Source organism: Sphingomonas sp. NPDC079357, assembly GCF_044901155.1.
In the GTDB taxonomy this organism is placed as follows: Bacteria; Pseudomonadota; Alphaproteobacteria; order Sphingomonadales; family Sphingomonadaceae; genus Sphingomonas.
The window spans coordinates 56,407-114,077 of sequence record NZ_JBJDOM010000001.1 but is presented as its reverse complement, the minus strand read 5'-3'; the positions used below and the strand labels follow the sequence as shown (position 1 = coordinate 114,077).

41 protein-coding genes and 1 pseudogene (2 of these 42 only partly in view) are annotated in these 57,671 nt (G+C 65.8%); 22 read left to right on the top strand and 20 right to left on the bottom strand.

The window, feature by feature from the left end; translation table 11 throughout:
* From ACI2JO_RS00465 to ACI2JO_RS00455, 3 genes are all read right to left on the bottom strand, one after another.
* A protein-coding gene (locus ACI2JO_RS00465) for a TonB-dependent receptor (protein WP_404720297.1) crosses the window boundary here: on the bottom strand, positions 1-15 show its 5' portion. It extends 2,505 nt beyond the left edge of the window; the window shows 15 of its 2,520 coding nt (coding positions 1-15); its start codon is at positions 13-15; its stop codon lies off the left edge, out of view.
* A 215-nt stretch (positions 16-230) separates the two neighbouring features.
* Positions 231-857 (bottom strand): OmpA family protein, encoded by a 627-nt coding sequence (locus ACI2JO_RS00460; RefSeq protein WP_404718799.1) that lies wholly within the window; start codon positions 855-857, stop codon positions 231-233.
* On the bottom strand, positions 854-2,671 hold the full coding sequence (locus ACI2JO_RS00455) for a cation:proton antiporter (RefSeq protein ID WP_404718798.1): 1,818 nt from the start codon (positions 2,669-2,671) through the stop codon (positions 854-856). The genes ACI2JO_RS00460 and ACI2JO_RS00455 overlap by 4 nt, the downstream gene beginning before the upstream one ends.
* Positions 2,672-2,887: 216 nt before the next feature.
* Here ACI2JO_RS00455 and ACI2JO_RS00450 point away from each other — a divergent pair, with 216 nt between their 5' ends.
* From ACI2JO_RS00450 to ACI2JO_RS00435, 4 genes are read left to right on the top strand one after another with little or no spacing between them, the layout of a single operon-like run.
* A complete protein-coding gene (locus ACI2JO_RS00450) occupies positions 2,888-4,021 on the top strand; it encodes a Gfo/Idh/MocA family protein (protein ID WP_404718797.1) in 1,134 nt (377 codons plus the stop codon).
* A gap of 4 nt (positions 4,022-4,025) precedes the next feature.
* Complete coding sequence (locus ACI2JO_RS00445; protein ID WP_404718796.1) at positions 4,026-4,841, top strand: glucose 1-dehydrogenase; 816 nt, start codon at positions 4,026-4,028, stop codon at positions 4,839-4,841.
* Positions 4,834-6,645, top strand: coding sequence for a glycoside hydrolase family 15 protein (locus tag ACI2JO_RS00440; protein WP_404718795.1), 1,812 nt, complete (start codon positions 4,834-4,836; stop codon positions 6,643-6,645). Before ACI2JO_RS00445 ends, ACI2JO_RS00440 begins: the two co-directional genes overlap by 8 nt.
* Positions 6,646-6,689: 44 nt before the next feature.
* Positions 6,690-7,214, top strand: a complete 525-nt coding sequence (locus ACI2JO_RS00435) for a hypothetical protein (protein ID WP_404718794.1) — start codon at positions 6,690-6,692, stop codon at positions 7,212-7,214.
* Between the two features lie 95 nt (positions 7,215-7,309).
* Here the strand turns inward: ACI2JO_RS00435 and uvsE are convergent, their stop codons facing one another.
* On the bottom strand, positions 7,310-8,464 hold the full coding sequence (uvsE, locus tag ACI2JO_RS00430; protein ID WP_404718793.1) for a UV DNA damage repair endonuclease UvsE: 1,155 nt from the start codon (positions 8,462-8,464) through the stop codon (positions 7,310-7,312).
* Positions 8,465-8,507: 43 nt separating this feature from the next.
* Positions 8,508-8,978: a YaiI/YqxD family protein gene (locus ACI2JO_RS00425; protein WP_404718792.1), complete on the bottom strand. Its 471-nt coding sequence runs from the start codon at positions 8,976-8,978 to the stop codon at positions 8,508-8,510.
* 120 nt (positions 8,979-9,098) lie between these two features.
* On the opposite strand from ACI2JO_RS00425, the gene ACI2JO_RS00420 reads away from it, so the two are divergent.
* On the top strand, positions 9,099-9,977 hold the full coding sequence (locus ACI2JO_RS00420) for a crotonase/enoyl-CoA hydratase family protein (RefSeq protein WP_404718791.1): 879 nt from the start codon (positions 9,099-9,101) through the stop codon (positions 9,975-9,977).
* A gap of 70 nt (positions 9,978-10,047) precedes the next feature.
* Here the strand turns inward: ACI2JO_RS00420 and ACI2JO_RS00415 are convergent, their stop codons facing one another.
* Positions 10,048-11,985, bottom strand: a complete 1,938-nt coding sequence (locus tag ACI2JO_RS00415; RefSeq protein ID WP_404718790.1) for a putative bifunctional diguanylate cyclase/phosphodiesterase — start codon at positions 11,983-11,985, stop codon at positions 10,048-10,050.
* 89 nt (positions 11,986-12,074) lie between these two features.
* Entirely contained in the window at positions 12,075-13,226 is a 1,152-nt protein-coding gene (locus ACI2JO_RS00410; RefSeq protein WP_404718789.1) for a 1,4-beta-xylanase, read from the bottom strand.
* Positions 13,227-13,314: 88 nt separating this feature from the next.
* Here ACI2JO_RS00410 and ACI2JO_RS00405 point away from each other — a divergent pair, with 88 nt between their 5' ends.
* The 3 genes from ACI2JO_RS00405 (at position 13,315) to ACI2JO_RS00395 (ending at position 16,349) form a co-directional block, all read left to right on the top strand.
* Positions 13,315-14,271, top strand: a complete 957-nt coding sequence (locus ACI2JO_RS00405) for a family 43 glycosylhydrolase (RefSeq protein ID WP_404718788.1) — start codon at positions 13,315-13,317, stop codon at positions 14,269-14,271.
* A 69-nt stretch (positions 14,272-14,340) separates the two neighbouring features.
* Positions 14,341-14,649, top strand: a complete 309-nt coding sequence (locus ACI2JO_RS00400) for a DUF485 domain-containing protein (RefSeq protein WP_404718787.1) — start codon at positions 14,341-14,343, stop codon at positions 14,647-14,649.
* On the top strand, positions 14,646-16,349 hold the full coding sequence (locus ACI2JO_RS00395) for a cation acetate symporter (protein ID WP_404718786.1): 1,704 nt from the start codon (positions 14,646-14,648) through the stop codon (positions 16,347-16,349). The genes ACI2JO_RS00400 and ACI2JO_RS00395 overlap by 4 nt, the downstream gene beginning before the upstream one ends.
* On the opposite strand, the gene ACI2JO_RS00390 is transcribed toward ACI2JO_RS00395, so the two are convergent.
* Positions 16,346-16,708: a hypothetical protein gene (locus tag ACI2JO_RS00390; RefSeq protein WP_404718785.1), complete on the bottom strand. Its 363-nt coding sequence runs from the start codon at positions 16,706-16,708 to the stop codon at positions 16,346-16,348. The two genes, ACI2JO_RS00395 and ACI2JO_RS00390, sit on opposite strands and share 4 nt — an antisense overlap.
* A gap of 5 nt (positions 16,709-16,713) precedes the next feature.
* Positions 16,714-17,472 carry a polyphosphate kinase 2 gene (gene ppk2, locus ACI2JO_RS00385; RefSeq protein WP_404718784.1) on the bottom strand — a complete coding sequence of 253 codons (759 nt, stop codon included), beginning with the start codon at positions 17,470-17,472 and terminating at the stop codon, positions 16,714-16,716.
* A gap of 98 nt (positions 17,473-17,570) precedes the next feature.
* Here ppk2 and ACI2JO_RS00380 point away from each other — a divergent pair, with 98 nt between their 5' ends.
* The gene (locus ACI2JO_RS00380) at positions 17,571-17,711 is read left to right on the top strand and encodes a hypothetical protein (protein ID WP_404718783.1); all 141 of its coding nucleotides are present in this window, start codon (positions 17,571-17,573) and stop codon (positions 17,709-17,711) included.
* A 13-nt stretch (positions 17,712-17,724) separates the two neighbouring features.
* Here ACI2JO_RS00380 and ACI2JO_RS00375 read toward each other — a convergent pair whose 3' ends face one another.
* The gene (locus ACI2JO_RS00375) at positions 17,725-18,528 is read right to left on the bottom strand and encodes an NIPSNAP family protein (protein ID WP_404718782.1); all 804 of its coding nucleotides are present in this window, start codon (positions 18,526-18,528) and stop codon (positions 17,725-17,727) included.
* A gap of 160 nt (positions 18,529-18,688) precedes the next feature.
* On the opposite strand from ACI2JO_RS00375, the gene ACI2JO_RS00370 reads away from it, so the two are divergent.
* From ACI2JO_RS00370 to ACI2JO_RS00355, 4 genes are all read left to right on the top strand, one after another.
* A complete protein-coding gene (locus tag ACI2JO_RS00370) occupies positions 18,689-19,507 on the top strand; it encodes a formate/nitrite transporter family protein (RefSeq protein WP_404718781.1) in 819 nt (272 codons plus the stop codon).
* A gap of 64 nt (positions 19,508-19,571) precedes the next feature.
* On the top strand, positions 19,572-20,114 hold the full coding sequence (locus ACI2JO_RS00365) for a TspO/MBR family protein (protein ID WP_404718780.1): 543 nt from the start codon (positions 19,572-19,574) through the stop codon (positions 20,112-20,114).
* A gap of 62 nt (positions 20,115-20,176) precedes the next feature.
* Positions 20,177-21,496 carry a GntP family permease gene (locus ACI2JO_RS00360; RefSeq protein WP_404718779.1) on the top strand — a complete coding sequence of 440 codons (1,320 nt, stop codon included), beginning with the start codon at positions 20,177-20,179 and terminating at the stop codon, positions 21,494-21,496.
* Positions 21,497-21,520: 24 nt separating this feature from the next.
* A complete protein-coding gene (locus tag ACI2JO_RS00355) occupies positions 21,521-22,522 on the top strand; it encodes an alpha/beta fold hydrolase (RefSeq protein ID WP_404718778.1) in 1,002 nt (333 codons plus the stop codon).
* Here ACI2JO_RS00355 and ACI2JO_RS00350 read toward each other — a convergent pair.
* Together ACI2JO_RS00350 and ACI2JO_RS00345 are read right to left on the bottom strand one after the other, a co-directional pair.
* Positions 22,519-24,093, bottom strand: coding sequence for an MFS transporter (locus ACI2JO_RS00350; protein ID WP_404718777.1), 1,575 nt, complete (start codon positions 24,091-24,093; stop codon positions 22,519-22,521). The genes ACI2JO_RS00355 and ACI2JO_RS00350 overlap by 4 nt on opposite strands.
* Before the next feature lie 74 nt (positions 24,094-24,167).
* Positions 24,168-26,759, bottom strand: coding sequence for a family 20 glycosylhydrolase (locus tag ACI2JO_RS00345; RefSeq protein ID WP_404718776.1), 2,592 nt, complete (start codon positions 26,757-26,759; stop codon positions 24,168-24,170).
* 251 nt (positions 26,760-27,010) lie between these two features.
* On the opposite strand from ACI2JO_RS00345, the gene ACI2JO_RS00340 reads away from it, so the two are divergent.
* From ACI2JO_RS00340 to ACI2JO_RS00330, 3 genes are read left to right on the top strand one after another with little or no spacing between them, the layout of a single operon-like run.
* Positions 27,011-29,788, top strand: a complete 2,778-nt coding sequence (locus ACI2JO_RS00340; RefSeq protein ID WP_404718775.1) for a TonB-dependent receptor — start codon at positions 27,011-27,013, stop codon at positions 29,786-29,788.
* A 24-nt stretch (positions 29,789-29,812) separates the two neighbouring features.
* Positions 29,813-30,979, top strand: coding sequence for an acyltransferase family protein (locus ACI2JO_RS00335; protein ID WP_404718774.1), 1,167 nt, complete (start codon positions 29,813-29,815; stop codon positions 30,977-30,979).
* 54 nt (positions 30,980-31,033) lie between these two features.
* A complete protein-coding gene (locus ACI2JO_RS00330) occupies positions 31,034-32,776 on the top strand; it encodes a methyl-accepting chemotaxis protein (protein WP_404718773.1) in 1,743 nt (580 codons plus the stop codon).
* Positions 32,777-32,805: 29 nt separating this feature from the next.
* Here the strand turns inward: ACI2JO_RS00330 and ACI2JO_RS00325 are convergent, their stop codons facing one another.
* Positions 32,806-33,867 carry an SDR family oxidoreductase gene (locus ACI2JO_RS00325; protein ID WP_404718772.1) on the bottom strand — a complete coding sequence of 354 codons (1,062 nt, stop codon included), beginning with the start codon at positions 33,865-33,867 and terminating at the stop codon, positions 32,806-32,808.
* Between the two features lie 91 nt (positions 33,868-33,958).
* Between ACI2JO_RS00325 and ACI2JO_RS00320 the strand changes: the two genes are divergently transcribed.
* The 3 genes from ACI2JO_RS00320 (at position 33,959) to ACI2JO_RS00310 (ending at position 39,885) form a co-directional block, all read left to right on the top strand.
* On the top strand, positions 33,959-34,339 hold the full coding sequence (locus ACI2JO_RS00320; protein ID WP_404718771.1) for a winged helix-turn-helix transcriptional regulator: 381 nt from the start codon (positions 33,959-33,961) through the stop codon (positions 34,337-34,339).
* A gap of 244 nt (positions 34,340-34,583) precedes the next feature.
* On the top strand, positions 34,584-37,580 hold the full coding sequence (locus tag ACI2JO_RS00315; protein ID WP_404718770.1) for a TonB-dependent receptor: 2,997 nt from the start codon (positions 34,584-34,586) through the stop codon (positions 37,578-37,580).
* Positions 37,581-37,674: 94 nt separating this feature from the next.
* Entirely contained in the window at positions 37,675-39,885 is a 2,211-nt protein-coding gene (locus ACI2JO_RS00310) for a GH92 family glycosyl hydrolase (protein WP_404718769.1), read from the top strand.
* Positions 39,886-40,010: 125 nt separating this feature from the next.
* Here the strand turns inward: ACI2JO_RS00310 and ACI2JO_RS00305 are convergent.
* The 4 genes and pseudogenes from ACI2JO_RS00305 to ACI2JO_RS00290 form a co-directional block, all read right to left on the bottom strand.
* A pseudogene (locus ACI2JO_RS00305) lies at positions 40,011-40,156 on the bottom strand (oxidoreductase C-terminal domain-containing protein); the annotation flags it as partial.
* Between the two features lie 70 nt (positions 40,157-40,226).
* On the bottom strand, positions 40,227-42,686 hold the full coding sequence (locus ACI2JO_RS00300) for a PepSY domain-containing protein (protein WP_404718768.1): 2,460 nt from the start codon (positions 42,684-42,686) through the stop codon (positions 40,227-40,229).
* A 102-nt stretch (positions 42,687-42,788) separates the two neighbouring features.
* Positions 42,789-44,597, bottom strand: a complete 1,809-nt coding sequence (locus ACI2JO_RS00295) for a DUF885 domain-containing protein (protein WP_404718767.1) — start codon at positions 44,595-44,597, stop codon at positions 42,789-42,791.
* Between the two features lie 72 nt (positions 44,598-44,669).
* A complete protein-coding gene (locus ACI2JO_RS00290; protein ID WP_404720296.1) occupies positions 44,670-47,063 on the bottom strand; it encodes a glycoside hydrolase family 3 N-terminal domain-containing protein in 2,394 nt (797 codons plus the stop codon).
* Between the two features lie 208 nt (positions 47,064-47,271).
* Here ACI2JO_RS00290 and ACI2JO_RS00285 point away from each other — a divergent pair, with 208 nt between their 5' ends.
* Positions 47,272-48,909 carry a DUF885 family protein gene (locus ACI2JO_RS00285; RefSeq protein WP_404718766.1) on the top strand — a complete coding sequence of 546 codons (1,638 nt, stop codon included), beginning with the start codon at positions 47,272-47,274 and terminating at the stop codon, positions 48,907-48,909.
* A gap of 94 nt (positions 48,910-49,003) precedes the next feature.
* Complete coding sequence (locus tag ACI2JO_RS00280; protein WP_404718765.1) at positions 49,004-51,862, top strand: TonB-dependent receptor domain-containing protein; 2,859 nt, start codon at positions 49,004-49,006, stop codon at positions 51,860-51,862.
* Positions 51,863-51,907: 45 nt separating this feature from the next.
* Here ACI2JO_RS00280 and ACI2JO_RS00275 read toward each other — a convergent pair whose 3' ends face one another.
* The gene (locus ACI2JO_RS00275; protein WP_404718764.1) at positions 51,908-53,503 is read right to left on the bottom strand and encodes a sodium/solute symporter; all 1,596 of its coding nucleotides are present in this window, start codon (positions 53,501-53,503) and stop codon (positions 51,908-51,910) included.
* Positions 53,504-53,644: 141 nt separating this feature from the next.
* On the opposite strand from ACI2JO_RS00275, the gene ACI2JO_RS00270 reads away from it, so the two are divergent.
* The gene (locus tag ACI2JO_RS00270; RefSeq protein WP_404718763.1) at positions 53,645-54,472 is read left to right on the top strand and encodes a DUF2490 domain-containing protein; all 828 of its coding nucleotides are present in this window, start codon (positions 53,645-53,647) and stop codon (positions 54,470-54,472) included.
* A gap of 16 nt (positions 54,473-54,488) precedes the next feature.
* Here ACI2JO_RS00270 and ACI2JO_RS00265 read toward each other — a convergent pair whose 3' ends face one another.
* Both ACI2JO_RS00265 and ACI2JO_RS00260 read right to left on the bottom strand, forming a co-directional pair.
* Entirely contained in the window at positions 54,489-55,334 is an 846-nt protein-coding gene (locus ACI2JO_RS00265) for a hydroxypyruvate isomerase family protein (RefSeq protein ID WP_404718762.1), read from the bottom strand.
* A gap of 82 nt (positions 55,335-55,416) precedes the next feature.
* On the bottom strand, positions 55,417-57,671 hold the 3' portion of the coding sequence (locus ACI2JO_RS00260; RefSeq protein WP_404718761.1) for a TonB-dependent receptor domain-containing protein. The gene runs 541 nt beyond the window's last position; only the last 2,255 of its 2,796 coding nucleotides appear in the window; the start codon falls outside the window, past its right edge; its stop codon occupies positions 55,417-55,419.

Sequence of the window (57,671 nt, the reverse complement as noted above, 5' to 3'; positions counted from 1 at the left end):
TGCGGCCGCAGCCATGCCCAGCAGCGTCAGGCCAGTTCCCCGCAGCAGCACGATTTTGGCAGTATTCATTGTCTCTTCCCCTTGGGCTGTAACGGGTGCGGCCCTTTGCGCCGCTTTGCGCCGCTTTGCGACACTTTCGTGAAAGGTCACGCGTTATCAGCCCACTGGCGGAACGATTGTCCCGTCAGTGTTGCCGTTAAAGCGCTACCGCGAAGATGGCGCTGGTGCGTTCAGTCCGCCGGCGCGGCGACGTTCCCGCCTGCCGTGTCGTCGGCGGGTACCGGCGCGGCGGGCAGGGCGACGTGCACCTCGACGCGGCGGTTCTTCTTGCGCGCTTCCGGGTCGTCGCTGCCGTCGGGTTGGGCGTTGGGGACGAGCGGGGTGGTCTCGCCCAACGCGATCACGGTCAGCCGATCGGGTGCGATGCCCTTGCTGACGAGATAGTCGCGCACCGTCTCGGCGCGCTTGCGGGACGCGAGCAGATTGGATCGGTCATTCCCGCGCGTGTCGCTGTGACCGCGCAACGTCAACGCGCCGCCGGCCTGTACCAGCGGATTTGTCATCAATTCGTCGAGCGCCTGCCGGGCGGCGTCGCCAAGGACCGGGCCGTCCATCGGGATAACGCGGTCGATCGGCTGGACCGGCGTCGGCTCGGGCGTGGGTTCGACCACCTCGGGCCGAAGGATCGATTTTGTCGGCGCCCCGGCGGTCGTCTCGACCGCGGCGGGCTCCACCACGCGGGTGTTCACGACGGCGTCGTCGTTGCCGCCATGGCGTTCGCTGGCGGGGGAGCAGGCCGCCAGAGCCGCGCACGTCGCGGCGATCGCCGCACCGGTCCTCTGCTTGATCGCGATCATGCGCTCACCTCCTGCTGTCCATGGCGCGAGCCGGTCGGCGGCCCGAAACTGATGATCGTATCACCCGACTGCGGTGTCGGGCGGCTGGCATGCGAGAAGAAGCGCAACGACCCGCCCTTGCGCAGCAACAGCAGCATGTCGGCCTCGTCCGCCAAATCCGCGCGCGCGGTGTCGAAATCGAACTTGTCGGTAATCCGCGTCTTGCGGAACACCCAGCCGTCGGAGAGCCGCCGAACGATTTCCTCGACGCCGTGCCCACTGGTGAACAGCGCGCGACCGCGGAGCGAAGCCGGGAGCGCCCTGACATCGTCGTCCTGCGTGCCGCCGCCGAGCTGATAAACGTTGTCGCGACCGATCTCCGGGGCGAATTCGTTGCAGACCAAGGCGTTGTAAGCTTCGTTATCGGACGTCGCGACCAGTACCTCGAACTGGGAGAGTTCGAGGCGCTCCTCGGTCGCTTCGGCGAGAATTTCGCCATGGTAGGTCGGCAGCCCCGCGCGGCGGGCAGGCGCGAGGCGCTGCCAGCTCGTGTCGCAGATCGTGACCGGCACGTCGAGCTGGCGAAGCTGTGCGGCGAGCGCATTGCTCCATGGGGTCGCACCGACGATCAGCAGCCCGCGTTGCGTTGCGCCCGTCACCTTTAACAATCGCGCGACCGGGCCGATCGAGAAACCATGCGCCACGATCGTGGCGACCACGACTGCGAACGACAGCGTGACGAGGATTGAACCGTCCTCATAGCCGAGATTGCCCAGCCGCAGCGCGAACAGGCCGGAGATCGCGACCGCGACGATGCCGCGGGGCGCGATCCAGGCGACGAGCAGCCGCTCGTTCCATGGCACGCGCGTGAAGGCGAGGCTGAGCAGCACCGTCGCGGGGCGCACCAGGAACAGCAAGGCGAAGAGGAAGGCGAGGAACCGCCACTCGAACCGTTCCAGAACGCCGAGGTTCAGCGTCGCGGATAGCAGCACGAACACGCCCGAGATGAGCAGCACGGTGACGTTTTCCTTGAACGGATGGATGTCCCGGAGGGAGTCCAGCCGCATGTTCGCCAGTGCGATCCCCATCACCGTCACCGCCAGCAGCCCGGTTTCCTGCTGCACCAAATTGGACACCACGAAGGTTGCGATCACCGCGACCAGCAGCACGGGAGCCTTGAGATATTCCGGCACATGCCCGCGCGGAAAGGACCAACCGATCGCTCGCGCCGCGCCATAGCCGATCAGACCGGACACGACGCTGGCAGCGACCAGTGAGCCGAGCAGCGCCGGGATCGTCACGCCCTCGCCCGCGCGGCGCAGATATTCGAACGTGATGACGCCGCAGAGGGCGCCGATCGGGTCGTTGACGATTGCTTCCCATTTCAGGATCGCGCGCGGGCGTGCCGCGATGTTGCTCTGGCGCAGCAGCGGCAGCACGACGGTCGGCCCGGTCACGACCAGAATCCCCGCGAATAGGATCGCGACCGGCCACACCAACCCGCCGACATAGTAACAGGCCAGCGCGCCGAGCAGCCATCCGACTGGAACGCCGACGAACAGCAATCGCGTGACCGCGCCGTCGGTGCGGCGGAGTTCACGAAAGTTGAGGCTGAGCCCGCCTTCGAACAGGATGATCGCGACCGCCACCGACACCAACGGTTCGAGCAATTCGCCGAAGGTCCGGTGCGGGTCGATCAACCCTAGGACCGGTCCGGCGATCACGCCGGCGACGAGCATCAGCGCGATGGCTGGCCAGCCGGTCCGCCACGCGATCCACTGCGCGCCGATCCCCAGCGCGCCGATCAGCGCGATGACGAGAGCTTGTTGTTCCATAACGTGGCATACGCCCCAGACCGTCGAAAGAACCCGGCGACCTAGCAGCACGACCAACGTGAACGCCAGCCGCTTGCGCCCGAAATGACGCTTCCGGCTTCTCGGAAGCACCGGAGCGATGCGGGCGACCAAGGTGCAATCGCCAGAAACATCATGGAACCAAACCGCACCGTGGGGCGGTTGCGGCTCTCATTGGATAACAGGTGGATACAATCGATGAGCATCGCTTCGGCACTGGGATTGGGCGGCCGCAAGATCCGCTACGCGATCGTCGGGCTGGGTGACATCGCACAGGAAGCGTTGATGCCCGGTGTCGCGCACACCGGCAATTCCGAGATGACCGCCCTGGTATCCGGCGATCCCGAGAAGCTGGAAGCGCTGGGCAAGCACTACGACGTGGAGGGCCGCTATTCCTATGAGCAGTTCGGTGAATTGCTCGCGTCCGGCACGATCGACGCTATCTACCTTGCCACGCCCAACTGGCGGCACGCCGAGTTCGCGATCCCGGCACTAGAGGCGGGTATTCACGTGCTGTGCGAGAAGCCGCTCGATGTTTCGTCGGACAAGGCGCGCGCGATCATCGCGGCGGCGAAGCGGGGCGAGGCACGGTTGATGACCGCCTATCGCCTGCACTTCGAACCCGCGACGCTGGATGCGATCCGCCGGATTCGCGCCGGTGAGCTGGGAGAACTGATCGCGTTCACCGCCTGCTTCACGCAGATGGTCGACCCCGCCAACCACCGCGCGACCAACGGGATCGAGGCCGGACCATTGTTCGACATGGGCGCCTATCCGATCAACGCGATCCGCTATCTGTTCGGCGCCGAGCCGCTGGAGGTGATCTCCGCAACCGGCCTTCGCCACGCAGCGTCGGGGCTCGGCGATTTCGATGACACGATCGCGGTAACGCTGCGGCTGCCGGGTGCGCGCATCGCGCAATTCACCGTCAGTTATTATGCCAACAATGTCGACAGTCTCATCATCGCCGGGACCAAGGGGTCGATCGAGATGAACCCGGCGTTCGGATTCGGGCAGGGCCTCGAACATCATCGGCAGATCGGCGAAAAGCAGTCGCACGAGACCTATAAGGCCACCGACCAATTCGGTGGCGAACTGCGCTATTTCTCCGACTGCATCCTGGAGGAGCGCGATCCCGAGCCGGACGGCGAGGAAGGATTGGCCGACCTGCTGGTGATCGAGGCGATCGTCGCGGCGTTGAAGTCGGGCGGGTCGGTGCAGATCGAGCCGTCAGGCCGCACGCGGCGGATCGACCCGGATGCGCAGGAGCAGACGCTGCGGGCGGTATCAGCCCCGACGCCGGTCAATGCCGCTCCGCCGACCGGCGCCTGAGGCGATGGAGTCGACAGCCACGCACTTGCTCGCCGGTCATTCCGCAATCGTCACCGGCGCGAGTTCCGGAATCGGCCTGGCGGTGGCCGAGGCGCTGGCCGACGCTGGCGCGGCGGTGGTTGTCAATTACCACTCGGACGCGGCGCCGGCAGAGGAGCTCGCCGCAAAGATTCGCACTGCCGGCGGGCGGGCGGAGGCAATTGGCGCGAATGTGTCGGAGGAACAGGACGTTGTGCGACTGTTCGATGCTGCGACAGAGGCATTCGGGCGTATCGACGTACTGGTCGCAAACTCCGGGGTGCAGAAGGACGCCGCGATCGCCGACCTGACGCTGGCGGACTGGAACACCGTCATCGACATCAACCTGACCGGCCAGTTCCTGTGTGCGCGCGAAGCGGTACGACGGTTCCGCGCGCAACCCCGGGAGGCACGGCCGGCGCGCAGCGCCGGTGCGATCATCACGATGAGTTCGGTGCATGAGGTCATTCCCTGGGCGGGGCACGTCAACTATGCCGCTTCGAAGGGCGGCAGCCGCATGTTGACGCGCACGCTGGCGCAGGAGGTCGCCGTCGACGGTATCCGCGTGAACGGCATCGCGCCTGGCGCGATCCGCACGCCGATCAACGAGGACGCATGGGGCAGCGATGCCGCGCTGGAGAAACTGCTGCGGCTGATCCCTTACGGGCGGATCGGTGAGCCCGAGGACGTGGCACGCGCCGCGGTGTGGCTGGCGTCCGATCAGGCGGACTATGTCACGGGAACGACACTGTTCGTCGACGGCGGCATGACCTTATATCCCGAGTTCCGCGACAATGGCTGAGCCGCCGCGCACGATCGGTGATCATGGCATCATCGGAGATCTGGAAACCGCCGCACTGGTCGCGCGCGACGCGACGATCGATTACCTCTGCTGGCCGTCGCTCGACAGCCCGACGATCTTTGCCGAGCTGCTCGATGCGGAGAAGGGTGGGGCGTTTACGTTGGCCCCCACGCTCGACCGGCCCGAGCGGCTGCAACTCTACGTCCCGGACACCAACGTTCTGCTGACGCGATGGATGTCGGAAGACGGCAGCGCCGAGGTGCGCGACGTCATGCCGCTGCCCGACGCCCGCGTGCATCCCGACCGCGCCGCGCGTTGCCTGATGCGGCGGGTAACGGTGACACGCGGACGCGTTCGCTTCACGATGCGCTGCGCTCCGCGCTTCGACTATGCGCGTGAGGTGCCGACGGTGACGGCGGCCGATGGCGGCATCCGCTTCACCGGACACGCGCTCGCGCTGCGGCTGTTCGCGTCGGTGCCGCTTGCAACAGCAGACGACGCCGCGACCGCCGATTTTACGCTGCAAACGGGTGAAAGCGCGTGGTTCGTGCTGGGAGAGGACGCGCTTGCCTGCCCGGACGACAAGGCGGTCGAACAGGACATGGCCGCCACCGCCGCGGCGTGGCGCGACTGGACCAGCCGGTCTTCCTATACCGGACGCTGGCGCGAGATGATGACGCGCTCGGCGCTCGCGCTCAAGCTGCTGACCTCCGCGCGGCACGGATCGATCGCGGCGGCGGCAACCTTCTCCCTGCCCGAGGCGACCGGCGCAGGGCGCAACTGGGATTATCGCGCCACCTGGATCCGGGACGCGTCCTTCACCGTCTACGCCTTCCTGCGGCTGGGCCATGTGGAAGAGGCCGAGCATTTCAACAGCTGGGCGGCGAAGCGTGTCATGGCGGCTGACCCCGAGCATCCGATCCGTATCATGTATGCGCTCGACGGGTCGGAGGCGGCGGACGAACACGAATTGCCGCATCTTGCCGGCTATGCGGGAAGCCGCCCGGTGCGGATCGGCAATGCGGCGCACGCGCAGACGCAGCTCGACATCTTCGGGGAACTGCTCGACAGCGTGTACCTGTCGAACAAATATGGTCACGCGATCAGCCACGAGGGGTGGCAACACGTGCGTGGGATCGTCGACCATGTGATTGCGCACTGGCAGGAGCCGGACGCCGGCATCTGGGAAATGCGCAGCGCGCCGCGCCACTTCCTTCACTCGCGGGTGATGTGCTGGGTGGCGTTGGATCGTGCGATCCGGCTGGCGCACCAGCGCTCGCTGCCCGCCCCGCTGGTCGCCTGGGCGGAGGCGCGCGATGCGATTGTCGAGGACGTGTGGGCCAACTTCCGCCATCCCGAACATGGTTATTTCGTGCAGCAACGGGGCGGTCGCGAACTGGACGCGGCGCTGCTGATGATGCCGCTGGTACGCTTCGTCTCCTCGACGGATCCGGTGTGGCTGAAGACGCTCGACGCGATCGGCAGCACGCTGCGCGACGACGGACTGGTCTATCGTTATTGCAACGCCGACGGACTCGAGGGTGGCGAGGGAGCGTTCACGACCTGTACCTTCTGGTATGCCGAATGTCTGGCCCGCGCCGGGCGGATGGACGAGGCGCAGATGATCCTTGCCAAGGGCATGGCCTATGCCAATTCGCTCGGCTTGTTCTCCGAGGAGGTCGACCAGCGCGGGCAGCCGCTGGGCAATTACCCGCAGGCGCTTACCCACCTGGCCTTCATCAGCGCCGCTTACTTTATCGACCGCCGCCTCGATCCGTCCTATCGTCCAAATTGGCAGCCGTAGCGGATGGTAGCGCCGCCTGATAACCAGGGAGGGAAGGCGACGTGATGTTCATGACCCTCACGACGTTGGGCAGTGCGACGTTGCTGGCACTTGCTCCAACCATCGCCGCCGCGCCACCGGGCGGTGGGACGATCGCGGTTGTTTCCACGACCGATGCGGAAAGCGATGCTGCAATCTCTGCGGTCGCGCGCGAAGCGACGATGGCGGCGCTCGGCGACAAGGGATTTACGATCCTCGATGATTCCGACCATGCCGCCTATATCGCCGACGTACGAACCAGCCGAACCGCAGTAGGCACCTCGGTAGCCCGCACGCGCGGGGCCGCTCCGGCGGTGATGGGGTCGGGCGTGAACATTCCGCTGTCCGGCAATCGCTCGTCGCTGGTGACGATGCAGCGGGTGATGATCGAGGTGCGCATCCACAAGCGTGGCGACGATGCAGTGCTGTGGCATGGCGCCGCGGTGACGGTGCGACCCGGCCCGGCGGCCGAGCGGCTCGCGATGCAGTTGAGCCGGGCAGCGCTCAGTGCGTATCCGGCAGTCGTCGAGACAGCGGTCAGCATCCCGTGACGCGATGACCCAAAGGTCCTGTGCGCGACGGCAGGTCAGCCGGATAGCTGTTTTCCGTCCTGCGCGGCGCCGAACCTTCCTGTCACCGACGACTGCTACACGCCGGCACCTTCATCGACATCCACTTCGTCCTCGGCCCGCGCATCTTCGTCGAGCAGTTCCTCATCCTCGATCAAGGCCTCGCGGTCGGCGTCGGTGATGCCGAAGCGCGCCGCCACGTCGGGCGCGAAACGGAGCAGGTCGGGGCGTAACCGCAGCAGGCTAAGATCCTTGGATTTACCCTCCAGCATGACGTCGAACACCAGCCCCTCGGCCATCCGCATGAACGTCGCAAACTCAAACGGGTTGGTGAAATCGGCATGGCCGGTCCAGATCGGCGGACGCAGCACCGTCTTCACCCGCGCGGTTGCCTTCACCGGTGCCTTGAGCAACTCGCCCTTTTTCGCTTTCACGGCGCCGGCTTTGGCCGCCGCCCGCGCCTTGGGCGTGATCTTCTGCTTGATCTCGCGCAGTTCGGTGCGCGGTGACGAGAAGTGGATCTTCGGCCGCACGCCCACTGGCCAGGTCGCAAGGAAGCGCTCCAGCGTTTCCCGCATGTCGAGCCGCTCGGGGTTGAGGCACCAGAAATGCTGATAGTCGAAGATCAGCCGCACGCCGGTGCGTTCGTGGATCCACAAGGCATCGGCGGCGGAAAAGCGGATGTCGTCATTTTCGAGTACCAGCCGCCGCCGGACGTGCTCGGGGCATTGCTCCCATCCTTCGATCCAGCGTGCGCGGCTCGCCTCGTGATCGCCGTAGACGCCGCCGACATGCGTCACCATCACCGCTTCGTCATCGAGCCCCATGCGATCGAGCATCTCGGCCTGGCTGGCGAGATCCCAGATGCTCTTGCGGGTCAGTGCCGGGTCGGGCGCGTTAAGCAGCACATATTGGGACGGGTGGAATGACAGACGAATGCCATAGTCCCGCGCCTTCGCGCCGAACGCGCGCAACTCGGCATCGCTGTCGGCGACCATCGAATGGAATTGCGGCATGTCGGGGTGGGTGGCGTAGGGCGCGATGTCCGATGAAAGCCGGTACATGTCGAGCCGCTCTGACCTGAGATAGTCGAGCACCGGGTCGAGCAGTTCGAGCGAACATTTGAGATGCGGGTTCTTGTGCCAGCGGCGCGTATCCTGCGTCTTCAGCTCGGGCCGGCCCATCACCTTGACGGGGAAGCCAAGGCGGAGCGGATGGTCGGGATCGGTCATGCCTGCCCAACGATACAGGCGCGCCGTGGCTCCCGCTTGAAGGTCAGCCGCCCGTCAGGCGGCGGACGCGGACGATCGCCGCGTCGAGCGCGGACAGGAAGCGCGAGCGATCTTCCTTGCTGAACGGCGGCGGCCCGCCGATGCGGTCGCCGCCCGCGCGCAGGTCGCTCATGATCGCACGCACCGCGACGGCATTGCCGATCGAGCTGGTCGTGAACGGGCGGCCGTTGGGGGCGAGCACCGCCGCCGCGCCGGCCTTGATGCAGCGGTCGGCGAGCAGGATATCGGCGGTAACGACCAGCGCGGCGGGATCGACCTGCGCCGCGATCCAGTCGTCCGCCGCGTCAAAGCCGTCGTCGACCACCACCCGCGAAATCAGTGGATGCACGGGAATCCGCAGATGCGCGTTGCTGACCACCACCACCGGCACGGCCACACGGTAGGCGACGCGGTAAATCTCTTCCTTCACGGGGCAGGCGTCGGCGTCGACGAGGATGCGCGGCTGAAGCGTCATGTGGCGCCACATGCCATTTCGCGGCGATGACGACCAGCGCCGTATCCCACCGACAGCGAAGCCATCGTGAGTTATCCTTGACCGACAGCAACGCGCTGTCGGGAAAGAGGAAAGTCGCAAATGACGATTCAACACACCACGATCGCCCCGACGACGTCGGACGCCCGCCCCCTCTTCGCGTTCGACCAGCTCGACGCCACCTTCGATCCGGGGCTCGATACCTTGTGGACCTATATGCGCCCGCGTGTCCGCCCAAGCTTCAATCCCGCGCTCTTGCACGACTTCGTTCAGTGGCAGGAGGATATTGAGATCGCGCATGGCAGTGGCGTGATGCCGATCCGTTATCTCGTGCTCGGCTCGCGCTTTCCGGGCGTCTTTTCGCTGGGTGGCGATCTGGATCTGTTCGCGCAATTGATCCGCGCGCGCGACCGGGCGGCGCTGGTCCGCTATGGCAAGGCATGCGTGCGAATCCTGCACCGCAATATGCTGGGACTGGAGCGGTCGATCGTCACGATCGGGCTGGTCGAGGGCGACGCGCTGGGCGGCGGCTTCGAGGCGCTGATGTCCTTCAATGTCGTCGTCGCGGAACGCGGCACCGGTTTCGGATTGCCGGAAACGCTGTTCGGTCTGTTCCCGGGCATGGGTGCGCATTGCTTCCTTTCGCGCCGGCTCGGCGCGGCGCGTGCCGAGCAGATGATCCTGAGCGGCCGGACGTACCGCGCCGAGGAACTCTATGAGATGGGCCTGGTGCATGCGCTGGCGGCGCCCGGCGAGGGGCGCCGCGTGGTCGAGGACTATATCCGCGCCAATCGCCGCCGTCACAGCGCGCACGCCGCCATCTATGAGGCGTCACGGGCGGTGAACCCGCTGACACTTGGGGAACTTGAGGCGGTGGTCGAACTGTGGGCCGATGCGGCGCTGCGGCTGGGAGAGGGTGATCTGAAGCTGATGCGGCGACTGGTCAGTGCGCAGGAGCGGCTGCTGGAGAAGACGCGCTGACGCGGCGCCGGCTGCGATCGTGCCATTCGTGTCGGGGAGCGCCGGGGCTCTCCGGCACGGTGGTAACCGTTCAGCCGGTGGCTTCTTCGCCCGTATCGCCGGCCAACATGGCGGAGACCATGGCGGCCGGCATCGGCCGGGCAAGCAGATAGCCCTGCACCGCGTCGCAGCGCGTCCGGCGGAGCTGATCGAGCTGCGCCTGCGTCTCCACGCCCTCCGCGATCGTCCGCATCCCGAGCTGCGCGCCGAGATCGACGACGGTCTGCACGATCGCAATCGACGCCGGGCTGCGGGCCAGATCGGTGACGAACGAACGATCGATCTTGAGGGTCTGAAACGGGAAGCGGGTCAGATAGCTGAGCGACGAATAGCCGGTGCCGAAATCGTCGAGCGTGGTCCGTACCCGCAACCGGTTCAGCGCCTCCAGCGCTGCCAGCGATGCCTCGACATCCTCCAGCAGCACGGTTTCCGTCACTTCCAGGTTGAGCCGCTCGGGCGGGAGCCCACTGGCGTTCAGCGCAGCGAGCACCACGGCAGGCAAGTGCGTCGAACGTAGCTGGATCGGGGACAGATTGACCGCGATCGAGACGTCGGCGGGCCAGGCGCGCGCGACGTCGCACGCCTGATACAGCACCCAATGGCCGATCGCGTCGATCAGCCCGTTGTCCTCGGCGATTGGGATGAACTCCGCCGGCGACACCGCGCCATGGTGGCGGTTGGTCCAGCGGAGCAGCACCTCGCACGACAACACGCGCGCCGCGCCGAGATCGAAGATCGGCTGGTACAGCAGGTGGAACTCGCCACGGTCCAGCGCGCCGTGCAGCTCGTAATCGAGCTGGCGACGTCGCTCGATCTTCTCGTCCATGACCGGCTCGTAGAAATAAAGCTGCCCGCGCCCGCTTTCCTTGGCGCGGTAGAGCGCAAGGTCGGCGTTCTTGAGCAACGTGTCCGCCTCACGCCCGTTTTCGGGCGCGATCGCGACGCCGATCGATACGCTGCTGCGCAGGCTGTGTCCGTCATGCGCGACCGGGCGGCGGACGAGCGCGAGGATCGCCGCGCCGATCGTCGCGGCTTCCTGTCGATCGCCGACCGGACACAGGATCGCGAACTCGTCACCGCCCAGCCGCGCCACGACGCTGTCGTGATCGAAATGCGCCCGCAACCGCCCCGCAACCGCGGCGAGCAACGCATTGCCCGCCAAGTGTCCAAACGTATCGTTGATCTCCTTGAACCGGTCGAGATCGAGCCAATAGAGCGCCAGCTTGCGCCCGCTGTGGGGCAACATCCGCAGCCGCTCCTCGAACTGTTCGCGAAAGGCGGTGCGATTGGCCACGCCGGTCAGATCGTCGCGCCGGGCGTGCGCGGCATGATGCGCGGCCAGCGCGGCATTCTCATGGCTGACCAGTGTTGCCTTCAGCAGCGCGCTGTACGTCTGCAAGGTGATGTCGATCATTGCGATGACGAACAGCACGATCACCACCGCCAGCACGAGTTTCAGCGGCTCGAAGCCGATCGTCAGTCCGGCGGATAGCGGCAGCGAGGCGAGGCAGAGTTGCGCCAGCGCTATGCGCGGTCGACCCGCGTTGCGCCCGGCGATCCCCGCCGCATAGCCGATCGCGGTGGTGACGGCGAGCAACTGGATGACGCCGTCACCACTGCGTGTCAGCGCCATGAAGCCGAACAGCCCGAGCAGCCCGGAATAGGCGAGCGCCCCGGCGCGATAGCCGAATTCCTGCCGCGCGGCCGCTGCCGCATCGGCCGGATGCACGCGCATCGCATCAACGATCCGCAACGCGCCAACCAGTCCAATTGCAGCCGCCCCCGACGCCAGCCACGCGTCGCGCGCCGCCCAAGCGACCACTGCCGCGATCGTCGTGCTGGTAAGCGCGCCGATCACCAGCGACTGTGTGGAGGCGTAAAGCGATTCGACCAGCACCGCCCGCACCTGGGCGGTGATGCGATGATCCGAATGCCGAAGCTCCCGAAGCCGGGCGATCAGACGCGCCATGACATGTCCATGAACCGACAATTACGTGATTTCGATTAGGGTGTCACAATGGCAGGTGAGGAAGATTGCAGTTTTTTGCTTACCCTTTCTTAATCTTTCGTCACGTGAACAGCCGGCACGGCGCCTCGCGGAGCGCTGCTAAGTTGCCGGATCAGGTCGGTTTCTGCGCGGCGGTAAGGCTGGCCATCGCTGCGGAACACCTCATGGAACCAGATCACCGGTTCCTCCAGCACATACGGCTTCTTCCAGCTGTCCCAGGGCAGGCGGGTCTGCGTCTTGCCGTCGACGAACCCCCAGTTGATCATCGCCACGTCATAGCGTTTGCCGATCGGGAGCGATCCGTCGAATGTCGATCCGTTGCCGCGTGCCATATATTCGGTGCACAGGATCGGACGATCATAGGGCAGTAACTGCTTTACGCGCGCCTCGAACGTCTCGGGCCAGCTATAGTCGTGGAACGAGATCACGTCCGACTGACGAAGCTGTAGCGTTTCCATCGGAGTCAGTTTGCCGCCGGTCGGGGTCCAGTCGTCATGCTGCCACACGCCCGAGGTCAATGGCTGGGACGGATCGGCATCGCGTGCCCAGACGAACACCTGCGCCAGCAGCGCGCGGACCAGCGGTTCCTTGCCCTCCTGCCCCTTATACTGGTCGGCACCGTTGTCGGGCTCGTTCCAGACATCCCAGCCCAGGACGCGCGGATCGTTGCGGAACGCCCCGATCACGCCCTGCACATAGGCCTTATAGGCGGGGTAACGGCGCTTGTCGCGCAGGCCGGGCAATCCGGGACCCTGCACCCAGCCCGAGTTGTGGACGCCGGGGATCGGCGGATGTTGCGGCCCCAGCTTGGGATCGGGATCCCAGCAGCTGTCGAACAGCACGAACAGCGGCTTGATCCCATGGCGCGCGGCGATCGTCAGGAACTCGTCAATGCGCCGCTGAAAGCCCGCCGGGTCCTGCTGCCACAATTGGTCGTGCAGAAAGACGCGCATCGTGTTCATGCCGATGCCCTGCGCCCAGCCGAGTTCGCGGTCGATCGCCTGCGGATCCCATGTTTCGCGCTGCCACATCTCGAGCTGGTTGATCGCGGAAGCGGGCGTATAATTCGCGCCGACCAGCCACGGCTGCGCGCGATACCATGCCTTGGCCTCCGCCTCGGTCCATCGCGCCCGCGCGTCGGCGGGCAGCGCGATCGTCACCGTGGCGACGGTAAGCAGCGCCGTCAGAAGCTGTCTGTTCATCGCTTCCTCTCCTCTCTTATCGGGGTTTCCGCACCGGGCATACAACTCAACTATCGGCAAAGGCGAGGAATTATCCTATGATTTGGAAATGAACCTTCGTCCCGCCCTTGCCGCCGCCCTGTTGCTCACCGCCTCGTCCGCGCTGGCCGACAATCCGCAATTCCAGGGTGCCGACCCGCACGCGATGATGATCGACGGCGAGCTGTGGGTCTTTCCGACCGGCGGGCCAGGCGGTAGCTGGGCGGCGGATCGCTTCGGCGCCTTTTCCTCGCGCGACTTGAAGACGTGGCAACCGCGTGGCGAACTGATCCGCCGCGATCAGATCGCGTGGATCGGTGCCGATGGCGCGCCGGAACACTTTCTCTGGGCGCCCGGGGTCGCGACGCGTGATCGCAAATGGTACCTCTATTATTCGGTCGGGCCGCAGAACCCGACCCCGAGCCGGATCGGCGTCGCGGTCGCCGATCGTCCAGGCGGACCATATCGCGACAGCGGGCGCCTGCTGGTGACGGGCGGGCAGGGGTTCGAGGCAATCGATCCGATGGTGTTCGTCGATCCGAGGGACGGCAAGGCGTATCTCTACGCCGGCGGCAGTGCGGGCGCGAAGCTGCGCGTCTGGGAGCTGAAGGCCGACATGGTCAGCATCGCGCGCGAGGTGTTGGTAGCGACGCCGCCGCAGTTCACCGAAGGCGCGTTCATGCACGAACGCGGCGGCACCTATTACCTGTCGTACAGCCACGGCCGCTTCAACGCCGCGGACTATTCGGTCCATTACGCGACCGCGCCATCCCCGGTCGGTCCGTGGCGGTATCGGGGCGCGATCCTGACCAGCGACGCGACGCACAAGGGGCCGGGGCACCACAGCTTCGTCCAGACCGCTGCCGGTAAGTGGCTGATCGTCTATCACCGCTGGGAAAACCCGCGGGGACCGGCGCCGTTCGAGGGTGAGCGTCAGGTTGCGATCGACCGGCTGCGCTACGCGAAAGACGGTCGCATCCTGCCCGTCCGCATGACCGATGGCGCCGCCGCGCCAAAGCTCCCCTGAGCACAATCACACCCTTGCGCGCCGCCCGCATTACTGCATGGTAGCGGCAACAAACAAACGGGGGCGGGGATGGATGACGCGAAAGCGGCACGCGTGGCGGCGGACCCACGGTATCGCGAACTGGTGCGGCGGCGCGGGCGGTTCACCTGGGCGCTGACCGGCGTGATGCTGGTCGCCTATCTCGGCTTCATCCTGCTGATCGCGTTCGACAAGGCGTTCATGGCGCGCCCGGTCGGCACGGGCGTCACCTCGATCGGGATCGTCGCGGGTTTCGCGGTGATCATGCTCGCGATCGTGTTGACCGGCGTCTATGTCCGCCGTGCCGCGCGTGACTTCGATCCGCTCGTCGCGGCGCTGCGGGCGGATCAGGGCGCATGAGGCGTGGTACGATCCTGATAGCGGTGGCCATTGCGGTCGCGCCCGCGCCGGCCTTCGCCGATGCGCTCGCCGGGCAGAGCGTCCAGCAACCGACCAACTGGACCGCGATCCTGATGTTCGCGGCCTTCGCGCTGCTGACGCTCGGCATCACCCGCTGGGCCGCGCGGCGGACACGAACGGTCGGCGATTTTTATACCGCAGGCGGCGGTATCACCGGTTTTCAGAACGGGCTGGCGATCGCGGGCGACTTCATGTCGGCGGCGTCGTTCCTCGGCATCTCGGCGCAGATTTTCGCGGATGGCTATGACGGGCTGATCTATTCGATCGGTTTCCTCGTCGGCTGGCCGATCATCCTGTTCCTGATGGCGGAGCGGCTGCGCAATCTCGGCCGCTATACGTTCGCCGATGTCGCCAGCTTCCGCTTCGCACAGACCCCGGTGCGCAGCTTCGCCGCGGTCAGCACGCTGACCGTCGTGCTGTTCTACCTGATCGCGCAGATGGTGGGGGCGGGGCAGCTCATCAAATTGCTGTTCGGCCTGCGCTACGAATATGCAGTGGTGATCGTCGGCGTGCTGATGACGCTGTACGTGCTGTTCGGCGGGATGACCGCGACGACCTGGGTGCAGATCGTCAAGGCGGTGCTGCTGCTGGGCAGCGCGACGTTCATGGCGCTGGCGGTGCTGTGGCAGTTCGGCTTTTCGTTCGAGGCGCTGTTCGCGCGGGCTGTCGCGGTAAAGGCCGGGCTGGCCGCGGCGTCGGGTGCCGATCCCGCCGCCGCCGCCGCCAAGGGCCGTTCGATCATGGGGCCGGGCAATTTCATCAAGGACCCGATCTCGGCGGTGTCGTTCGGGCTTGCGCTCATGTTCGGAACCGCCGGCTTGCCGCATATCCTGATGCGCTTCTTCACGGTGCCCGACGCGCGCGCGGCGCGTAAGTCGGTGCTGTGGGCGACGGGGTGGATCGGCTATTTCTATCTGCTGACCTTCATCATCGGGTTCGGCGCGATCGTGCTGGTGGCGACCGCGCCACGCTATCTCGATCCGGCTGGCGCATTGCTGGGTGGCAGCAACATGGCAGCAATTCATCTGGCGCATGCGGTCGGCGGCAATCTGTTCCTCGGCTTCATCTCGGCGGTGGCGTTTGCGACGATTCTGGCGGTGGTCGCTGGGTTGACGCTGTCGGGCGCTTCGGCGGTCAGCCACGATCTCTATGCGACCGTGCTCCGCAAGGGCGCGGCCGATCCGGCGGCCGAACTGCGGGTGTCGCGTCGCACCGTGCTGGTGCTGGCGGTGGTCGCGATCCTGCTCGGCATCATCTTCGAGAAGCAGAACGTCGCCTTCATGGTCAGCCTTGCCTTCGCGGTGGCGGCGTCGGGCAATTTCCCGGTGCTGCTGCTGTCGCTGTTCTGGAACGGCTGTACGACGCGCGGCGTGGTGGCGGGCGGGACGTTGGGGCTGGTGCTGGCAGTCGTGCTGACCGTGCTGTCGCCGGCGGTATGGGAGAAGATCCTCGGCTATCCGGCCGCCCTCTTCCCCTATTCGTCGCCAGCAATCTTCTCGATGCCGGCGGCGTTTGTGACGATCTGGCTTGTATCGGTGCTCGATCGTAGCGGGCGGGCGGCGCTGGACCGCGGCGGCTTCGCTGCGCAACAGGTTCGCGCCGAAACCGGGATCGGCGCGGCAGCGGCGTCAGGTCACTAGGGTTTGTCGTCGCCTTCGACATAGGCGCCGCTATCCCCCTGCGCGCGGTGGATCGCGGCGCGCCCGCGCGATGCGGCGACCTCCGCCTTGCGCGCGGCGGCCGAGGCGGTGTGGAGCACGCGCGTCCGACCGTGAAACACCAGATTGTAGCTGACGAACCAGATCGCCGCCGAGGCCAGGAGCGCCGCCCCGACCCAGGCGCGCTTTCGCCACCGCGTCCGGTGGCCGTGCAGCACCAGTCGCTGGCCGCAGGTCGCGCAACGATAGACGGTTGTACCGACACGCGCGGTCGGCTTGCCGGCCCAGCGATGGAGCCCAAGGACGCACAGGATGCCCATGCCCGGCAGACCTAACCGCAATCAGTTCATTTCGCCAGCCGTCCGTCGTTCAGTGCCGCCTGCTCGAACGTGAACAACACCTTCGGATCGGCGACCGGCACCGCCTGCGCGACCTGCGCCGGGGCGATATGGTGGACGAGATGGCGCAACACTGCGATCCGCGCCGTCTTCTTGTGATCGGCGCGCACGCAATACCAAGGCGCGAGTGGCGTGTGCGTGCGGGCCAGCATGGTGTTGCGCGCCGCCGAATAATCATCCCAGCGTGACTGTGCGACCTTGTCCATGTCCGAAACCTTCAATTGCTTGAGCGGATCGGTGCGGCGCGCTTTCAGTCTCTCCTCCTGCTCGTCCTTGTCGATGTCGAGCCACAGCTTGACCAGACGGATGCCACTCTCGACGAGCATGCGCTCGAAATCGGGCGCGTCGCGGAGGAACTCGGCCTGCTCGGCCTCGGTCGAAAAGCCCATCACCACCTCCACCCCGGCGCGATTATACCAGGAGCGGTTGAAGATCACGATCTCGCCAGCCGCGGGCAGGTGCGCGACATAGCGCTGGAAATACCATTGCGTCCGCTCGCGGTCAGAAGGCTTGGGCAGCGCGACGACGCGCGTGTAGCGGATCGACAGATGCTCGACGATCCGCTTGATCGTTCCGTCCTTGCCCGCGCTGTCACGTCCCTCCAGTACGATCACGACGCGCTCACCCGATTTCACCGCGGCGAGTTGCGCCTCGACCAGCGCGAGCTGTGCCTCTTCGAGATCGTGTTCGTAGCGGTCCTTGTCCATCGGCGGCTCCCTGTGCGTCGCTGTTTGGAACCAAGCCCGAACATTCCGGTTCCTCCCGTGTCCGGCGCATCTCGCGCCGCCCACCCCAAAGGACGAATATGACCCGTACGACCCTTAGCCTGTTCGGCACTGCCAAGCCGGCCACGAGCCCCAAGCGCCGTATCAACGACGATCCGCTCGCCGGGCTTACTCCGGTCGAACGTGCGATGGCGCAGCGCCTGACTCCGGCCCGCGGTTGACGAGCCGGCCGGCTCAGATTTGGGAGTAAGGCGTCGGGCCCAGGATGCGATTGTCGATGCCGGTGGTGATCTCCGGATCGGTCAGTCCCGGCGTCGCGATCAGACGTTTCCACGCCGGATCGGCAACGAACGTCCGCCAGTTCTGTTCGCGCGTCGCCAGATCCGGGAAGGTTAGCATATAGGTAAGGCTCGGCAATCGCTCGCCGGTCAGGTCTTGCGCGAAGAAGACCGGCGTCAAACCGGTGCGCCGGAAAATCTCGATCTCGCCGCCGGTATCGAACATTCCTATCTTGGTCGCGCCCGTTTTCCCGCTCGGGCTGAAATAGGTGCGTAGCTCGAAAATCCGGGCAGTGCCGCCAGCCGGCGCCTCGACGCGCGGAAAATGGGGAAAGGCGCGCATCAGCTTGACGTCCATCGACGTGAACCCGGGGTCGGTCGGGGGTGCGTCGAGAAAGGCCGCGCCGGCTTGCGTATGTCGGGAATCGGCGGCGAGCCGGCCGGGCAGGGCGGCGAAGTCGGCGAGCGTGGAATGCGGGATCAGCACGAGCACGCTCGGGCTGGCCGGGCCGATGCTGATCGTGAAGACGCCGACCGGCCCGCACCCGGCACGGCGCGCTGCCGGGATGAACGCGTCTCGCAGGTAGGTGTCGAGCCGCGCCCGCATCGGGCCGTTGACAAGATGATAGGTGCGCAGCTCGTAGAATTCGGGCGTGCTGGTCGAGCCGCGTGCCTGACCGGCGGCATCGGCCGTGGCGAGTGTCATGCCGCCCAGGATGGCACCTGCCAGCACGGCGCGTCGATCGATCGGGTAAGGCATTGATTCCTCGCAGGGTCGTGAGCGGCCACGATGCCGATGCGGGGAGCCTGGTCAAGCCGCGACCTCCTGCGGAGGGGCATGACGCAACCTATGTAAAATGATCCGTCGGTGATTGAGCGATCCGAACCGACCGGACGTTACGGCGCGATGGGAGACGACGATGGCCGGCCATGATGATGACCCGCGTGGTGAACAGGAAGAGGCCGAGGAACGCACGGCGCCCGCCGCACGGGTGGTTCATGCCGCGGTCGCCGAGCAAGGCGAGGATGAGCTCGCTCGGCCGGTCGCTTCACTTTTCTGGTCCGGCTTCGCGGCCGGGATCGCGATCATGGCGTCGCTGTGGGTCAGTGGTGCGCTGCGTCACTATCTGCCCGAGGCGCGGTGGGTCGAGCCGATCGTCGCGCTTGGTTATCCGGCCGGCTTCCTGATCGTGATCCTTGGCCGACTGCAGCTTTTTACGGAGCATACCGCGGTGGCCGTCCTGCCGGTGGTGCGCGAACCGACCGGCCGAAACCTCCTGCTGCTCGCGCGGCTATGGAGCGTCATTTTCATCGCCAACATGTTGGGGGCGCTCATCGCGACGATGCTGGCGGTTTACGCGCACATTCAACCGGCGGACACGTTGAGGGGGATGGTTGCGGTATCGGCCAAGCTGATGGAGCGCGCACCGATTGATACGATGATGCAGGCGATCCCGGCCGGCTTCCTGATCGCCTCGATTGCCTGGATCCGCTCGGCGGTGAATGGCGGCGACTTCTGGATCGTCTTCGCCGTGACCTACGCGATCGCGCTCGGCGGTTTTGCGCATGTCGTCGCCGGCGCGTCGGAGGCGTTCCTGCTGATGTGGGCGGGGCAGGCAAGTGTCGGCTGGGCGCTCGGCGGGTTCGTGCTGCCGGCGCTGCTGGGCAACATTCTCGGCGGCACCGGACTGTTCGCCTTGCTCGCGCATGCGCAGGTGAGAAACGAGTTCAGGTCATAGTGGATCGTCGGTGGGTACCTTCCGTGCGCCGCGACGTTGATGCCGCCGAAGAGGAGCAGCGATCGTGACCAAAGAAGATGCCGGCATTGTCGACGACCGATACAACAAGCGCGCCGGTGCCGTCTCACGCGGGGCGGCGTTGGGCATTGTGGGCGCTGTTCTGGGGATGAGCGCGCTGGTCGGCCGGCGCAATGCGCCCGATCGCACCCATCCCGGCATCCGCCGCTGGTATCGCCGGCTCGACAAGCCGCGCTTTACACCGCCGGATGCGGCATTCGGCGCGGTGTGGCCGACGCTGGAAATCGCGCTGGCCGTCGGCGGTTACCGGCTGCTGCGGCACGCCCCGGCCCCGACGCGCAACGCCGCGCTGGGGCTATGGTTTGCCAATAGCGCGATGGTCGGCGGCTGGACGGAACTGTTCTTCCGGCACAAGCGGCTGGAGGCGAGCGCCATCGCTTCGGGGGCGATGATCGTGACCGGCGCCGGGCTTGCGGCGACCGCTGCCAGGGTCGATCGGCCCGCTGCTGCGCTGACGATCCCGTTCGTTGCCTGGGTGACCTTCGCGACCGTGCTTGCAGAGCGTATCCGGCGCGACAATCCGGGCTGAACCGCTCCATTGCGCCGAAGGTCGCGATTGACGCGGCGGCTTTCGATGCCTTGTCTGTTCTGATGATGCTAATTTCAATCGTTGCGGCGCTGGCGCTGCTGATCCTCCTCGTCGCACTGCGCGCGCCCCCGTTTCTGGCCTTCGTCGTCTCCGCGCTGTGCGCCGCCTTGTTGCTCGGCGTGCCGCTCGAACATATTTCCGGCGCGATCGAGAAGGGCATCGGGGATACGATTGGGCCAGTCGTCATCACGATCGTGCTCGGCGCATTTCTCGGCAAGCTGATCGCCGACAGCGGCGCGGCGCAGCGGATCGCGGACACGTTGATCGGCTGGTGTGGCCCGGCGCATCTGCCGATCGCGATGGCGGCCACCGGCTTTCTGGTCGGTATTCCCCTGTTCTACAATGTCGGCTTCGTGCTGATGGTGCCGCTGATTTTTTCGATCGTGCTGCGTTCGGGATTGCCGGCGGTGCATGTCGGCATTCCCTTGCTCGCCGGCCTGTCGATCGCGCACGGCTTCCTCCCGCCGCATCCGTCGCCAACCGCGGTAGTGGCGCAGCTCGGTGCCGATCTCGGCGTCACGTTGATCTACGGTCTGATTGTCGGGCTGCCGACGCTCGCGATCGCCGGTCCGCTGTTCGCGACCACGCTGAAGGGGATTGCCACGCCGCCTTCGCCATTGTTCGAGGCGGCCGCGGTATCGCGCGGGCGCCCGTTGCCCGGAGCATTCGCCAGCTTCGCCTGCGCGTTGCTGCCGGTCATCCTCATCGCCGGCGCGACCGCGCTTCATTATGCGCCGGTGTCGCCCGCGACCGCCATCGCGATCGCTTTCGTCGGTCATCCCACCAACGTGCTGTTGCTGTCGATCGGTGTCGGGATCCTCGCGCTTGGGCGCAGCGCGGGGCTGACTCGCGCCGAGATCATGGACGGCTTCACGGTTGCGATCCGCGACATCGCCCCGATCCTGCTCATCATCGCGGGCGCCGGCGCGTTGAAGCAGGTGCTGGTCGAAAGCGGTGCGGACAAGCTCCTGGCGACGCAGCTTGCCGGTCTGCCGCTGCCGCCGCTCGCACTCGGCTGGCTGCTGGCATGCGTGATCCGCATCGCGGTTGGTTCGGCGACGGTTGCCGGACTGACGGCGGGCGGACTGATCCAGCCGGTGATCGTGGCGACGGGGGCGGACGCCAATCTGATGGTGCTGGCGATCGGGGCGGGCAGCTTGATGTGCAGCCACGTCAACGACTCCGGCTTCTGGATGTTCAAGGAATATTTCGGCCTGTCGCTGCGCGATACGTTCCGATCTTGGTCGCTGATGGAGACGCTGGTCGGATTGTTCGGCCTGGTATTCGTCCTGCTGCTCGACGCCTTGCTGCGCCTTGTCTAGCGTCGTTCCGTAAAAGGAGCGGCGATGCACGGGTTCAGGGAATATACGGTCGAGGCCAATGGCATCCGTCAGCACGTGACCGAGGCGGGCGAGGGGCCTGCGATCCTGCTGTGCCACGGCTTTCCCGAACTCGGCTATTCATGGCGATATCAGCTCCGGGCGCTGGCCGAGGCCGGCTATCGCGCGATCGCGCCCGATATGCGCGGTTATGGCCGCACGACGGCCCCGCGTGGCGCCGAACACTATACGATCTTCCACCTGACCGGCGACATGGTCGCCTTGCTCGGCGCGCTCGGCGTGGCGCAGGCGGGGATCGTCGGCCATGACTGGGGTGCGCCGGTGGCATGGACGGCTGCGCAGCTCCGCCCCGATCTGTTCCCCGTGGTGCTGGGAATGTCGGTGCCGTTCGCCCGTCGCGGCTCGATCAGCAGCCTGGACAAATTGCGCCGCGCCGGGCTCGACGCCTTCTATCAACTCTATTTTCAAACGCCGGACCGCGCCGAGCGCGAATTGGAGGCGGACGTGCCGGCCGCGATGCGCCGGATCATGTGGACTCTTTCCGCCGGGCCGGCGTCGCTATGGAGCGGCATGATCGGTGCAGAGGGCGCGTTGGCCGCCTTCCGGGAGCCCGAACACGCAATGCCGTGGCTCAGCGACGCGGATCTCGCTCACTACAGCGCGGCGTTCGGCGCTGCGGGCTTTGCCGGCCCGCTCAACTGGTATCGCAACATCGACCGGAACTGGTCGCTGACCGCGCCGCTGGCGGGATTGTCGATCACACAGCCGGCATGGTTCATCATCGGCGACCGCGATCCGATCCTGCCGTTCGTCAAGCCGGCGCTCGACGCGCTGCCGGAGACGGTGCCGGGTCTGCTCGGCACGACGGTGTTGCCCGGCGTCGGGCATTGGGTTCAGCAGGAGGCAAGCGATGCGGTCAACGCAGTGCTGATCGACTTTTTCGACCGGACCTTGCGCTCGAAGGCGGACAGTCGCACCGCGCGGAGGGGGTGCCGACCTGAACCCTAAACCGCTGGCGAGGTGTCGGCGACCCGATCAAGATCGCGCAGGTCGCGTCCACGCGTCTCGCGACCGAACCATGCGACGAGCACCAGCGACAGCAGCGTCGGCACCATGACCAGCAACGCGGCGTTGCCGATCGACACTGCCATGCCGCTGATCGTGAGAGCCTGCGCGATCAGGCCGCCCGCCTTGGTGCAGGCTGCGACCCAGCCGGTGGCGCGGGCGCGAACCCGCAACGGGAAGCTCTCGGCGGCATAGGGCAGCACGATCGCGATGATGCCGTTCGTTCCCACGATCAGCAACGCCACCGGCAGCACCGGGCTTCCGGCCCCCGCGACTTCAAGGCGCAGCACCAGCAGCAGTCCCGCCAGCGTCAGCGCGATCATCGTGGTCAGTGCCCATTTCGTGCTCCAGCGGCTGTATAGCAGCGCCGCGACGAACACGGTGGGAAAGGCGATCAGCGCGCTTTCGGCAAGCAACCGGCTCGACACGCCGACCGAATATCCCTTTGCGACCAGATCGGCGGGCAGCCACAACAGGAGCCCGAAATTGATCAGCCCCCATGACAGGGCACAGATGCTGAGCGCCGCCAGCTTTCCGTACAGATGCCGCCCGTGCAGCGCCTCCGCGCGCGGCGTCGCGATACGCGCCGGATGCGCTGCCCGCGCCGTCGCGCCGAAGCGTCGCATCACCACCTCGGCTTCCGCGATGCGCCCGCGGGCGAGCAGGAACTTGGCGGATTCCGGAATCAATGCCCCCAGCAGCACCAGCGTCAGCCCGGTCGGCAGGTTGGCCAGCCACAGGATCCGCCACCCGAACAGCGGTTGCAGCACCGCCGACATCCCGCTTGCAGCGAAATAGCCTCCGACCGCGCCCAGTCCGCCGACCAGGACGAGGCTCCAGCCACGATGGCGGCTCGGCATCATCTCGGCGAGCAGCGCATAGGTGACGGGGAGCATGCCGCCTGCCGCCGCGCCCATCATAAAGCACATGGCGATATTCCATGCCAGGCTCGGCATCGCGCCGCAGATCGAAGTGCCGACGAACATCACCGCCGACAGCAGGATCGACGCCTTGCGACCGTAGACGTCGGCGATCCAGCCCCATAGCACCGATCCGGTGACGGTCCCCGCCAATGCGAAAAACGGCACGAGCGACACGGTCTTTTTGGGCACGCCATATTCGGCGATCATGCCCGGCACGGTGAAGCCGAGCGATGCGGGCTTCATGACGTCGATCACCAGCGCGATGACCAGCACCGCCATCAATCCCCAGTGCGCCGGCCCCAGCGTGGCGTCCTCGGGAGCGGCGACGACGATCTCCGCTGCCGCCGCCCGCTGCGCACCGACGTTGCGCGGCAGCAGGCCATAGGCCGCGATCAGGGTTCCCACGACGATCAGCGCCATGCCGCCGAGCATCAGATTGTCCATCGGCATGCCGGCGAGTTGATAGTGCATCGCGCGCGCCATCGCGAACATCGGCAGGTGCGCGACCACGCCGATCGTCACCGCAACGCAGCCGAGGACGAAGGCCCAGATGGCCTGTCGGTCCGACAGCGTGCTCTTGATCGAACCCATATTTTCCTCCGCCACCGTGGCGATAGCCGGGTTGCGCGGGACGGAGAAGCCGTGCCGTGAGGAGCGTTATCCGCTCACTGCCACGCGGCGCGCTCGGGCTGCACCACAACGGTGCGGCTGGCGCGGCGCCCGTCGAGCGTCGTGCTGCGCACCTCGATCGCGCCCTCGGCGGCAACCGGATCGACATAGCGCGTCCACGCCCCGCCCGCCGATCGATACTCGATCCGCGTTCCCGGCAGCTCGCCGATCGCCTCCAGTCGCCCGCCGACGATCCGCGCGCCCGGCGGGGTCAGGCGATAGGTAATGCCGTCGCGATCGAGCGCGGGCAGCCGTTCGGCGACCCGCGCGGCAAAGTCGCGCCACCCGGCGAGCACGGCGCCGCTATCGACTCGCTGGTCGCCATAACTGTAGCGCGCGCCCGGCGCATAGGCCGGCTCCCACGCCGCCCGCGACCAGCCGCGCTCCGCCAGCGCGAACAGTCTCGGGAACAGCATATACTCCACTTGTGAATTACGGCGGACCATCTCGCTCCACAATTGTGCCTGCAGGCCCATGACGTGCCGCCCGGCGGCGAGCGGCGTTCGATCCTCGATCGACCCCGGCCGGTTGAGGATGTCGGTCATCGTCGCGGCATTGGCGGGAAGGTTGCCCGGCATGAAGGCATAGAGACGGAACAGATCGATCTCGCGCGTGGCCCAGGTCGCACCGGGTTCGTCGGGCGACACCGCCTGCGGCATGTCGAGGTAGGTCACGTCCGGCATCGACAGGATCACCGGCCAGCCGTGATTTGCGTGGGTGTGCGCCTCCGTCACCCCGCGATCGAATATCCCGCCCCAGACATAGGATTGCGTCTGCGGCGGCAGGGCGGCGGGATCGGCATGGGTCAGCCCGTCGCTCCATGCGCCGGCGCGGATGCCGCGCTTGGCCAGCATCGTCGCGACCCGCTCGACGAAGCGCGCGCCGAGATGCGCGATCGGAGTGTTCGTCCGCGCGGCCTCCGCCTGACAGGCCGGCGAGTTGCGCCAGGCCCCGGCGGTTTCGTCGGCGCCGATGTGGTACAGCCGCAAAGGCACGCCGGCCTTCGCGTGCAGCCGCGCCATTTCCGCAATCACCGTGTCGACGAAGCGGTAGGTTTGCGGAATGCAGACGTTCAGCGTGTTGTCGTCGTAATTCTGGATGCTGCGATAGCGGGTGGTGTCGGCTGGCTCGACAAGTCGGTAACGGTCCGCCGCCGCGCGTTGTCCTGCCGCCGTCAGCCGACGATAGCGCGCCTCCATTGCCTTGATCGCCGCGCGCGAGTGGCCCGGCATGTCGAACGACGGGACCACGGTGATCTGGCGCGCCTTGGCGGCGGCGAGGATCGCCAGATAGTCGCCGCTCGTCAGATAGCCGTTGGTCGGTGCATCGCGCGCCGGATCGGCACCGAGCTGTGGCTGCAGGCACTTGTCGTCCGACAGATCGAGACAGCGGTACGCACCGACCTGCGTGAGTTCGGGCAGCGCCGGTATCTCCATCCGCCAGCCTTCGTCGTCGCCCAGGTGCAGGTGGAGCGTGTTGAGCTTCAACGCCGCCATTTGTTCGAGCAGCCGCAGGATCTCGGCGCGGTCATGGAAGTTGCGCGCGACATCGATGTGCAGTCCGCGATAGCCGTAGCGGGGCGCATCGGCGACGCTCAGCGGCTTCATGCGCAATCGCTCATGTGCGGCTTGCTGCGCGAGCGAGCGCAACGCATAGGCCGCGCCGGCACTGTCGCGCGCGGCGATGCGGATGCCGCTGGCGGTCACGTCCAGACGATAGCCTTCGGCGGCCAGCGCCGCGTCGCCGATCGTGATCGAAAGAGGAACACGTCCCGCGCCGATCCCGATCCTCGTCAGTTCGGCCAGCGCCGGCGCGAGCGCATCCCGCCTTCCACCGGCAACGGCGACGCGGACTCCGCGGGTGAGGTCCAGCATCGCTCCCTGCGGGCGGCTAGCCTCAGCCGGGGCCGGGAGGATGATGATGTCAGGCGCAGCGGAGGTGCCACGCGCCGCATAGCGCGCGAAGGCGCGCGGCGCGGTCAGCCATACATTCCGATCGGCAGCGGCGGCGGTCGCCAGTCCCGCTTCGTCGGTCATCGGCGCGACATGGGGCAGGGTCTCGAGCCCGGTATCGGGATCGGTGCCGGGCCGGGTCGCGGCGATCACTGCCGGGGCGCTTCCCGGCGCGGCCAGCACTGCATTCGGCAACACGAACGCGCGGGAGAAGAACGGCACGCTGGAGATCAGCCGGATACGATAATGTTGCCCCGCCGCCAACGACTGGCCGGGCTTCAGTGCAAAGATCGTTACATCCCCGTTCACCACCCGACTGGTGAATTCGGGGCTATCGACGTTCAGCACGCTGCCGATCAGGCTGGTATGCAGTTCCAGCCCGGCCGCCGGGGTGACATCCGCCGGCAGATCGAGATCGATGTCGAGCACCATGCATTTGCGCGGCGGTGCCGGGGTCGGCGGCGGCGGAGCGCCGGGATCGACCGGCAGCGGCGGACAGTACGGCGGGCGATTGTCGACGATCGTGACGCGGTAGCCGAGCTGCGCGGCGAGGCGATCGAGGTCGGTGGCGGATGACGAGGCCGGCATGGCACCGACCGGTACCGCGGACGCAAGCAGCACTGCGATCGCCAGCATGCCCATGTTTCTCCTTCTTTTTGGTTCGCGCCTCGAGGCGCCGACAAACGCGATCGTGTCACGTCGTTTTCATCACAACAATACCAAAAAAGCACCTTCGACATAATCAGACACAAACGGGTAACATTTCAGCTTGCAAATTGCCCGCCGAAGCGGTTTGTTGCTCGAAAATAAGATCCGAATGCTGTGGTGGGATGCAGCTTCCGACTGGCGAAGAAGACCAAAATAAAACAACTGGAAAGGGGGCAGTCATGATCGTGAGAGACGTATTGTCATCGGCCAGCGTGCTGGCGCTCATCGTCTCGGCGCCGGCGTGGGCGCAGGACGCGACGACGCCGACCACGACGCAATCCTTGCCTCCGATCCCCCCGGCCGGTCAGATACGCAGCGGGGTCGGCGACACGGGCGACGACATCGTCGTCACCGGCATCCGCGCCTCGATCGAGGCGTCGCTCGCTCAAAAGCGAAAATCCGACATGGTATCGGAGGTGATCACCGCACAGGACATCGGAAAGTTTCCCGACAAGAACGTCGCGGACTCGCTCGGGCGGCTGACCGGCGTCAACGTCGTCACTGGTTCGTCGGCCGGCGGCGGCTTCGGCGAGAACCAGTCGGTATCCATCCGCGGCACAGATCCCGAACTCAACCTGACCTTGCTCGACGGGCACAGCCTCGCCACTGGCGACTGGTTCGTGCTCGATCAGGCAAACGGCGGCCGCAGCTTCAATTTCAGCATGTTCCCGTCTGAAATTGTCGGCAGTCTTGAGGTCTACAAAAGTGCGCAAGCCGACATCCCCGAAGGCGGGATTGGCGGCACGATCAACGTCCACAGCCGCCTGCCGCTTGACCTGCCTGCGGGCACGTTCAATCTCACCGCGCAGGGCGTTTACAACGACTTGTCCGCCAAGTGGAAGCCGCAGGTGTCGGCGGTGGCGAGCTGGAAGAACAAGGCCGGGACGTTCGGCGTGCTGGCGGCGGGCTTCTACGAGGCGCGCGCCTTCCGCCGCGATGGACAGGAGTTCCTCGGCTATGCAACGCAGGAGAATTTCAACAACAGTGGGGTCGAGGTCGCCTATCCGGCGCTGATCGGCGAGGCCTATTTCACGCAGGAACGTATCCGTAAGGGCGGGACCGTGTCGGTGCAATTCAAGCCGACCGACCGGCTGGAGCTGACCGCCACCGGGCTCTACACGCGGATGAGCGCGAACAACGTCAACGTGAACAGCATGGCGTGGACGAGCAAGCTGGTCGGCGACAGCTCGACGCCGGGTACGCCGGGCTACGCCCTCGGCGAATACACCACCAAGGCGTACGGTGGCGTGACCTATCTTACCTCGGCGTCATGGAGCGCAACCGGGGCAGGCGGCTTGCCATCATACGGGCGGGTGCAGGACGATATCTTCCGCTCGGCCTTTTCCTCGACATGGAACGGCACGCTCGAGGCTAAGTGGAAGCCCGCCGACGGCATGACGGTCCACGCGAATATCGGCTATACCGAGGGGCGCGGCGCGACCACGCAGGAACGCGGCTGGGAAACCTATTGGCAAACCGGCATGAGCTACGTGCTTCAGGGCAAGGGCGCGGTTCTGACCTATCCCGGCCTGCCGACCGATCCGACCTCAGCGGCCTATCTCAAGAATTACTTCAGCGGTGTCTGGGGTGGGTCGACGATTTCGCCCGACAAGGAGTTTTACACGCAGGGCGATCTCGAGCAGGAGTTCCCGGACTCGGGCTGGCTTCGCGCCATCAAGACCGGTGCGCGCTTTACGAGCCATCGCCGCGCAGTCGACTCGACCGGGATCCTGTGGGCGGGCAACGAGACCGCGCTTTCGGATCCGGTATACGGCGCGGTGGATACCCGCCAGATCGGCCTGTTCGACGTATATGCCGGCGCAACCACACCGGGCAACTTCAACCGCCGGATTGGCGTGCCGAGCCGTTACTCGCTCGCCGATCTGGACAAGGTGGAGGCGGTGCTCGCGACGCGCGGCGGAACCAGCGAGGCGTTTTATCCGCCGTCGAGCTTTTCGGTAAAGGAAAACGACACCGCTTTCTACGCGATGGCGCGGGTCGGCAACGACAGCAACTGGCGCGGCAATCTCGGGCTTCGGTCGGTTCGGACCGATATCGACACGTTGCAATATTCGCCGAACGTGGCGCCGACGATCGTCAACAAATTTGGCGAATTCGGCGCGGTGCGGGACGGGCGCGCCTATTGGGACGTGCTGCCCAGCGCCAACCTGACCTACAACGCGACCGACAGATTGCTGTTGCGTGGCGCGGTGGCGAAGGTGATGTCGCGTCCGGGCTATGCGCAGCTCGCCGGAGCTTTCTCGGTCGACGATCTCAGCCTGACCGGCAGCGCGGGCGGCAATCCGCGGCTCGATCCCTTTCGCGCGTGGCAATTCAATCTTGCCGCCGAATTCTATTACGCGCCGCAGTCGTTGTTCTCGATCGGCTTGTTTGCGCTCGACATCAGCAACTACATCACCACCACCACGAGCAAGCGATTCTACCGGACCGTTCTCCATCCGAACGGCGCCAATTTCCTTGTCGAGGAGCCGGTGAACGGCGGCGGCGGGTTCAACAAGGGGGCCGAGGTCAATTGGCAACAGCCGATCTGGGGCGGCTTTGGTGTCATCGCCAACTACACCTATTCCGACGCGAAGCGGAACCTTGGCGCAGTCGCCGACGGGGATCGTCTCGGTCGGGATATCGACGGAAATTCCAAGCATACCTGGAATCTGACCGGCTATTTCGAGAATGATCTGGTCAGCACCCGGCTGGCCTACAGCTATCGTTCCAAGTTTCGCTCTGGGATCGATCGCGCGACGCCGATGTGGCAGGACGGTTACGGTCAGCTCGACGGATCGCTCCTGGTGCATGTGACGCGACATCTCGCGCTTAGTGCCGATGCGCAGAATATCGGCAATGCGAAACTCTATTATTTCGTCGGCGACCGTGCGATCCCGCGTTCTTATTACGATAACGGGCGGACCTTTTACGTCGGCGTGCGGGTGACCTATTGATCGGGATCGAAGGGGAGATCGCCTATGACTGCAGCCGCGCCGTCCGATACCGCTCCGTCGACCGGGGCGGTCGCCACCGGCCCTCGTGATCCGCACGATCGAGTTGGGCGGCGTTTACGATCGCTCGACCTGTTGCGTGGGGTGACGGTCGCGGGAATGATCACCGTCAACGCCACCGCCGGGGTGCAGTCGCTCGACAAGCCGGTGTTTGCAACGCTGCTCCACGCCGAATGGACCGGCTTCACGGTGGCGGACACCGTGTTCCCCGCCTTTCTGACGATGGTCGGTGTGTCGATCGCGATATCGTCGCGCGGTGATGCGGCAGGCGCGGCAGCCACGCGGCGCGTGCTGGCGCGGGCGGCGCGGATGATTCTGATCGGATTGCTGCTCGGGCACATGTTCTTCCTGGCAGACTTCCACAAATATGGCGTTCGTCTGCCGGGTGTGCTGCAGCGGATCGGGATCGTCTTCGCAATCTGCGCCTTGCTCTACCCGCGCACCGATACCCGCGTGCGGACGATCGTGGCGGTGGCGCTGTTGCTTGGTTACTGGCTGTTGTGTCTGCTGCCGGTGCCGGGGGGCCAAGCGACCGACCTCTGGGTGCCGGGGCACAATTTCGTATCGTGGGTCGACCGGATAGTCCTGGGCGAGTGGCGCTACGTGAAGGGCCCGTTCGGCTACGATCCCGAAGGACTGCTCGGGACGCTGCCGGCGGTGGCACAGGCGCTGCTGGGGACGTTGGCGGGTGACTTTCTTCGTCGCGGATTGCCGGTGGTGCGCACCAGCAAGGCCTTGCTCATCGCCGGGCTGGCCGGGGCCGCCGCCGGACTGGCGTGGGGGATGCTGTTCCCGATCGCGAAGAACCTGTGGACGAGCAGCTTCGTGCTGCTGTCGACGGGGCTGACCGTGGCGATGCTCGGGCTGTTCCACTGGTGGTTCGATCGCGACGATCGTCCGGCGCGCAAGGGCGATCTGTTCGGCAGCTTCGGGCGCAACGCCATCGCCGCCTACGTGCTGCACGAGGTCGCGTCGATCATCCTGACCGGTGACGCGATCCAGTTGCCGTTCAAGGTACTGGCACCGCTCGTCGGCACGCAGGTCGCGGCGCTGGCCCCTGTGGCATTGTTCGTCACGATCGTCTGGTATCCGATCGCCTATATGGACCGGCGCGGCTGGTACCTGCGCGTTTAGCCGGGCATTAACCGGTGTAACGCTATCGTCCTTGGCATAAGCCGAGGGGATGTCATGACTTTTCGTAATCTTTCCATTCCTCGAAAGCTTGCGCTTGCCTTCGCCTCGCTCATCGCGACCTTCACCGCGGTCAGTGTGGTCGTGTTCGTGAACGTCACACGGTTGCACGAGGTCGCGGTGCAACGCGACCAGGCGAAGCTCGCGTCCGATCATGCGGACGACATGCTGAGCGGCGTCGTCGAGGGGCAAAGCGCGGTGCGTGGCTACGTCCTGCTGGGCCAGAAGGCCTTCCTCGACACCCATGAGGAAAATCGTGCCGCCATCAGCGCTGCCGCTGCCCGCTTGCGGCAGAGCGCGCCGCGTCCCGATCAGCTTCGACGCGTCGATAACTTCATCGGCGAGGTTACCAAGTGGCAGACGAAGAAGGTCGCGCCGACGCTCGCCGCCTATGAAAATCCGGCGACCCGGGAGACCGCGCGTGAACTGGCCGGCTCGAAACAGCTTGGCGGCATCCGGAAGGTGCACAAGGCCATCCAGGCCGCTCAGGATGAATGGGTCGCGCGGCAGGATGTCGAGCAGCAACATGCCGAACGGATGGTCGAACTGGCGCTCGGGCTGGGTGGCTTGTTCGCGATCACGCTGGCCGGCGCACTCGGCTGGCTCTTGTCGCGGTCGATGGCGAAGCCGGTCGTCGACATCGCGGCGATCATGGGGGAGATGGCCTCGGGCCGCACCGACATCGCGGTGCCCAGCACCGATCGCGGCGACGAGATCGGCAGCATCGCCAAGGCGGTGCTCGTCTTCCGCGATGCCGCCGTCGAGAAACAGCGCGCCGACCACGAACGGCAAGCGGTCATGGACGATATGGCAGCGGGGCTCCAGCGGCTGGCGAACGCCGACCTCGGCACGCGGCTGTCTGGTTTCCCGCCCGTCTTCGCGCGGCTTGAAAGCGATTTCAATCGAGCGATCGAGGCGATGGCGCAGGTTATGTCGGCGGTGATGCATGCCTCCAGCGACATCAAGAGTGGCGCGGCCGATATCCGTTCCGCCTCCGACGATCTGTCGCAACGCACCGAGCAGCAGGCCGCCAGCCTTGAGCAAACCGCCGCCGCGATGGAGGAAATCACCAGCACGGTGCGACAGACCGCGAAGGACGCCGCGGAGGCGGACAAGATCGTCGCCGCGGCGCGGCATGAGGCCGCGATCTCCGGCGATGTCGTGCGGCGTGCGGTCGAGGCGATGGGCGGGATCGAGCGCTCGTCGGGCGAGATCAGCGATATCATCAGCGTCATCGACGCCATCGCCTTCCAGACCAATCTGCTGGCGCTCAACGCCGGGGTCGAGGCCGCGCGGGCGGGTGACGCTGGCAAGGGGTTCGCGGTGGTCGCACAGGAGGTGCGCGCGCTGGCGCAACGCTCCGCCGACGCCGCAAAGGACGTGAAGTCCAAGATCACCGCCTCGTCCGAGCAGGTCGATCTCGGGGTCGAGCTGGTCGCAGAGGCCGGCACCGCCTTGCAGACGATCAACGCGCGGATCAGCGATATCAGCGCGTTGATGTCCGCCATCAGCGCCGCGGCCGAGCAGCAGGCGATCGGGCTTCAGCAGGTGAACACCGCCGTCTCAGAGATGGACGGCGTCACCCAGCAGAATGCGGCGATGGTCGAGGAAGCGACCGCCGCGGCGCGCAGCCTGGCCAGCGAGGCCGACGAACTGTCGCGCCAGGTGTCGCGCTTTGCGGTCGAGGCGGCGGGCGCGACCGACCGGCGGATGCCGCGTGTCGATCGTCTCGCCGCCTGACCCGGTGAGGAGATAGGATCGTCGGCGGCTTACGGGATGAGCCGCGCGGCGCGCAGCCGATCGAACAGCGCAAAAAACGCATCGTCGGTCGGCTGGTAGCCGGTAAAGCCCAGCCGCCGGCTCTTGCTCATGTCCGTGACGACCTCGATCGGTCGCCCCAGATCGGCATCGGTGTGCCACGGCGAGGCGAGCCGCGTCAGATCGGGCTCGGCTAGTCCTTCTCGCATCGCAATTTCGCGCCACAGCGCCGCATCGTCGGCCATCTGCTGCTCCAGCGGGCGCACGACGCCGTCGAACGCCGCTGCCTCCACGCCGAACCAGTGCGCGATCCGCTCCCACATCCACTGCCAGCGGAAGACATCGCCGTTGACCACGTTGAACGCCTGATCGTGCGCCGCGGGCGTGTCGGTGGCCCAGAGCAGATGCCGCGCAAGTTGACCCGCGTCGGTCATGTCCGTCAGCCCCGACCATTGCGCCGCCGAACCGGGGAAAGTGAAGGGACGTCCCCTCTCACGGCACAGCGTCGCATAGACCGCCAGCGTCGTACCCATGTTCATCGCATTGCCGACCGCGAGGCCGATCACGGTGTGCGGCCGGTGAACGCTCCATGTAAAGCCGTCGCGCGCCGCCGCGGCGAATACCTCGTCCTCCTGCGCATAATAGAAGTTCTCGACGTCCAGCCGGCCCTGTTCCTCGCGAAACGGCGTCTGCGGCAATACTCCCTTTCCATAGGCCTCGAACGGCCCGAGATAGTGTTTGAGGCCGGTGACGAGCGCGACATGCCGCGGGCCGTTTGGACGCGGGAGCGCGTTCAACAGGTTGCGGATCATGCCACCGTTGACGCGGATGTTCGCGGCTTCGCTGTCCTGACGCGCCCAGGTCGTGATGAAGACCGCGTCGGGATGAAGATCGCGCAGCGCGGCGCTGGTTGCGTCGGCGTCCTGCAGGTCGGCCGCGATCGGCTGTACGTCGGGTTGCGTCGCTGGCCGCCGCGCCAGCCCATGGACGGTCCAGCCACGCTCGACCAGCAACGCCGCCGTCGCCGCGCCGACGATCCCGCTCGCACCCACCACCAAAGCCGTCTTCGACATAAAATCTCCTTGTGTGGTGAGAAGCTAGGCAGCGTTCGCCCGCACTTCTAGACGGCACTGTCTCCCTCCCCAGGCACCGAAAGGTAACCAGATGCAGCCCGGTACCGATGATGAAGCATGGCGGGAGGATTGCGCCCCCCGCCGCGTGCTCGAGCTGTTTGCCACCAAATGGACCAGCATGGTGCTGCATACGCTCCATGTGCGGCACGACGGCGCGGCACGCACCGGCGTGCTCCAGCGCAGCCTGCCGGGCATTTCCAAGAAGATGTTGACCCAGACGGTCCGTGACATGGAAGCGAGCGGATTGCTGACGCGGCATGTGCGCAATGCGATGCCGCCGATGGTCGAGTATCGCCTGACGGCGCTTGGTCGCCGCTTCGTCGAGCCGATCGAGGCGCTGTATGCCTGGGGGCGCGACAACGCCGATGCGCTCGACGCCCTCCAGCCACGGCCAAGCTCGCGCCGGCCCTAGGCAACTCGTCGATCGAATCCTGACGCAGTCGAGCGGAAGCGGCAAAAACCGCAACGCCTGCAATGACGTACCCGAACTAGAAGCATCCGGTTTGACGATAATCGAATTTAATAAAGCAGATTGACAATTCGAGATGGCTGGACCTAATTGGCCTTACCAATAGGGCTGGCCAAACGCTGAGGCGTGATGCGAACCGGCCCGGATGGAGATCTGGAGCATAGCTCCGCAGGGGAGGGGAAGTTTGATGGGGTTCGCCGCACGTCGGCATCGGTCGTTCGATGCCGTGCTACTCGCCGCCACGATGCTGGCCGGTACGCCCGCGCTTGCGCAGCAGGACAATGCAGCCGCGAACCCGCCGACGCCCACCGTCGCCACGCCCGCCAACCCCGATCAAACCACGGCGGCCGACCCGCAGTCGCAGCCGGAAGCGATACCGCAACCGGAAGGCGACATCGTCGTCACCGGCTTCCGGCAAAGCTACGCTGATGCAATTCGCTCGAAGCGGAACGACATTGCGATCACTGATGGCATTTCGTCAGATGGTCTTGGCCGCTTTCCGGACCTTAACGTCGGCGAGGCGTTGCAACGGGTGCCCGGCGTCCAGATCAACCGCGAGGCCGAGGGTCGCAACGCCACGATCAACCTGCGCGGCCTGCCCGGCGAATATGCGCGGCTGACGCTGAACGGCGTCGCTTTCGCCGAACCGATCCTGACCGAAGCCGCGCCGCTCGGCGCGTTCAACGCCGATATTTTCAGCGCGATCGTCATCGACAAATCGCCGCTCGCCAACGCCCAGTCGGGCGGGTTGTCAGGCAACGTCGACCTGCAGATCGCCCCCGCGCTCAGCCGCAAGGAAGGCGGCTTCACCAAGGCTGCGCTGGAATACAACCAGCTTGGCGACAAGTTCGCACCGGCCGCAACCGTCGGCTACAACCACCTGTTCTCCGACAGCTTCGGCGTGTTCGCGGTGCTCGCGTACAAGAAGGAGAATTTTCGCCGCGATACCGTCCAGTTCAACAGCTATTCGAGCTTCTCGGCCGCACAGGCACAGGCCAATGCCAGCACGCTGGGCAGCTATTATGCCAGGTCCGCGGCCTGCCCGTCGTGCACCGGGGCGACGTCGACCAGCGGCGTGCTCTACAATTCGCAGCTTCGCCAATATTCGCGGCTCAACCCCGGTGATCTCTACACCGGCGCGGCGGGTGCCGAATGGAAGCCCGACGATCGCACGCGCGTCAGCCTCACCGGTTTCTACACCGACCGTCGTCTGCCCAAGACGACGCAATATATTTCGATCATCAGCCAGAACGACGCCAGCTTCCTCACCCCGACCAGCGCGCCGGTGAAGCTGGATGACGGTCGCTATGTCGTCACCGACTACGACTTCACCAACCCCGATGCGCGCGCCTCGACCCGCCGGCTCGGCATCCGCCAGAGCAGCTGGGGGCTGAACGGCAAGGCGGAGTGGAGCGACGATTCCTGGCGGCTGTCGACCGTGTTCACCGCGTCGCGCGCGAACAATCGTTCCGAAGAAACCTCGATCGACTTCGACCGGCTTCAGACGTCGGCCGGTAACGGCGGCAGCGGGACGCTGCGCACCGGGGCTGGCGATGTCGGCAACATGTATTACGCGCTCGCGCCGCAGCCGCTGATCACCAGCGCGGTGCCGACGTGGATCTGGGGCGGCGTGTCCGATCCAACCCAATATTACAACTCGTCCACGGCCTCGGCGCGCACCAACCGTTTCCAGCTGACCGGCACGCAGAGCTATGCCGAGAACCAGTTGCTCGCGTATCAATGGGATGTCGAGCGGACCTTCCAGGACAGCTTCATCAGCGGCATCCAGACCGGTTTCCGCTTCGAGCATAACAAGTTCATCTCGCAGGGCTATCGCACCTCGGGCTTCGGGCTTCAGACGCAGAACATCGACGGCTCCTTCGTCCAGACCGCGCCGGTCGCGGGCGACTTCTTCGGCGGCAAGCTGGGGACGTACAGCACCAACTGGCAGGCGACCCGCTTCGACTATGCGCTGTCGAAGCTGCTGCCGGTCACGCTCTATCCTGGCGGCGCGCTGTCGCCGGCGGGGTTCAACATCCGCTACAACGACAACAATTACGCGCTCTACAATTTTACCAATCAGACCGACATCGCCTCCGGCTATGCGCAGGCGAAATATGCCTTCGACATCGGCGGCATCCGGATCCGTGGCAACGGCGGCCTCCGTTACGAATATGCGCGCAACACCATCGACGCGCTCGACCGGATCTCGCTGACCGGGACGATCGGTTCGCCCGCCGATTTCCGCACCAACACCTACAGGCAGGGCTACGGCAAGCTGCTGCCGTCGTTCATCGTCGTCGCCGACCTCACCGACAAGCTGTTGCTGCGCGGTGCCGCCTATCGCACCTATGTGCGCCCGCAGCCGCGCCAGTTCACGCCCTCGACGATCGTCGGCAATCCGATCAACGGCGTATATTCGCTGACGCTCGGCAACCCCGATCTGAAGCCCTATGAGTCGACCTCGTTCGACGCCTCGCTGGAATGGTACAACCGTCCGAACGGCATCATCTCGGTCGCGGCCTTCCAGAAGCGGATCACCGGGCTGATCGCCCAGATTACCGATCCGACCCGCCTGTGCCCCGCCGACGGCGCGGCGCTGGGTCTGGGCAACCTGCGCGTGAACGGCGACCGCTGCGAAAGCGATCAGATCTACACCGGCGGCGCGGTGCCGACGCCGTTCCTCGTCACCGCCGCCGGCTTCGTCAACCAGGACAATCCGGTCACGGTGCGCGGGCTGGAGTTCAATCTCCAGCAGTCGCTCGACTTCCTGCCCGGCGCGTTGCGGCATCTGGGCGGCGGCTTCAACTATGCCTTCACCGGGATCAGCGGCAAGACCGCGACCGGCGCCACCGCGACGCTGCCCGGCGTGTCGAAGCACAATGCCAACGTCATCGGCTATTACGAAACCGACGCCGGCGGCATCCGCCTCGTCTACAACATCCGCAGCAAATACGATCTCGCCTCGGCCGGCACCTTCACCGGCGCGGCGCGGCAGGTGAAGGCGCGTGGACAGCTCGATCTGTCGGCCTCGGCCAACCTCACCGACACCGTGTCGCTGTCGTTCGACGCCTACAATCTCACCAATGCGATCCGCGTCGAGTACGAAAACGATCCGCGGCTGATCCGTCGCGCCGACTATGACGGGCGCACCTTCACCGTCACCGCCCGCGCCACTTTCTGAGTCCCTTCCCTGAGGGCGACTGCGGCGCTTCCCGTTTCCGGAAGCGCCGCTTTTTTTGCTACGGCCCGGACAGCCGTCGAACAAAGGAACGTGCATGAAGACCAGCACCGGCGTCGCCCTCGGCCTCCTCCTCGCGGCCAGCTCGTCGATGGCGGTGTCCGGCGACGGACCGGGCCTGTTTCGCTACGTCGATCCGCGCGTCGGCAACGGCAACGACGATCAGGGCGACACGGTGCCGGGCCCGACACGCCCGGCCGGCTCGATCCATCCCAGCCCGCAGACGTTGGTCGGCAGCAACGCGGGCTACGATCGCGACGCACCGATCAGCGGCTTCGCGCAGCTTCATACGCAAGGGTCGGGCGGGCGCACTACCTACGGCACCTTCCTGATCTCGCCGCAGACCGGCGCGCCCATTTTCGACGAGGCCCGCCACCTCTCGCCCAAGGCTGACGAGCGTGTCGCCGCGGACGCCTATGCGGTGACGCTGACCCGCTACGGCATTCGCGCCGAGGTGACGCCCGCGCCTTTCGCGGCGATCTATCGCTTCAGCTATCCCGCCGGACAGCCGGCGACGATGGTCTTCGACCTCACGCGCAAGATCCGCGGCGAATTGGCGAGCGCCGGTTCGGACGTGACGATCGACCCGGTGCGCGGCCGAATCACCGGGCGGGTGCGGACGCGCAATTACTGGAACCCGGCTGAGGTCGATATCTGGTTCGTCGCGCAGCTCGATCGCAAGCCGACGCGCTGGGGCGTCCACGTCGGCGGCGCAGATCGCGAAGGCGTGACGCAGGCGAGTGCACCGGGCGACACCCAACTCGCCGGCTGGTGGCAGTTCGACACCAAAGCCGTGACGCCGGTGCAATTGAAGGTGGCAATTTCGTTCAGCAGCGCGTCCCGCGCCGCCGAATTGCTCGACGAAGATATCCCCGGTTGGGACTTCGAGGCGGTCCGTCGCGGCACGCAGGCGGCATGGAACCGCGAACTCGCGCGCGCCACGATCGACGGCGTTCCCGACACCGAAAAGCGCCGCTTCTACACTGCCTTATACCATAGTGCGGTCCAGCCACGCGACCGCACCCGCGATCAATTGCTCGCCGACCGCAAGACCCCGTATTGGGACGATTATTACACCCTGTGGGACACTTACCGCACCGGCTTCCCGCTGATGTCGCTGCTACGCCCCGGCGTCTACCGCGACAATGTCGCCTCGATCGTCCGCACCTATCGCCGCTTCGGCGCGGCGCATACCGCCTTCATAGCAGGGCGAAATTACCACGTCGGGCAGGGCGGGGACGAGGTCGACAACGTGCTGGGCGAGGCGCTGATCCGCGGCGTGCCCGGCATCGACTGGCGCAGCGCGGCCCCGGTCGCGCTCCATAACGCCTTGGAAGAACGCAGTTCCCGCTACCGCTCGCAGGGCTGGTTCGCGGTCGGCGACCGCAGCCCGGAGCCCGACAACCAACGCGCCCGCTCGGGTTCCTCGACGCCCGCCTTCGCACTCAACGATTTCTACGCCGCGCGCCTCGCCGAAGCGGTTGGCGACACCGCCAGCGCCGCGCGCCTCCGCAAGCGTTCGCGAAGCTGGCGAAACGTCTGGAATCCGGAGGCGACGAGCGATGGCTATCGTGGCTTCATCATTCCGCGCTACCCCGACGGACGCTTCCAGCCGCTCGATCCCAAGATCGGATGGGACGGAAAAAAGTACGAGAACGTCGGCTTCTACGAGGGCACGGCATGGGTTTATTCCTATGCGATGCTCCACGACGTGCCGGGCATGATCGACGCGATGGGCGGACGCGCGCTGTTCACCGATCGGCTCCGTCACGCACTCGATACGGGCCTGATCGATATCACCAACGAACCGAGCTTCGCGACGCCGTGGCTCTTCAGCGAAGTTGGTCGTCCCGATCTGGCGAGTTTCTGGGCAGACCGGATCTTCCGACGCTTCACTGCCGACGCCTATCCGGGGGACGAGGACAATGGAGCGATGAGTTCGCAGTATGTTTTCAACCGCCTGGGCCTGTTTCCGAAGCTGACGACCGACCTCTATTATCTGCACGCCCCGCACCAGCCGCGCGGCACGATCGCCGGTTCGGGGGGCAAGCGCTTCACGATTGTCGCCGACAATTGGCAGGCGGGGCGCATCTACATTGCCTCAGCGTCGCTGAACGGTCGCGCCATCGACACACCGTTCATCCACCAGCGCGACATCACCCGTGGCGGCACGCTGCGGCTCGTGCTTTCCGACACGCCGACGCGCTGGGCACAAGGAACCTCAGGCGCGCTGAAGCCACGCCGCTAGCGACAGTGTGTCGCTGGCGGCGATTTTGGCGCACATGCTGTGGCGCATCAGCTCCAATGCCCATTGCTGTCGCCCGCCACCGTGTCCTCGGGCGCCGCGACTTGCCTCCGCGCGGTAATGATCGACGATCGCACCGCATCGACCGCGATCACCTGTCCGCCGTGTAGGTAGACCACCGAGAAGGAGCGTGTCGCAGGATCGCCGCGCCACGCCGCGTTATCGACACAGCGGCAAGGCCGACGGTTTGCCGTTTGAGGTCATTTTGCTTCGACCTCGGACAAATGGCCGGTGATCCGAGGGCTTTACGTCAATGCTCTTCCGATGCTGATGCGGAAAACACCTCAATAGATGTCGCGGCGATAGCAACCCGCTTCGAGCATTCGCTCGAGCATTTCCGCTCCCACGATCTCCGCGAGTGCCGCATGAACGCCGGGCGCCATGCCGGCGATGCTGCCGCATACATAGATCGCGGCCCCGGCATCAACGGCCGCGGCGATGCGCTCGCTCGCCGCAGCCACGGCATGCTGTACATAGCGCGGTCCGTCGCCAAGCCGCGACCAGGCGGCGGTGGTCTCGGTCAGAATGCCGTCGGCGGTCAGGCCGGCGCGCGCGTCGGCGAGGAAATCGTCGTGCGCGGGATGCCGCTCGCCGAAGAACAGCCATGCGGGCGCGCCGCCCTCGCTCGCGCGCTGCCGAAGATGGGCGAGGAGCCCGGCAAGGCCGGTGCCGTTCCCGATCAGGATCAGCGGCGTCGCGCAATCGGCAGGTGCATGGAAGGCGGGATTGCTGCGGATGCGCGCTTGAACGAGGCCGTTCACCGCGGCACCCTGCGTCAGCCAGCCAGAGCCCAGCCCCGCAAAGCCGTCGGCCGCCCGACAGGCGCGCACGATCAACTCGACGCGTCCGCTCCCCGGCACCGAGGCGATTGAATAGTCGCGATGCGGCAACGGCTGCAACATGTCCGGATCGACCGCGTCAATATACCCGGGGCCGAGCAATCGCGTCATCAGCGTTGCCCGCATTTCGGGCGTGTCCGGCAAGTCATTCGCCCGCAGAAAGGCCTGTACCCGCGCCGGGTCCTGCTGCGGCAGGACTTCCAGAATGTCACCGGCCACCCAATCGGCCGGGCCGTCGGTGGGCTCCAGCACGATGTGCCATGCCGGGTCGCCGGCGCTGCCGTGATTGAGCAGGTGCCGCTCGACCAGGCGCCACGTCCCCATCGGGGCAGGCGCCCAGTCCGGCTGATCGGTACGCGCGCCCAGCCCGGCGAGTTGCTGCTGCCAGTGGCGCTGCGCATCCGCGTCGTCGCCATCCGCCTCGACCGTGTCGAACAGCCGACCGGCGCCCGCATCGTGGAGCCAGTGATCGACGCGGTGGCCGAAGGCGCAGAAGTCACGATACTCGCGGTCGCCCATCGCCAGCACGGCATAGGACAGATGCGACAGGTCGGGGGCGGTCGCGCCCATGGCGCGCGCGAAGCCACGCGCAGCGTCGGGCGGCTCGCCTTCGCCATAGGTGCTCGCGACGACCAACAGCCGCTCGGCGCGCTTCAGCGATGCGGCGTCGAGTGCCGCGATCGGCAGCGCCGCAGCACCGGGCAGCGCCCGCGCGGTAAGTCGCGCGATCCGTTCGGCCGTGCCGGTCTGACTGGCGAAGGCGACCAGGGTGGTCGTCTCTACCGTCGCGGCGACCGGAGCGACCGCAACCAGAAGACGCTTGCGGCGTCGCCGCGCGAAATAGAGCAGGAAGCCGGTAATGGTGAAGAGCGGCATCGTCATGCTCGACAGCATCATGGCGATCCGGCCGACGGTCCCGAAATAGGCGCCGCGGTGAATTTCCAGAACGCTGGTGACGAGGTCTTCGCCCAGCGGACGCGCGGCATAGCGCGTGTCCGCGACGATCCTGCCGCTGCGGCTGTCGACGGTGAGTTCGTCGGAAACGCGGTCGTGCCGCGCGCCGGGCAATTTGGCGCGGAACTGCACCATCGCACCGTCACGGCTGCTCGCGGTGACGCTGTCATAAGGGCGCCCGGCGGTCGCGCGCGCAAACGTCTGCCAGGCACGCGGCCAGTCCGCCTCCTGTCCTTTGACGGCGCGTCCACGCGCTTCATGGCTGCGTTCGACCGTCAGCAGATGCTGCACGCCGCTGCGGTACCAGTCATACGACCACCAAAGACCGGTCCCGGCGCTCACGAGATAGAAGACGAGCACCCAGCCGCCGACCACCGCATGGAGTGCGCGGTACAGGTTGCGCCCGGTCATCCGGACATCGATGACCAGCCAGTTGCGCCAGTCGAGCGGCCGTCGCGGCCAGCGCAGATAAAGGCCGGAGAGCGCGAAATAGATCAGCGACAAGGCCGCGAAGCCGGTGATCTGTCGTCCCCAGCCGTTGCCGTTCCCGGGTAGCGCAAGCCAGCGATGCAAATTCTCTACCACGCCGTAGAAGCGCTCGCCGCACGGCGCGCCAAGCACAGCGCCGCTCGCGGGATTGAGGAAGGTGCGCTGCCGCTCTTTTGATCCCTTGACGGTAAAGGTCACCGCCGCGGCGCGTTTTGGGTCACGCTCGACCACCAGCCGGCTGATCTTCGCGTCCGGCAATTGCGCCTTGAAGCGTGCGATCAGGGCCGGCGCGGGAAGGGCGGGCGTCGGCGACGGCGCGATCGTGACGACGCCGGGATTTAGCGCGGCGATGACCTCTGGCTCGAAGCTCATCAGCGCGCCGGTCACGCCCATCACCGCCAGGACAAGCCCGGCGGTAACTCCGAGAAACCAATGAAGCTGAAACAGTACCGACCGTAACATCAACCCGCATGCCCCCGCTAGTGCGAATAAGTCGCGTTAACTGGGCGTGATCAAAGCGTCAATGATGCGGTGAGAGCGACGACGCGGCACGAGCGCGAGGGATCAGCCCGGCCGCACGCCGCAATAGCGCGACACGTTGTCGGCAAGGACGTTCAGCGGCACGTTGCCGCCGTCGACCACCGCCTGATTGAAGTCCCGCAGGTCGTAACGCGCGCCCAGAACCTTTTGCGCGCGCGTGCGCTGCGCGACGATCTCGGCGCGTCCGACCTCGTAGCCGCACGCTTGTCCCGGCCACGCGCAGTAACGATCGACTTCGCTCTCGGCATTGCTGCGCGGCAACCCCGTGGCCGAGATGAATTCCGCCAGCGCCTTGTCGCGCGACCATCCGATCGCGTGGATGCCGGTATCGACGATCAGCCGTACCGCGCGCCACGCCAGCCCCATCAGATAGCCCAGCCGTCCGGCGGGATCGCCTTCATACATCCCCAGCTCGTCGGCAAGCTGCTCGGAGTAGAGCGCCCAGCCTTCCGAATAGGCGTTGAACGCCAGGATCGAGCGGATCAGCGGCAGCCGTTGTGCATATTCGCCTTGCCAGACGTGGCCGGGGATACCTTCGTGATAGACGAGGTCGGGGATCGTCACGCGATTGTGGATCGACGGATCGCCGAGGTTGATCCACACCTTGCCCGGCTCACGCCCGTCGATTGTACCCGGACCGCCATAGGCGGCGGGAGCACCTGGCTCCTGCGCCAGCGGCATGCGGCGGATCTCCAGATGCCCCCGTGCGAGCCGCCGGAACGCCTGCGGCAATTTGGGGCGGATCGCGTCGATGCGGCCCTGCATATAGGCGATGATCTGGCGGCGACCGTCGTCGCCGTCCGGGAAGCCGACGCCGGGACGCTGTTGATAGGCGATCGTGCGTTCAGCGACGCTGCCCTGCGTCAATCCTTCCTTGCGCAGGATCACATCCATCTGGGCCTGCAACTCGGTGAGCCGAGCGCGCCCCATCGCGTGCAGATCGGCAGCGCTGCGCCGCGTCGTCGTGCCCGCGCGCAGCCCCCAGGCATACCATTGCTCGCCGTGCGGGCGCGCGTTCATGCCCGGCGCGCCGGTCGCGACCGCACGTTGCGCCCGAATCTCGCTCAATTGCCGCTCCAGCGCGGGCACGATCGCGCCGCGCACGATCGCGGCGGCGCGCCTCCTCCAGTCTCCCGGCACCGCGGCGCTCTTGCGCACCAGCGGCGCGATCAGCGGGCCGTCCTCGTTTGCCGCCTCGGCCAACGTCCGCGTCATTCCGGCAATCGTCTTGTCGAGCAGGAACGACGGCGGCACCACGCCCATCGCGCGCGTCTGACGAATTCGCACCGTCTCGCCATCGAGCTGCGCGGGCATCGCCGCGAGCCGCGCCAGATACGCCTCGGCGTCCGCGGTGTTGCGAACCGGCTGGTCGCCGTCCAGCATCTGCGGCACGTCGAGCCATGCGCCGACATTCTGGACGACGCCATAGGGCGTGTTGCGCCAGTCACCGATCGTCGCCACGCCATAGGGAAGGGCCATGCCGTCGAGCGCCGTGCGAAACGCGCTCTCGACCACCGCGAGGCTGGTCGCGGTCGAGGCGTCGAGCCCGTTGCGCGGCAGCTTCGCCAGATCGGCCAACGCAGCGGTTAGAAAGCGTTGGCGCGCGGCGACACCGGCCGGTGAGCGGTCTTCCAGCCGTCGTCGCAAGCCGGCATGCGCACCTTCGTCGACGCCCAGCGTTGTCGCGCGCTCGGGCTGGAGGTTGAGCAACTGCCACGCTACCCGATCCAGAAAGGCCTGCGCGCTTTCGGAACGTGTCGCGGCCCCGGCGGGGGCAGCGGTAACGGCGGTCAGGCCGATCAGAGTGTCGCGGCGAGATACGAGCTGGTTCATGCGCCTGTGATGACCCGTGCGGCAGACGAGGTCAAACAGCAGCGGGCGGGCCTGCCGCCCGCCCGTCGATCGTCACGCCGGGGGGCAGGTCGCTCCCGCCGGATCGGTGGCGAGCCGCACGTCCGAAATCGACAGAGCGAACGGCGCGCCGGCGTCGATCGTCATCGGTGCCGCGACCTTCTCGACGCTGGCACCGCGCTCGCGGAAGCATTTCAGCGGCACGCGCAGCACCTGCCACCCGCTCTTGCCGAGCATCGGCGCAACATTCACGCGCCCGCCGGCAAGTGAGACGCCGACCGCACCCGCCGCAGGCGTGTCAACGCGATAGGTAATCTGCAGGTTCAGGTCGGCATTGGTTTCCCGCACCAGCGACAGCTCCGGCCCGGTGATCCGTGCCGCCCCCTTGCCCTTCCAGGTTAGACGTAGCGCGCCTTCCTGCGCGGTCGCGCTGTCGACCGCCTCGCGCGTCACTGCCGGATCAAGGTCAAGCCGGAACGGCGCAGGCACCCGCCCGCGCGCGAAGAACAGGCTGGTATTCGCCAGGCTGGCGTCGACACCCGCAACCTCGCTGAGCGCGCCGACCTTGCCGGGCTTGGCATAGCTCAACCCGTAGCCGAGCGGGAACAACGGATCATATCCGGGTGCGCCCCTGTTGAGCGTGAACTGCCCCGCCGTCTTCGGCCAGCTGAACGACAGGGTGCCGGTGAAGTCGCGCTTGCCGCCGATTAGGACGTCGGCGACGCCTTCGCCCTCCGAGCCTGGGAACCACGAGGCGACGAACGCATCCGACTGGTTCAACTCCGGGTTCACCCACAATGGCCGTCCCGACAGAAACACGGAGACGGTCGGAATGCCTGCCGCCTTCAACGTCTTGAGCAACGCCAGCGCCTGCTTGTCGCCTGCTTCGAACTCCAGCGTGCGGACGTCGCCGCGCATTTCGGCGTAAGGCTGCTCGCCGAACACGACGATGGCGACGTCGGGCTTGGTCGCGAACCGGCCGTCGGTCGACAGCGTTGCGCTGCCGCCGCCCGCCTTTGCCGCCGCGGCGATCCCGGCGAAAATCGAGGTCGCGCCCGGGAAGTCGGCGTTGGTGTTGCCGTCGCCCTGCCACGACAGCGTCCAGCCGCCCGACTGACGTCCGATGTCGTCGGCGGCGGCGCCCGCGACGAGGATAGTGGCGCCTGCCTTGATCGGCAGCACGCCATTGTTTTTGAGCAGCACGAGGCTCTTGGCCACCGCCTCGCGCGCGATCGCGCGGTGCGCCGTCGATCCGACCTGCTGCGGCTGCGCCTCATACGGGCGTGCCGGGTCGAACAGCCCTAGCTTCATCTTCACGCGCAGGATACGCCGCACCGCATCGTCGATCCGCGCCATTGGGATCTTGCCCGATTTGGCGGCGGCGAGCGTCGTGTCGAACAGGCCCTTCCAGCTATCCGGTGCCATCGCCATGTCGAGCCCGGCATTGAACGTCGCCGGGCAATCGGTGTTGGTGCAGCCGGGGATCTGCCCATGGCCGTTCCAGTCGCCGACGACGAACCCCTCGAACCCCATGCGGCCCTTCAGCACGTCGGTCAGCAGCGAGCGGTTGCCGTGCATCTTCTGCCCGTTCCAGCTCGAAAAGCTCGACATCACCGTCATCGCGCCGGCCTTGATCGCGGGCGGATAGCCGGCGGCGTGGATCCGGAGCAGCGTCGCTTCATCGACCTGGGTGTCGCCTTGGTCGACGCCGTCCCTGGTGCCGCCGTCGCCAAGGAAGTGCTTGACGCTCGCGGCGACATGGCCGTGCTGGATGCCGCGGCCGGCGCCGACGCCCTGCAACCCCTCGATCATCGCGCCCGAATAGGACGCGACCACCGCCGGATCTTCCGAATAGCCCTCGTAGCTGCGCCCCCAGCGATCGTCCTGCGGCACCGCGACCGTCGGACCGAACGCCCAGTCGATCCCGGCCGCTGCGGTTTCGGCGGCGGTCGCCGCGCCGATCTGTCGGATCAGCGCCGGGTCGCGCATCGCGCCCAGCCCGATATTGTGCGGGAAGAGCGTTGCGCCGACGACATTGTTATTGCCGTGCACCGCATCGACCCCGAACATGAGCGGGATCGCGGTGTGGCCGGCGCGCTGTTCCATCGCCACCGCGTTGAACGCGCGTGACGTTGCCACCCAGGGCGCGGCGGGCGAACGATCCGGGCTGCCGAGCGGCGGCGAGCTGCCACCGGCGAGGATCGAGCCGAGCGGATATCGGCGGAGATCCTCTGGCTTGATCGCGCCGATATCCGCCTGGATCATCTGGCCGATCTTCTCTTCCAGCGACAGCCGCGCGAGCAGGGCGCTGACCTTCGCCTCGGTCGCCGCGTCGATCAGTCCGGTGCTTTTCGCGACCGGCCAGCGGTCTGGATGCTCGACCTGCGCGATCGCCCCGCTTGCCGCGACCGTCATCACCGCCACCGCCAGATAGCTCACGCCCCGCATCGTCATCCCCGCCTGCCTTGTTCTCGATTATCATCCGATGTCGGTGATAGCGCTATCCACGTCACGACGCCACTGCCCACAGCAGCTCAAAAATTTCCCACTCGTTCCGTCAAGAGAGATAGCGCTACCGCAGGCGCGTTTCGGCATATTCGCAGGTGCCAATCACAAAGATTGACAAGCCATTAGTATACCATCAGCTTCATACATCGTGAAAAAGGCCCTGTTCCCTCTGGTCGCATCGCTGACGGCACATGCTGCCATCGCTCAGGTTCCCGCGCCACTGGCCGATATCGCTAGCGCTTGGCACCGCGCCGCCGAACCAGCGCTGATCAACGGCGTTCCCGATTACTCTCCCGCGGCGGTCGCACGCTGGACGCAGCGGCTGGCGACGTCGCGGGCACGGCTCGCGGCGGTGGACAGGTCGCGGCTAAGCCCGGCGGCGGCGATCGATGCGGCGTTGCTTGACGCGGAAATGAACGGGCTCGACTTCCACTTGCGAGTGCTGCGTCCGTGGGCGCGCGATCCCGGCTTTTATGCGACCGTCTGGGCCGAACAGAGCGACGTGCCTGCGCATGAGGGGCCGAACGCGCCGGTAATCGATCTCTGGCGGGTCGATTATCCGCTGTCTGCTGCCGACGCGACACGCCTGAACGCGCAGCTCTCCACTATTCCCGCGCTTCTGGATGCCGCCCGTGTCAATCTCGCGGGAAGCCAGGCGCACGACCTGTTCGCCTATGGCGCCCGCGCCTTCCACGATCAGGCAGAAATGCTCGCGCAACTCGAGGCGGGCACGCTCGACCTGCGCTCGCTGGCCGGACATCGCCGCGCCGATCTGTCGGGTCAGGGCCAGCGCCTGCGGCCTGCCATTCGCGCCGCCCGTGTCGCGACGGAGAGATTCGCCAAATGGGTCGAGACCGAGGCGCCGCGCCGCACCGGGCGATCGGGGATCGGCCGCGCTGACTATGACTGGGCCGCGCGCAACGTCTATCTCTCGCCGTACGACTGGTCGGCGCAGGAAGTGTTGCTCAAGCGCGAACTGTCACGCGCCTGGGCCGGGCTTGCGCTTGAGGAAGTCCGCAACCGGGCGCTGCCGTCACTGGCAATGCCGCAGGACGCCGCGGCCTTCGACCACCTGTCGCTGCAGAAGGCCGCGCGCTTCACGCAATTCCTGATCGACCGCGGCATGATCGCCGACCGCCCATGGTATCGCGCCGCGATCCCGGCTCAACTGGTGAGATATCGTGCGCCCGGCGAGCGCGACTTTTTCGGCCACGTCGTCGCGCAGGATCCGTTGCCGCTTTACAGTCACTTCTATCACTGGATCGAGTTGGCGCGGATGGCGCACGAGCCGCATGCCGATCCGTTGCGCCAGGGGCCGCTGCCATTCAACATCTGGCAGGACCGGTCGGAAGGCGTCGCGACGGCGATGGAGGAACTCGCGATGCAGGCGGGCCTCTACGACGATCTGCCGCGCGGGCGCGAACTGGTGTGGATCATGCTCGCCAACCGTGCCGCGCGCGGGCTCGCCTCGCTGTACGTCCAGGACAATCGCATGACGCTGGCGGAGGCGGGCCGTTTTCACGCGCGCTGGACGCCGCGCGGCTGGTCCGACCCCGACAGCCGCCTCGTCGGTTTCGAGCAACTCCTCTACCTTCGCCAGCCCGGCTACGGCGCCAGCTACATCGTCGGCAAGATCCAGCTCGACGACCTGCTCGCGAGGGAGGCCGAGCGCGCCAGCCGCGCAGGCAAACCGTTCGACGCGGCTGCCGCTATCGCCACGCTCGCCTCGCCCGGCATCATGCCGCTGTCACTGGTCGCGCGCGCGCGCGAGGCAGCCGATCACTGAAGTCCAGGGGAAAGCGGCCCGCACTTAGAGGCACGCGTCCGGATAAACCGCAGCAGGAACAGGGAAGTACGAACCAAGAAGGGGAAAGCCGAAAATGACCGGGAAGACCACGAACGTGCGGCGACGTGCCATCATCGGCGTCGCATGGTGTGCGCTGACGGCCGCACTGCCGGCCACCGCACAGACCGCCGCCGATCCGGCCAATGATCCAGGCGAGGGCGAAACGGTCGTCGTCACCGGTTCCCGCATCCGGCAAAATCCGCTGGCGCAGGCGGCGCCGATCACCTCGATCGAGGGCGCCGATATCGCGCGTACCGGCCTGTCGTCGATCGCCGATGTGCTGCAGCGGCTGCCCGGCGCGGCCGGTGGCCTCAATTCACGCTTCAACCGCTCCGGCAACAACGGCAACCCGCCCGATGGCGGTGGCGTCGGCGCGGGCTCGTCCGAGATCGACCTGCGCTATCTCGGCAGCCGCCGGACGCTCGTGCTGGTCGACGGTCTGCGCTTCATCAATGGCAGCGCGGCGAGCGGCGTGCCCGGTGCGGTCGACCTCAACGCGATCCCCGACAGCATGATCGAACGCGTCGAGGTGCTGCGCGATGGCGCCTCGACGATCTACGGCTCCGACGCGATCGCGGGCGTCGTCAACATCATCACCAAGAAGCGCCAGAACGGCTTCGTCGCTTCCGCGCAGGGCGGTGCCTATCCGCAGGGCGATGGCGTGACGCAGAATTACCAGCTCAGCTGGGGCCATCGCGACGAAGAGGCCGGCATCTCGTTCGTGGCAGGTGCGAATTATATCAAGCAAGGCTCTGTCTTTGCGGGGGATCGTAGCTACTACGCCTTCCCTGATCCTGGCGCGACCGCGTGCACCACCAGCTGCAGCTCGGGTACGCCCAATGGCCGCTTCCTGATCAACAATCCGGTTACGGGCGCGGGCATGAACCTGACGCTCAAGTCGAATCCGCTGGGTCGTCCGCGCTTCGATCCGACCGACCCGACAGGTGCCAACAGCGACTTCAAGCAGTTCACCGTCGCGGATCGGTTCAACTTCCGTCCCTATAACTATCTGCTGACCCCGCAGGAGCGGTTCGGCGCGTTCGTCAACTTTCAGGGCGATCTCGGCGACAACGTCCGGCTGACCACCCGGATGATCTACAACCGCCGCACCTCGGACAATCAGGCTGCGCCGCTGCCGCTGTTCGTCGGCCCCGATGCGGGCAACGGCAATCTGCTCGACACGATCTCGATCGACGCGACCAACCCCTATAATCCGTTCGGCGTGACGCTCGCCACCGGCAACGCCGGCGTGCCGCGCAATTACGACTTCATCGGTCGGCGCTTCGTCGAGAACGGGCCGCGTCACTATAGCCAGAAGGTCGAGACGATGTATCTCGGCGGCACGCTGGACGGGAAGTTCGCCGTGGGCAATGGGACGTGGTACTGGGATGCCAACGTCATCTACGCCTCGAATACCGCGAAGCAGGTGGTTCAGGGGAACGTCAACGCCGCCAACCTCGCCCGCGCGCTCGGGCCGGTTGCCTATTGCACCGGCGACTGTGTGCCGTTCAACATCTTCGGCGGTGAAGGCTCGATCACGCAGGCGATGATCGATTACATCACTTTCCAGCAACGTGACCGCAGCGAACAGTCGATGGTCGATGCGACGCTCAACGTCACCGGGACGTTGTTCGAGCTGCCGGCGGGGCCGCTGGGTCTGGCGGCCGGGTACGAATACCGGCGTCAGTCGGGCTCATTCACCCCCGATCCGCTCGTGGCTGCCGGGCTGGGTTCGGACATCCCGGCGCAGGCGACCAGCGGCAGCTTCGACGTCAACGAAGTCTATGGCGAGCTGAGCATTCCGGTGCTCAAGGACGTGCCGTTCTTCCGGTTGCTCGAAGGATCGTTCGCGGCACGCTATTCGGATTATTCGACCAGTGGCAGCCGGACGACGATGAAGGGGGGCGTTAGCTGGAAGCCGGTCGACGATCTGCGTTTGCGCGGCACCTGGGCGCAAGGCTTCCGCGCCCCGTCGATTGGTGAGCTGTTTGGCACGCCGTCGCGCTTCGATGGTGGCGTGATCGATCCATGTTCCGCGGACGCCAGCGGCACCTCGGCGACGGTAAGGCAGAATTGCGCTGCACAGGGCGTCCCTGCCGGTTATGTGCAGACCAACCAGCAATTGCCGATCCTGACCGGCGGCAATCGCGCGCTGAAGGCGGAAACGTCGGAAAGCTGGATCGTGGGCGGCGTCTACAGCCCGTCATGGGCCAGCGGCGTCGGCCGTCTGTCGCTTGAGGTCGATTATTACACGATCAAGGTCGACAACGCGATCTCGTCGATCGGTGCCGATGTGCTGCTCGCCAATTGCACGCAGACCAACGATCCGGTCGCCTGCGGTGCGATCACCCGTTCCACGTCGGGCGCGATCACCCAGATCCGCGGGCTGCTCCAGAACATCGCCTCGCTCAAGAGCGAGGGGCTGGACGCGATCCTGACGTGGCGTTCGCCCTCGGTCGGGGCCGGGACGTTCGGGCTGTTGTGGTCGAACAATTTCCTGTTCGAATATTCGACGACCTTGCCCACCGCGGACGGCAGCCAGACGGTTAGCCGTCAGGGGACCGAGCGCGGCGATCAAGCCTATCCGCGCTTCAAGAGCAATGCGACGATCGACTGGTCGAGCCCGACGTTCACCGCCTCGATCACCGGCCGCTACATTGGGCGCGTGATCGAGCCGGCCTATAACGATCATGTTATGCGTCCGACCCTCTACCTCGATGCGCAGGTCGGCTGGTCGCCGGGCATGTGGGACAATCGTCTGACGCTGACACTCGGCGTCAACAACATCCTTGGCAAGCGCGCGCCCGACTGTCTGAGCTGCGGCGGGTTTGATCCGACCACTTACGATCTGCCCGACCAATTCGGGTACGCGCGGGTGGCGGTGAAGTTCTGATCGCAGAAGGGGCGGGGGGCCTCGGCCTCCCGCCCCGATCCCGTTTCACCACCAGGTCGCGTAGAGCGCGATCAGGATCAGCACGATGCCGAGGCACGCGACGTTGAACCCGGTCGTGGTGCGGAAATCGACGTCCTGTACGGTCACGCGGTTGGCGTCGGCGCGCGACGGCACCAGCAGCGACAGTACCACCGCAAGCGCGAGGCTCAGCAGGAAGACGAGGCTCATGCGGTTGAGGAACGGCAGGTCGGGCAGCGCCGCGCGCAGCACATAGGACAACACCACCGACGCCACCGCCGCGCCGATCGCCCCCGCCTCGTTTGCCCGCTTCCAGAACAGGCCCAGCAGGAAAATTACCGTGATCCCCGGCGTGAAGAACCCGGAGAATTCCTGAATGAACTGGAACGCCTGATCCGACTGACCAATGAGCGGCCGCGCGGTCAGCATCGCGATCACGATCGACACGCACGCCGCGATCCGCCCGACCAGCACCAGCCGACGCTCCTGCGCCGGGTCGGCGCGTCCGTCCTCGGTGACGGTTTTGCGGCCGAATTGCTTGGCGTACAGGTCGAGCGTGAAGATCGTCGCGATCGCGTTGATCTTCGAGGCGGTCGACGCGATGATCGCCGCGATCAGCGCTGCGAACACCAGCCCCAATAGGCCGGGGGGCAACAGTCGCAGCATCGCCGGATACGCCTCATCGGGCTTGGCGAGGTCGGGCGCCAGCACCACCGCCGCGATGCCGGGCAGAACGATGACCAGCGGCATGAGCAGCTTCAGGAACGCGGCGAACACGATGCCCTTTTGCGCTTCCGGCAGGCTCTTCGCCGCCAGCGCGCGCTGGATGATGTACTGGTTGAACCCCCAATAGCTCAGATTTGCGATCCACATGCCACCGATGAGCACCGCGAGCCCCGGGAGCTCCTTATAATGGGGGTTGTCGGGGGACAGGATCATGTCGAAGTGATCCGGAACGCGCCGCGTCAGTTCGCCGAAGCCGCCGATGATCCCGGCATCCCCGCCGATCGCCCGCAACGTCAAAGCAGACACCAGCAAACCACCGAACACCAGCAGCGTCACTTGCACGATGTCGGTCAAGGCCACCGCCTTCAGCCCGCCACGCAGCTGATAAAGCACGGCAAAAGCGCCAAGCCCGACCAACGCCAGATCCTGGTTGATCCCGGCCACCTGCGTCACCGCGATCGAGCCGAGCCAAATGATCGAGGTCAGATTGACGAAAATGTAGAGCGCCAGCCAGAACACCGCCATGATCGTGCGAATTGACGTGCCGTAGCGCTGCTCAAGGAATTGCGGCATCGTATAGATGCGGTTGTGGAGGAAGATCGGCAGGAAGAACTTGCCGACAATCAATAACGTAGCGCCGGCCATCCATTCGTAGGAGGCGATTGCCAATCCGATTGCATACCCCGAGCCGGCCATGCCGACGATCTGCTCGGCGGAAATATTGGCGGCGATCAGCGATGCACCGACCGCCCACCACGGCAAGGCCTTTGAGGCGAGGAAGTAGTCGGACGTGTCCTTGCTCTCACCGGCCTTGTCGCGACTAACCCACTGGGCCAGAACGAAAATGCCGATCGCATATCCGATCACGACGATCAGATCGATCGTTTGCAACGTCATTCGATTTTCCTCCCCAGGATTCTTGAGGGCTGTTTAGCGCCTATCTGCGCGCCGTCCACGCCCGAGCTGAGGCTCGCGCTCGCCGGCGCGGGCAGAAATGACCGTTTTTTATTAGGACGCCCGACGGCCAGGCGCGATTACGTGCAAGCCTTGACCCACTATCGATCAGTTAAAAAACCGGAGTTTCGGCAAGCTGATCAAGTGCATCACGCCTCTCGACGGATAGCCAAATCCTTCGGTCTTGCTATAGCGGCGCAAAGCGTTGCCGGGGGAATATTCGTGTCGATCGTGCGTTGCGCAGTATGTCTTGCCAGTGCGTTATTGTTTGCGGCACCCGCAGCGGCGCAGGTCGAGGACGAACAGTTCTGGGAACAGGTCAATGTCAACGTGCCGTTGACGCCTGAAGCCCGGATCACGCTTGAGCAGATCGGACGTTGGGGCGATCGCGCCGACGGCATCAGTCAGACGGAATATGGCGCGTTGCTCGGCTGGAAGACCAGCAAGACCGTTGAATTCGGTTTGGGTTATCGCCGGGTCGGGCTGTTCACGGCGACTGGCCCGTCAGTCCATGAAAATCGCCTACGCCAGCAGGTGGTCGTTACCCGCGGAAATTTGTTCGGCCGCTTCCGCGTCGATGAGCGGTTCAATCCCGGCGGCTCCGAGATTGGCGTGCGGATCAGACCGCTGCTGCGTCGGAATTTTCCGCTGGCGAGCAAGAAGCTCGTTTTCTTCGCCTCACACGAAAGCTTTTTGCTGCCAAATTCGACCCGTTGGGGTCAACGATCGGGTTATGAGCGTATGCGTAACATGCTGGGCATTACGGTGCCGTTCATAGCGCGCAAGGCGATGCTGGATATCGGCTATCTCAACCAATTCCGCTTCGGCCGCGCCGGCGCGCGGCCGGTAATGGAACATGCGCTGAGCCTGCAGCTGACGATCAACGCGATCGGCCCGATCTTGCACGACTAAGGCGTCGCACCGGCAATCACACGGTGCAGGTGCGAACCGCCTGCGCCAGCGCGGTCAACGGATCGCCGACCGGCACGAATTCATGCGCGAAATAGCCTTCGAAACCGAGATCGGCGACACTGCGCGCCACCGCACTCCAGTTCACTTCCTGCGTCGCGTCAAGATTGTGGCGGCCAGGCACCCCGCCGGTATGGAAATGGCCAAGCCACTGGATGTTCTTCCTGATCGTCGCGATCAGGTCGCCTTCCATGATCTGCATGTGATAGATGTCGTACAGCAGCTTGACGCGTGGCGAGTTGACTTCCTTGGCAACGCGCACGCCCCAGGCGGTGTGGTCGGCCATATAGTCGGCATGATCGACCTTGCTGTTGAGTAGTTCGATGCAGATCGTGACGTCATGATCCTCGGCGATCCGCTTGACGCGATTGAGGCCGATTACCGCATTGGCGGCGCCCTCCTCGTCGGACATCCCCTTGCGATTGCCCGAAAAGGCGATGACGTTCGGCACGCCCGCCTTGGCTGCCTGGGGGATGCCGACGCGGAACGCCTTTTCGATCGCATCATGGTTCTCCCGCCGGTTCAGCCCGTTGGGGATCGTCATGACGTCGGCGGCATAACCCATCGTGCAGCGCAGCCCGTAACGACGCGGCACATCATATTCGTCGGGCTGTAGCAGATCGATGCCCTGCAACCCCATCCCCGCCGCTGCCGCGCACAATTTGTCGAGCGGGATGTTCTGATAGCACCAGCGGCTCACCGACTGTTTCAGTCGTCCGGTCCGCGGCGGGGCGGCGGCGATCCCCGACGATCCGGCCGTGGCGGAGAGGGCGAGCGTAGAGGCGACGATTTGGCGACGGGTCATCATAGCCGCACGATACGGCAGATGTCGGGCGCGGCAAGAGGATTGCGACCGTAAAATCGCATTACCCCGGCCGACGATATACTCATCTCCCCGTAAGCCCGATCCGCGCCCCAATGTAGAAGAAGCGGCCCAGCGGCGAAATCGGCGTGTTGGTGAAATAGGCGGCGGGATCCGGTTTCTGATCGGTAAGGTTGGTGATGCCGCCGTAGAAGCCAAAGCCGTCCGGAACCTGATAGGCGATCTGGAGATCGTGCTGCCACAGCGGGGAGTAGCGAAGATATTCCGCGGCGGCGATGTCGGGGTTGGCGGCTGTTTCGTTGCGGGTGAACGCGCGCACAGCGTTGAACCAGCGAAGGTTGTAATTCACCGCGACGCGACCAAGCGTCCAGCTCGGCGCTAGGTTCGCATTCCATTGCGGCGCACCGATCGTATCGAGATTGTTGGTCTCCGGTGCTCCCGGAATCGCGATGAACGACAGGCGGTTCAGATACCCGCCGATCAGGCGCAGGTCGAACGTGCCGAGATGATCGGTCGGCAGGTGGTAGGCGATGTTGAGATCGAGCCCGGCAGTGCGGAAGCTCGCGACGTTCTGCGGGGTGACGGTGAAGCCGTTGATCCGAGCGGTTCCCGACGCGCGGGTGAAGGACTGGCAGAAGGGGTTGTCGAGCGTCGGTTGATCAACGCACAGGTTGATGAGGTCGCCGGCCTGCACGGTGTTGATCGCGTCCTTCAACGTGATGTCATACCAGTCAGCCGACGCCGTCAGCCCCGGCAAAAATCGTGGGCGTAGCACGATACCCGCCGTCCAGGTGCGGGCTCGTTCAGGGCGAAGGCTCAAATTGCCCTGCGAGACGCCATTGATGACGAAACCGGTGTCGCTCTCGCCGAGCAAGGTATTGCGACCGGCCGCGGCGAGCTGTGCGCGGCAGTTCGCCTCGCGGAATTGCGTGCCATTGCCGATCGATCGGGCGGTGCAGGGGTCGTCAAGAAAGCCTTGCGAGGTACTGCGCGGCTGGAACAATTCACCGATATTGGGTGCACGCACCGCCTGCCCATAAGAGCCACGAAATGAGACGTCGCGGATCGGCGCGTAAATGCCCGTGAACTGCCACGTTTGCGTGCTGCCAACCGTCGAGTATCGCGAGTAGCGCCCCGCGGCGCCGACCGACAGCAGTTCGGCGAAGGGACGTTCGCGCACGATCGGCACATTCAGCTCGCCGAAGGCTTCCCACACGTCGAAGCTGCCGCGGCTGGGCAGGACCACGGCAGGCTCGTCACTGCCGAAATAGGCGCCGGCGACAAGATTGGCGTTGGGATCGAACCGGCTGCTTTCGCGTCGGTACTCGCCACCGAACGAGAATTGCACCGGCCCGCCGGGCAGCTTGAAGAATTGGCCGAAGTCACCGCTGATCGAGGCGCTGGCCACATGTTGGTCGATCCGGGCAAAGCTCTGGTCGTTTCGCTGGAAATAGGCGAGCTGCGCAGGGGTTGTCGAACCGGCGCCAAATGGATTGATCGGCAGGCAGCCATTCGCGGGGCTGGTTAACGTCGAGCGGCAGACCACGCTTCCATTCGGACCCGAAACCGCATCGAGCGCTTCCAGATATGGCTCGGCCAGCCGGCTGCCGAGCCGGGTGATGCGCAGGTCGGTGCGGCCGTACTGATAATACGCATCATAAGTCGCGTGATCGGACAGGCGCCCGGTAGCCGCGAGCACACCGCGATAGGTTTGTCTCAAATCGTTCTCACCCAGCCGGCCGAAGTCGATGTTGTGCCGGTTGAAGAACAGACCGTCCGCGCCCGCAGCGCCTGCGGCCGCACGAATGGCCTGCGGCACGAACGGATTGTCGAGCGCGATCGGCAGATAATAGGTTTCCGGATATTGTCCGAAGGTCGTCGCATCGGAGCGCGCGTATTTCGCGTCAAACGATAGCTTCAGTGCGTCTGACACCTCGAACGACGACAACAGGTTGACCAGATGGCGCTCGATGCCCGGCGCCAGATCTCCCTGGTAGAAACCGGGCACGTCGGTGCTGACGCCACCCTGCCAGTAATAAGCGATCGGTGTGCCGGGGTCATAGGGCCGGCCCAGCCCGTCAAAACTGGGATTTGATTCACCGCCCACAAAGATCGCGCCGAGCGGTGAAACATAGGTATAATGAAGGTTCCCGGCCAGGATCTGATCGGGAACGTTGGGATCGTCTGGCTGATCGGCGGGGTTAGGGACCAGAAAGCGGCGGTTGCCTTGACGAAGATACGCTCGCGCTTCGTACGGGATGCGTTCTTCGGCACTATATTCATAGGCCAGGGTGACGTTGCCGCGTCCGTCCGCGAAAT

Coding starts and splice junctions, on each gene's coding strand:
- ACI2JO_RS00435 (WP_404718794.1), top strand. CDS start 6,690: ATGTTCATGACCCTCACGACGTTGGGCAGTGCGACGTTGCTGGCACTT.
- ACI2JO_RS00325 (WP_404718772.1), bottom strand. CDS start 33,867: ATGTCGAAGACGGCTTTGGTGGTGGGTGCGAGCGGGATCGTCGGCGCG.
- ACI2JO_RS00360 (WP_404718779.1), top strand. CDS start 20,177: ATGATGCTAATTTCAATCGTTGCGGCGCTGGCGCTGCTGATCCTCCTC.
- ppk2 (WP_404718784.1), bottom strand. CDS start 17,472: ATGGACAAGGACCGCTACGAACACGATCTCGAAGAGGCACAGCTCGCG.
- ACI2JO_RS00420 (WP_404718791.1), top strand. CDS start 9,099: ATGACGATTCAACACACCACGATCGCCCCGACGACGTCGGACGCCCGC.
- ACI2JO_RS00280 (WP_404718765.1), top strand. CDS start 49,004: ATGACCGGGAAGACCACGAACGTGCGGCGACGTGCCATCATCGGCGTC.
- ACI2JO_RS00410 (WP_404718789.1), bottom strand. CDS start 13,226: ATGAACAGACAGCTTCTGACGGCGCTGCTTACCGTCGCCACGGTGACG.
- ACI2JO_RS00265 (WP_404718762.1), bottom strand. CDS start 55,334: ATGACCCGTCGCCAAATCGTCGCCTCTACGCTCGCCCTCTCCGCCACG.
- ACI2JO_RS00445 (WP_404718796.1), top strand. CDS start 4,026: ATGGAGTCGACAGCCACGCACTTGCTCGCCGGTCATTCCGCAATCGTC.
- ACI2JO_RS00440 (WP_404718795.1), top strand. CDS start 4,834: ATGGCTGAGCCGCCGCGCACGATCGGTGATCATGGCATCATCGGAGAT.
- ACI2JO_RS00315 (WP_404718770.1), top strand. CDS start 34,584: ATGGGGTTCGCCGCACGTCGGCATCGGTCGTTCGATGCCGTGCTACTC.
- ACI2JO_RS00290 (WP_404720296.1), bottom strand. CDS start 47,063: ATGCGGGGCGTGAGCTATCTGGCGGTGGCGGTGATGACGGTCGCGGCA.
- ACI2JO_RS00330 (WP_404718773.1), top strand. CDS start 31,034: ATGACTTTTCGTAATCTTTCCATTCCTCGAAAGCTTGCGCTTGCCTTC.
- ACI2JO_RS00375 (WP_404718782.1), bottom strand. CDS start 18,528: ATGCCTTACCCGATCGATCGACGCGCCGTGCTGGCAGGTGCCATCCTG.
- ACI2JO_RS00415 (WP_404718790.1), bottom strand. CDS start 11,985: ATGGCGCGTCTGATCGCCCGGCTTCGGGAGCTTCGGCATTCGGATCAT.
- ACI2JO_RS00310 (WP_404718769.1), top strand. CDS start 37,675: ATGAAGACCAGCACCGGCGTCGCCCTCGGCCTCCTCCTCGCGGCCAGC.
- ACI2JO_RS00460 (WP_404718799.1), bottom strand. CDS start 857: ATGATCGCGATCAAGCAGAGGACCGGTGCGGCGATCGCCGCGACGTGC.
- ACI2JO_RS00295 (WP_404718767.1), bottom strand. CDS start 44,597: ATGAACCAGCTCGTATCTCGCCGCGACACTCTGATCGGCCTGACCGCC.
- ACI2JO_RS00405 (WP_404718788.1), top strand. CDS start 13,315: ATGAACCTTCGTCCCGCCCTTGCCGCCGCCCTGTTGCTCACCGCCTCG.
- ACI2JO_RS00335 (WP_404718774.1), top strand. CDS start 29,813: ATGACTGCAGCCGCGCCGTCCGATACCGCTCCGTCGACCGGGGCGGTC.
- ACI2JO_RS00355 (WP_404718778.1), top strand. CDS start 21,521: ATGCACGGGTTCAGGGAATATACGGTCGAGGCCAATGGCATCCGTCAG.
- ACI2JO_RS00340 (WP_404718775.1), top strand. CDS start 27,011: ATGATCGTGAGAGACGTATTGTCATCGGCCAGCGTGCTGGCGCTCATC.
- ACI2JO_RS00400 (WP_404718787.1), top strand. CDS start 14,341: ATGGATGACGCGAAAGCGGCACGCGTGGCGGCGGACCCACGGTATCGC.
- ACI2JO_RS00275 (WP_404718764.1), bottom strand. CDS start 53,503: ATGACGTTGCAAACGATCGATCTGATCGTCGTGATCGGATATGCGATC.
- ACI2JO_RS00350 (WP_404718777.1), bottom strand. CDS start 24,093: ATGGGTTCGATCAAGAGCACGCTGTCGGACCGACAGGCCATCTGGGCC.
- ACI2JO_RS00380 (WP_404718783.1), top strand. CDS start 17,571: ATGACCCGTACGACCCTTAGCCTGTTCGGCACTGCCAAGCCGGCCACG.
- ACI2JO_RS00395 (WP_404718786.1), top strand. CDS start 14,646: ATGAGGCGTGGTACGATCCTGATAGCGGTGGCCATTGCGGTCGCGCCC.
- ACI2JO_RS00345 (WP_404718776.1), bottom strand. CDS start 26,759: ATGCTGGCGATCGCAGTGCTGCTTGCGTCCGCGGTACCGGTCGGTGCC.
- ACI2JO_RS00300 (WP_404718768.1), bottom strand. CDS start 42,686: ATGTTACGGTCGGTACTGTTTCAGCTTCATTGGTTTCTCGGAGTTACC.
- ACI2JO_RS00370 (WP_404718781.1), top strand. CDS start 18,689: ATGGCCGGCCATGATGATGACCCGCGTGGTGAACAGGAAGAGGCCGAG.
- ACI2JO_RS00455 (WP_404718798.1), bottom strand. CDS start 2,671: ATGGAACAACAAGCTCTCGTCATCGCGCTGATCGGCGCGCTGGGGATC.
- ACI2JO_RS00425 (WP_404718792.1), bottom strand. CDS start 8,978: ATGACGCTTCAGCCGCGCATCCTCGTCGACGCCGACGCCTGCCCCGTG.
- ACI2JO_RS00320 (WP_404718771.1), top strand. CDS start 33,959: ATGCAGCCCGGTACCGATGATGAAGCATGGCGGGAGGATTGCGCCCCC.
- uvsE (WP_404718793.1), bottom strand. CDS start 8,464: ATGACCGATCCCGACCATCCGCTCCGCCTTGGCTTCCCCGTCAAGGTG.
- ACI2JO_RS00450 (WP_404718797.1), top strand. CDS start 2,888: ATGAGCATCGCTTCGGCACTGGGATTGGGCGGCCGCAAGATCCGCTAC.